Source organism: Streptomyces sp. NPDC050988, from assembly GCF_044456225.1.
In the GTDB taxonomy this organism is placed as follows: Bacteria; Actinomycetota; Actinomycetes; order Streptomycetales; family Streptomycetaceae; genus Streptomyces.
The window spans coordinates 1-57,671 of sequence record NZ_JBITFQ010000046.1; the positions used below are offsets into that span (position 1 = coordinate 1).

Annotated in this window: 48 protein-coding genes, 1 tRNA gene and 1 pseudogene (1 of these 50 running past the window's edge); 22 read left to right on the forward strand and 28 right to left on the reverse strand. The window is 70.7% G+C overall.

The window, feature by feature from the left end; all coding sequences use genetic code 11:
- Positions 1–171: 171 nt before the first annotated feature.
- The 4 genes from ACIBEI_RS46755 to rsmI form a co-directional block, all read right to left on the reverse strand.
- Complete coding sequence (locus ACIBEI_RS46755; protein ID WP_398897340.1) at positions 172–1,536, reverse strand: ubiquitin-like domain-containing protein; 1,365 nt, start codon at positions 1,534–1,536, stop codon at positions 172–174.
- Between the two features lie 141 nt (positions 1,537–1,677).
- Entirely contained in the window at positions 1,678–2,547 is an 870-nt protein-coding gene (locus ACIBEI_RS46760) for a TatD family hydrolase (RefSeq protein ID WP_398897342.1), read from the reverse strand.
- A gap of 215 nt (positions 2,548–2,762) precedes the next feature.
- Positions 2,763–3,218: a hypothetical protein gene (locus ACIBEI_RS46765; RefSeq protein ID WP_398897344.1), complete on the reverse strand. Its 456-nt coding sequence runs from the start codon at positions 3,216–3,218 to the stop codon at positions 2,763–2,765.
- 260 nt (positions 3,219–3,478) lie between these two features.
- A complete protein-coding gene (gene rsmI, locus ACIBEI_RS46770; protein WP_398897345.1) occupies positions 3,479–4,333 on the reverse strand; it encodes a 16S rRNA (cytidine(1402)-2'-O)-methyltransferase in 855 nt (284 codons plus the stop codon).
- A gap of 62 nt (positions 4,334–4,395) precedes the next feature.
- Between rsmI and ACIBEI_RS46775 the strand changes: the two genes are divergently transcribed.
- The 5 genes from ACIBEI_RS46775 (at position 4,396) to ACIBEI_RS46795 (ending at position 9,996) form a co-directional block, all read left to right on the forward strand.
- Complete coding sequence (locus tag ACIBEI_RS46775) at positions 4,396–6,138, forward strand: dolichyl-phosphate-mannose--protein mannosyltransferase (protein ID WP_398897347.1); 1,743 nt, start codon at positions 4,396–4,398, stop codon at positions 6,136–6,138.
- Positions 6,139–7,024: 886 nt separating this feature from the next.
- Positions 7,025–7,666, forward strand: coding sequence for an HAD family hydrolase (locus tag ACIBEI_RS46780; protein WP_398897348.1), 642 nt, complete (start codon positions 7,025–7,027; stop codon positions 7,664–7,666).
- 112 nt (positions 7,667–7,778) lie between these two features.
- Positions 7,779–8,969: a helix-turn-helix domain-containing protein gene (locus ACIBEI_RS46785; protein WP_398897350.1), complete on the forward strand. Its 1,191-nt coding sequence runs from the start codon at positions 7,779–7,781 to the stop codon at positions 8,967–8,969.
- Positions 8,970–9,286: 317 nt separating this feature from the next.
- Complete coding sequence (locus ACIBEI_RS46790; protein WP_398897351.1) at positions 9,287–9,613, forward strand: hypothetical protein; 327 nt, start codon at positions 9,287–9,289, stop codon at positions 9,611–9,613.
- A 2-nt stretch (positions 9,614–9,615) separates the two neighbouring features.
- On the forward strand, positions 9,616–9,996 hold the full coding sequence (locus ACIBEI_RS46795; protein WP_398897352.1) for a DUF6415 family natural product biosynthesis protein: 381 nt from the start codon (positions 9,616–9,618) through the stop codon (positions 9,994–9,996).
- Positions 9,997–10,400: 404 nt separating this feature from the next.
- Here ACIBEI_RS46795 and ACIBEI_RS46800 read toward each other — a convergent pair whose 3' ends face one another.
- A complete protein-coding gene (locus ACIBEI_RS46800) occupies positions 10,401–10,715 on the reverse strand; it encodes a hypothetical protein (RefSeq protein WP_398897353.1) in 315 nt (104 codons plus the stop codon).
- Positions 10,712–11,185, reverse strand: a complete 474-nt coding sequence (locus ACIBEI_RS46805) for a DUF6232 family protein (RefSeq protein ID WP_398897354.1) — start codon at positions 11,183–11,185, stop codon at positions 10,712–10,714. The genes ACIBEI_RS46800 and ACIBEI_RS46805 overlap by 4 nt, the downstream gene beginning before the upstream one ends.
- A gap of 372 nt (positions 11,186–11,557) precedes the next feature.
- On the opposite strand from ACIBEI_RS46805, the gene ACIBEI_RS46810 reads away from it, so the two are divergent.
- Complete coding sequence (locus ACIBEI_RS46810; protein WP_398897411.1) at positions 11,558–13,201, forward strand: penicillin-binding transpeptidase domain-containing protein; 1,644 nt, start codon at positions 11,558–11,560, stop codon at positions 13,199–13,201.
- Between the two features lie 125 nt (positions 13,202–13,326).
- Positions 13,327–15,033 (forward strand): penicillin-binding transpeptidase domain-containing protein, encoded by a 1,707-nt coding sequence (locus ACIBEI_RS46815; RefSeq protein ID WP_398897355.1) that lies wholly within the window; start codon positions 13,327–13,329, stop codon positions 15,031–15,033.
- Between the two features lie 100 nt (positions 15,034–15,133).
- On the opposite strand, the gene ACIBEI_RS46820 is transcribed toward ACIBEI_RS46815, so the two are convergent.
- Complete coding sequence (locus tag ACIBEI_RS46820) at positions 15,134–15,475, reverse strand: SsgA family sporulation/cell division regulator (RefSeq protein WP_055616939.1); 342 nt, start codon at positions 15,473–15,475, stop codon at positions 15,134–15,136.
- Between the two features lie 178 nt (positions 15,476–15,653).
- On the opposite strand from ACIBEI_RS46820, the gene ACIBEI_RS46825 reads away from it, so the two are divergent.
- The 6 genes from ACIBEI_RS46825 (at position 15,654) to ACIBEI_RS46850 (ending at position 20,623) form a co-directional block, all read left to right on the forward strand.
- On the forward strand, positions 15,654–16,703 hold the full coding sequence (locus ACIBEI_RS46825; RefSeq protein WP_398897356.1) for an energy-coupling factor ABC transporter permease: 1,050 nt from the start codon (positions 15,654–15,656) through the stop codon (positions 16,701–16,703).
- A gap of 1 nt (position 16,704) precedes the next feature.
- On the forward strand, positions 16,705–17,466 hold the full coding sequence (cbiQ, locus tag ACIBEI_RS46830) for a cobalt ECF transporter T component CbiQ (protein WP_398897357.1): 762 nt from the start codon (positions 16,705–16,707) through the stop codon (positions 17,464–17,466).
- Positions 17,454–18,239 carry an energy-coupling factor ABC transporter ATP-binding protein gene (locus ACIBEI_RS46835; protein ID WP_398897359.1) on the forward strand — a complete coding sequence of 262 codons (786 nt, stop codon included), beginning with the start codon at positions 17,454–17,456 and terminating at the stop codon, positions 18,237–18,239. Before cbiQ ends, ACIBEI_RS46835 begins: the two co-directional genes overlap by 13 nt.
- 61 nt (positions 18,240–18,300) lie before the next feature.
- Positions 18,301–18,771: a MarR family winged helix-turn-helix transcriptional regulator gene (locus ACIBEI_RS46840; protein ID WP_398897413.1), complete on the forward strand. Its 471-nt coding sequence runs from the start codon at positions 18,301–18,303 to the stop codon at positions 18,769–18,771.
- Positions 18,772–18,925: 154 nt separating this feature from the next.
- Positions 18,926–19,375: an organic hydroperoxide resistance protein gene (locus ACIBEI_RS46845; RefSeq protein WP_269650483.1), complete on the forward strand. Its 450-nt coding sequence runs from the start codon at positions 18,926–18,928 to the stop codon at positions 19,373–19,375.
- 81 nt (positions 19,376–19,456) lie between these two features.
- Complete coding sequence (locus ACIBEI_RS46850; RefSeq protein WP_398897414.1) at positions 19,457–20,623, forward strand: serine hydrolase domain-containing protein; 1,167 nt, start codon at positions 19,457–19,459, stop codon at positions 20,621–20,623.
- A gap of 487 nt (positions 20,624–21,110) precedes the next feature.
- On the opposite strand, the gene ACIBEI_RS46855 is transcribed toward ACIBEI_RS46850, so the two are convergent.
- Positions 21,111–21,956: an EamA family transporter gene (locus ACIBEI_RS46855; protein ID WP_398897360.1), complete on the reverse strand. Its 846-nt coding sequence runs from the start codon at positions 21,954–21,956 to the stop codon at positions 21,111–21,113.
- Positions 21,953–22,459, reverse strand: coding sequence for a YbaK/EbsC family protein (locus ACIBEI_RS46860; protein ID WP_398897361.1), 507 nt, complete (start codon positions 22,457–22,459; stop codon positions 21,953–21,955). The genes ACIBEI_RS46855 and ACIBEI_RS46860 overlap by 4 nt, the downstream gene beginning before the upstream one ends.
- A 200-nt stretch (positions 22,460–22,659) precedes the next feature.
- Between ACIBEI_RS46860 and ACIBEI_RS46865 the strand changes: the two genes are divergently transcribed.
- Positions 22,660–23,448 (forward strand): class I SAM-dependent methyltransferase, encoded by a 789-nt coding sequence (locus ACIBEI_RS46865; RefSeq protein ID WP_398897363.1) that lies wholly within the window; start codon positions 22,660–22,662, stop codon positions 23,446–23,448.
- A 21-nt stretch (positions 23,449–23,469) separates the two neighbouring features.
- On the opposite strand, the gene ACIBEI_RS46870 is transcribed toward ACIBEI_RS46865, so the two are convergent.
- From ACIBEI_RS46870 to ACIBEI_RS46880, 3 genes are all read right to left on the reverse strand, one after another.
- On the reverse strand, positions 23,470–24,024 hold the full coding sequence (locus ACIBEI_RS46870; RefSeq protein WP_398897364.1) for a cysteine hydrolase family protein: 555 nt from the start codon (positions 24,022–24,024) through the stop codon (positions 23,470–23,472).
- 224 nt (positions 24,025–24,248) lie between these two features.
- Positions 24,249–26,531 (reverse strand): MMPL family transporter, encoded by a 2,283-nt coding sequence (locus ACIBEI_RS46875; RefSeq protein ID WP_398897366.1) that lies wholly within the window; start codon positions 26,529–26,531, stop codon positions 24,249–24,251.
- Between the two features lie 144 nt (positions 26,532–26,675).
- Positions 26,676–27,266, reverse strand: coding sequence for a TetR/AcrR family transcriptional regulator (locus tag ACIBEI_RS46880; protein ID WP_398897368.1), 591 nt, complete (start codon positions 27,264–27,266; stop codon positions 26,676–26,678).
- Positions 27,267–27,606: 340 nt separating this feature from the next.
- On the opposite strand from ACIBEI_RS46880, the gene ACIBEI_RS46885 reads away from it, so the two are divergent.
- A complete protein-coding gene (locus tag ACIBEI_RS46885; protein WP_398897415.1) occupies positions 27,607–30,897 on the forward strand; it encodes a S41 family peptidase in 3,291 nt (1,096 codons plus the stop codon).
- 191 nt (positions 30,898–31,088) lie between these two features.
- Here the strand turns inward: ACIBEI_RS46885 and ACIBEI_RS46890 are convergent, their stop codons facing one another.
- From ACIBEI_RS46890 to ACIBEI_RS46905, 4 genes and pseudogenes are all read right to left on the reverse strand, one after another.
- Positions 31,089–31,340, reverse strand: a complete 252-nt coding sequence (locus tag ACIBEI_RS46890) for a hypothetical protein (RefSeq protein ID WP_398897370.1) — start codon at positions 31,338–31,340, stop codon at positions 31,089–31,091.
- An 85-nt stretch (positions 31,341–31,425) separates the two neighbouring features.
- On the reverse strand, positions 31,426–32,355 hold the full coding sequence (locus ACIBEI_RS46895) for an SDR family oxidoreductase (protein WP_398897372.1): 930 nt from the start codon (positions 32,353–32,355) through the stop codon (positions 31,426–31,428).
- A 484-nt stretch (positions 32,356–32,839) separates the two neighbouring features.
- Positions 32,840–33,196, reverse strand: a pseudogene (locus tag ACIBEI_RS46900) (alpha/beta fold hydrolase); the annotation flags it as partial.
- Positions 33,193–34,722 (reverse strand): flavin-containing monooxygenase, encoded by a 1,530-nt coding sequence (locus ACIBEI_RS46905; RefSeq protein ID WP_398897374.1) that lies wholly within the window; start codon positions 34,720–34,722, stop codon positions 33,193–33,195. The pseudogene ACIBEI_RS46900 and the gene ACIBEI_RS46905, both read right to left, overlap by 4 nt.
- 188 nt (positions 34,723–34,910) lie before the next feature.
- Between ACIBEI_RS46905 and ACIBEI_RS46910 the strand changes: the two genes are divergently transcribed.
- Positions 34,911–35,609, forward strand: coding sequence for a MerR family transcriptional regulator (locus ACIBEI_RS46910; RefSeq protein WP_398897416.1), 699 nt, complete (start codon positions 34,911–34,913; stop codon positions 35,607–35,609).
- Positions 35,610–35,761: 152 nt separating this feature from the next.
- Positions 35,762–35,977, forward strand: a complete 216-nt coding sequence (locus tag ACIBEI_RS46915; RefSeq protein WP_398897376.1) for a hypothetical protein — start codon at positions 35,762–35,764, stop codon at positions 35,975–35,977.
- A 133-nt stretch (positions 35,978–36,110) separates the two neighbouring features.
- On the opposite strand, the gene ACIBEI_RS46920 is transcribed toward ACIBEI_RS46915, so the two are convergent.
- Positions 36,111–39,479: an AfsR/SARP family transcriptional regulator gene (locus ACIBEI_RS46920; protein WP_398897377.1), complete on the reverse strand. Its 3,369-nt coding sequence runs from the start codon at positions 39,477–39,479 to the stop codon at positions 36,111–36,113.
- 287 nt (positions 39,480–39,766) lie between these two features.
- Here ACIBEI_RS46920 and ACIBEI_RS46925 point away from each other — a divergent pair, with 287 nt between their 5' ends.
- Entirely contained in the window at positions 39,767–41,032 is a 1,266-nt protein-coding gene (locus ACIBEI_RS46925) for a hypothetical protein (RefSeq protein ID WP_398897378.1), read from the forward strand.
- 579 nt (positions 41,033–41,611) lie between these two features.
- Here ACIBEI_RS46925 and ACIBEI_RS46930 read toward each other — a convergent pair.
- Entirely contained in the window at positions 41,612–43,858 is a 2,247-nt protein-coding gene (locus tag ACIBEI_RS46930) for an ATP-binding protein (RefSeq protein WP_398897379.1), read from the reverse strand.
- 186 nt (positions 43,859–44,044) lie between these two features.
- On the reverse strand, positions 44,045–44,866 hold the full coding sequence (locus ACIBEI_RS46935) for an exodeoxyribonuclease III (protein ID WP_398897380.1): 822 nt from the start codon (positions 44,864–44,866) through the stop codon (positions 44,045–44,047).
- A gap of 106 nt (positions 44,867–44,972) precedes the next feature.
- Here ACIBEI_RS46935 and ACIBEI_RS46940 point away from each other — a divergent pair, with 106 nt between their 5' ends.
- Both ACIBEI_RS46940 and ACIBEI_RS46945 read left to right on the forward strand, forming a co-directional pair.
- Positions 44,973–45,449 carry a GNAT family N-acetyltransferase gene (locus tag ACIBEI_RS46940; RefSeq protein WP_398897382.1) on the forward strand — a complete coding sequence of 159 codons (477 nt, stop codon included), beginning with the start codon at positions 44,973–44,975 and terminating at the stop codon, positions 45,447–45,449.
- A gap of 131 nt (positions 45,450–45,580) precedes the next feature.
- Positions 45,581–46,648: a hypothetical protein gene (locus ACIBEI_RS46945; RefSeq protein ID WP_398897383.1), complete on the forward strand. Its 1,068-nt coding sequence runs from the start codon at positions 45,581–45,583 to the stop codon at positions 46,646–46,648.
- 91 nt (positions 46,649–46,739) lie between these two features.
- On the opposite strand, the gene ACIBEI_RS46950 is transcribed toward ACIBEI_RS46945, so the two are convergent.
- A complete protein-coding gene (locus ACIBEI_RS46950) occupies positions 46,740–47,810 on the reverse strand; it encodes an acyl-CoA dehydrogenase family protein (RefSeq protein WP_398897385.1) in 1,071 nt (356 codons plus the stop codon).
- Positions 47,811–48,008: 198 nt separating this feature from the next.
- On the opposite strand from ACIBEI_RS46950, the gene ACIBEI_RS46955 reads away from it, so the two are divergent.
- On the forward strand, positions 48,009–48,914 hold the full coding sequence (locus ACIBEI_RS46955; protein ID WP_398897386.1) for a TIGR03620 family F420-dependent LLM class oxidoreductase: 906 nt from the start codon (positions 48,009–48,011) through the stop codon (positions 48,912–48,914).
- Between the two features lie 103 nt (positions 48,915–49,017).
- Here the strand turns inward: ACIBEI_RS46955 and ACIBEI_RS46960 are convergent.
- From ACIBEI_RS46960 to galU, 7 genes are all read right to left on the reverse strand, one after another.
- Positions 49,018–49,091, reverse strand: a tRNA-Ala gene (locus ACIBEI_RS46960).
- Between the two features lie 108 nt (positions 49,092–49,199).
- Positions 49,200–50,564 (reverse strand): gephyrin-like molybdotransferase receptor GlpR, encoded by a 1,365-nt coding sequence (gene glpR / locus ACIBEI_RS46965; protein WP_398897388.1) that lies wholly within the window; start codon positions 50,562–50,564, stop codon positions 49,200–49,202.
- Between the two features lie 177 nt (positions 50,565–50,741).
- The gene (locus ACIBEI_RS46970) at positions 50,742–51,371 is read right to left on the reverse strand and encodes a GNAT family N-acetyltransferase (RefSeq protein ID WP_398897389.1); all 630 of its coding nucleotides are present in this window, start codon (positions 51,369–51,371) and stop codon (positions 50,742–50,744) included.
- A gap of 26 nt (positions 51,372–51,397) precedes the next feature.
- Positions 51,398–51,976, reverse strand: coding sequence for a molybdenum cofactor biosynthesis protein B (locus tag ACIBEI_RS46975; RefSeq protein WP_398897390.1), 579 nt, complete (start codon positions 51,974–51,976; stop codon positions 51,398–51,400).
- On the reverse strand, positions 51,973–52,452 hold the full coding sequence (gene moaC / locus ACIBEI_RS46980) for a cyclic pyranopterin monophosphate synthase MoaC (protein ID WP_055615846.1): 480 nt from the start codon (positions 52,450–52,452) through the stop codon (positions 51,973–51,975). The genes ACIBEI_RS46975 and moaC overlap by 4 nt, the downstream gene beginning before the upstream one ends.
- Positions 52,453–52,515: 63 nt before the next feature.
- Positions 52,516–53,838: a gephyrin-like molybdotransferase Glp gene (glp, locus tag ACIBEI_RS46985; protein ID WP_398897392.1), complete on the reverse strand. Its 1,323-nt coding sequence runs from the start codon at positions 53,836–53,838 to the stop codon at positions 52,516–52,518.
- Positions 53,839–53,842: 4 nt separating this feature from the next.
- Complete coding sequence (gene galU, locus ACIBEI_RS46990) at positions 53,843–54,745, reverse strand: UTP--glucose-1-phosphate uridylyltransferase GalU (protein ID WP_398897393.1); 903 nt, start codon at positions 54,743–54,745, stop codon at positions 53,843–53,845.
- Positions 54,746–54,839: 94 nt separating this feature from the next.
- On the opposite strand from galU, the gene ACIBEI_RS46995 reads away from it, so the two are divergent.
- A complete protein-coding gene (locus tag ACIBEI_RS46995; RefSeq protein WP_398897395.1) occupies positions 54,840–55,466 on the forward strand; it encodes a 5-formyltetrahydrofolate cyclo-ligase in 627 nt (208 codons plus the stop codon).
- A 77-nt stretch (positions 55,467–55,543) separates the two neighbouring features.
- Here ACIBEI_RS46995 and ACIBEI_RS47000 read toward each other — a convergent pair whose 3' ends face one another.
- Positions 55,544–57,671 carry the 3' portion of a penicillin acylase family protein gene (locus tag ACIBEI_RS47000; protein WP_398897396.1) on the reverse strand. It continues 635 nt past the right edge of the window, so the window shows 2,128 of its 2,763 coding nt (coding positions 636–2,763); its start codon lies beyond the right edge, outside the window; it ends in the stop codon at positions 55,544–55,546.

Below are 57,671 nucleotides of genomic sequence, written 5' to 3' on the forward strand. Positions count from 1 at the left end.
GAACCCCCAAAAGACTGCGCAGTTCCCCGCGCCCCTAAGGTCTTTAGGGGCGCGGGGAACTGCGCGACAAGCCCCCACCGGCCCGCACCCAACAAACAAACCCCACGGGGCCTGGGGCGGAGCCCCAGAAGGACGGGAATGGGTAGGGGCGGCGGGGGCGAGAAAAGGCCCTCACCCCTGCAACCGCCCCCCACAATGCGGCCAGGGACTGGCCCCCCGCCGCACATACAACTTCTTCGCACGGAACGTCTGCTCCGCGGCAGGCGCGTCCTGAGGACGCCCGGCCCCGCCAAGACTCCGCCAGGTCTGGGTGTCGAACTGGTAGAGCCCCCCATACGTGCCGGAGGAGTCGACCGCCCCCGGCCGCCCACCCGACTCGCACTGGGCCAACCCCCGCCAGTTCAGCCCGTCCGCCCCCCGCACGGACGTGGGAAGCGGCCTCGTCCCCACCTTCACCACCTGCGCCTGAGGCAGGTCCACCACCTCGGCCCCAAGCCGCCGAGGCCGCTCCTTCACCCCATTGACCGTACGAAGGGCGTACGTGACACGCCGCAGCCCCGCCCGCCCCGCCCGCTCGACGACCTCAGTCCCCCGGAACAGCCCGGGATCCTCCGTGCGCCGCACCTCGAAGGGGATCGGCTCCTCACGGACCTCCTGCGTGCCGATGATCCGCATGACGGTCACCGTCTGCCCGTCCCGCGGAAAGCTCCCGGGCGGCACGGACGTGGTGTCCTCGCCGTGCAGGGTGATCCCGGCGTCCGCCACGACCTCGCGGACGGTCGCGGCGTTCGTCCGGACCGTACGCGCCCGCCCGTCCGCCATGACGGTCACGGTCCGCTCGGTACGGACGTCGAGCGCGAGCCCCTCCCGCCCGATCCGCCGGGAGCGCGGAACGGACACGTACGCGCCCTCCGAACGCACCCCGAACTCCCGCAACGCGCCCTCCACGGTGTGGGCCGTGGTCCACACCCTGCTGCGCTGCCCGTCGAGGGTGAGGCGCACGGGCCGCCCGTACCTGACGGCCACCTCGTCCCCGCTGGTCAGCGCGGCTCCGGGGCCGGGCGCCACGATGTCGTGCGCGCCGATCTCGACGCCCTCGTCGGCGAGGAGTTCGGTGACGTCGTCGGCGAAGGTGTGCAGCGTGCGCGGCTTCCCGTCGACGTTCAGCTCGATCGCCTTGTCGTCGGCGACGAACGCGGTGGTGCCGCCCGCTAGGAACGCCACGACGAGCGCCTGCGGCAGCAGCCGGCGCATGTCGGGCCGCTCGGCGCTCCTCCGCCGCCGCGCGGCCCGCCGGGCCTCGGCACGGCCACCGGGCAGCGGCATCTCCAGCGTGGGCGGCATCTGCCGGGGAAGCGTCGGAGCCTCCGGCCCGCGCCACCCGTCGGGGGCGTACTCGCCGCCGCCCCCGCTCGCTCCCCCGCTCACGTCCTCGTACGCGGGGCGGTACGTGTCCGGGTATCCGTGACCGTACGGCTCAGGGGTCTCGTGCGTCGGGTACGTCGGGCCATACGTCTCGTACTGCGAATTGCTCACTACGACACGCTCCAGGGATCCGATCCGGATCGGGCCAGAGGAACCTAGCGGAGCGTTCGTCACTCTCCAAAGCATCACGACTACGCTGTGTCGCGAGACGTCCCCCGGCCGGACCCCTTGAGCGGGCCCTGTCGTTACGGCTCAGAAATCGAACGCGCGGGCAGTGTTCGCCGAGATCGCCGTCGCCAGCGCGTCCTCGTCCAGACCCCGTACGGCGGCCATGGCGCGGACCGTGACCGGAATGAGATACGGGGCGTTGGGCCGTCCGCGGTACGGCGCGGGGGTCAGGAAGGGCGCGTCGGTCTCGACGAGGACCAGTTCGAGGGGGGCCACGGCGAGGGCGTCGCGCAGCGGCTGGGCGTTCTTGAAGGTCATGTTCCCGGCGAACGACATGTAGTAGCCGGCGCGGGCGCAGATCTCCGCCATGGCGGCGTCACCGGAGTAGCAGTGGAAGACGGTCCGCTCGGGGGCGCCCTCCTCCTTCAGGACCCGCAGCACGTCGGCGTGGGCGTCGCGGTCGTGGATGACCAGTGCCTTGCCGTGCCGCTTGGCGATCTCGATGTGGGCACGGAAGGACCTCTCCTGGGCGGCCTTGCCCTCGGGTCCGGTGCGGAAGTAGTCGAGGCCGGTCTCGCCGACGCCCTTGACCTGCGGAAGGGCCGCGAGCCGGTCGATCTCGGCGAGCGCCTCGTCCAGCGCGCCGTCTCCACCGGCCTGCCGCGCGCCCTGCCGGGACCAGCCGTCGGGGTCGCCGTGCACGATGCGGGGGGCCTCGTTCGGGTGCAGCGCGACGGTCGCGTGGACGGCGTCGTGGTCGAGGGCGGTCTGCGCGGCCCAGCGCGAGCCCTTCAGGTCGCAGCCCACCTGGACGACCGTCGTCACACCGACCGACGCGGCCTTGGCGAGGCCCTCCTCGACCGTGCCTGACTGCATGTCGAGGTGGGTGTGCGAGTCGGCGACCGGCACCCGGAGAGGGGTCGGCGGCGGCGGGGCTTCGGCGTTGGAAGGCATGCCCCGATCCTACGAAGCCCGACCCTGCGACGGGGGACTCGGGAGGTCCTGGGGGGGCCGGGGGGGGGCGGGGGGTTCGGGAGGTCCCGGGGAGGCTCAGGAGGTTCCTGTCGGCCCCAGGAGGTCTCGGGGAAGGCGATGCCGGGTCCCACGGTCCCGGAGGCGGGGGGAGGCCGCTGGACGTGGGGCCCGGCATCGGGCGGCGGACCGGAGGATCAGCTCGCCTTGCGGTGGTGGAACGGGTGCAGCAGATCGGAGAGGTGCCAGTGGTGGCGCTCCTCGCCCGCTGACGGCTCCGCGTTCTCCGCCGTCTCCGCCGACTCCGGGGTCTCGTTGTCAGGGGCCTTCCGGGGCCGTACGGGCGTCGGGTGGCGCAGCGGGTTCTGCGCCGAGGAGACCTGCCCCGCGCGCATGATGCGGACGACATGGCCGTCGCAGTTCAGACAGCTGGGTCGGCTCAGCGGCGACGGCACGACCCGGCCGTCGGCCACGTACATGACGAATTCGGTGCCCTCGGCGTCGAGGTGGTGCTCGATCTCGTACGACTGTTCCCAGCCGTGCCCGCAGCGCATGCAGGCGAAGGAGTACGACTCGTGGACTATGTCGGTCGCCGTGGTGCGGTGGCCAGGATCTCCAGTGATCTGCCCGGTCTGACCTGCGATCTCACTCATGCCAGCTCCTCTTGTCCGCTGGACGAGGACGGGTGCGTCCTTTGACCAGTGGACGCTTCCGCAGGCCGAAGCGCACCAGACCTGTCGAGTGTTGGAGCCGTCTTGGCCTTTCCTTGTCGGAGCACCCTCAGAACACGGTCTGAGCTTTGCTTTCCGCGATCGTCCTTTGCCGACTCATGGGGTCGGGCGCGGGGTCCCGCTCAAGGGTTCGAGCACGGCGGCCCGCTCGGGAATTCGGACGCGGCCGCCCGCTCCCGGGCTCAGGGATTCGGGTGCGCCGCGTTCTTCGCCGCGACGACCGCGTCGAAGACCTCGCGCTTGGGCAGCCCCGCGTCGGCGGCGACGGCGGCGATGGCCTCCTTGCGCCGCTCCCCCGCCTCCTCGCGCACCCGCACCCTGCGCACCAGTTCCTCGGCGTCGAGCGACTCGACGATCTCCGGGGCGCCCTCCACGACGACGGTGATCTCGCCGCGCACCCCTTCGGCGGCCCAGGCGGCGAGTTCGCCCAGCGGCCCGCGCTTGACCTCCTCGTACGTCTTGGTCAGTTCGCGGCAGACGGCGGCCCGTCGCTCCTCACCGAACACCTCGGCCATCGCGGCGAGGGTGTCGTCGAGTCGGTGCGGCGCCTCGAAGTAGACGAGCGTGCGCCGCTCGTGCTCGTTCTCCCGCAGCCGCGACAGCCGCTCGCCGGCCTTCCTCGGCAGGAAGCCCTCGAAGCAGAAGCGGTCGACGGGCAGCCCGGACAGCGCGAGCGCGGTGAGCACCGCCGAGGGCCCGGGAACGGCCGTGACCTTGATGTCCTTCTCCACGGCGGCGGCGACCAGCCGGTACCCGGGGTCGGACACCGACGGCATCCCGGCGTCCGTCACGAGCAGCACGCGCGCCCCGCCCACCAGCGCCTCGACCAGCTCGGGCGTACGCGCGGTCTCGTTCCCCTCGAAGTACGAGACGACCCGCCCGGACGGCTGTACGTCCAGCGCCTGCGTCAGCCGCCGCAGCCGCCGCGTGTCCTCGGCGGCGATGACGTCGGCCCCCGCCAACTCGGCCGTCAGCCGGGGCGGCGCGTCCGCGATGTCCCCGATGGGCGTGCCTGCGAGTACAAGGGTTCCTGTCACGGTTCCATCCTCGCAGGGGCGGCCCACGGGACTCACACAGACCTGTTCCCTACGATGGCGCGGTGACCAGTACCGCGTCCTCCACGGACACCCGGCAGGGACAGGGCGTCGAAGACCAGCGACCGTCGTGGCAACAGCGGCTGCGCCGGTTCGGCTACACGGCCCCGCCCAGAAGCGATGTCCGCGAACGCCTGGTGCCCGCGTACACCGAGCCCAGCCCGCGCCTGTGGGCGGCGATCGGGCTCCGCAGGGAGGCCGCCGAACGCCTCGTCCGCTGGTCGGCGTGGGGCGGCCCGCTGCTCGTCACGCTGATCGCGGGCGTGATGCGCTTCTGGAACCTCGGCAGCCCCAAGGCGGTGATATTCGACGAGACGTACTACGCCAAGGACGCCTGGGCGCTCATCCACCGCGGGTACGAGGTCAACTGGGCGAAGAACGCCAACGAGCTGATCCTGCAGAACGGCGGGAACGTCAAGATCCCGACGGACGCCGCCTACGTCGTCCACCCGCCCGTCGGCAAGTACGTCATCGGGCTCGGCGAGTGGATGTTCGGGTTCACACCGTTCGGCTGGCGGTTCATGACGGCCGTGCTCGGCACGCTGTCGGTGCTGATGCTGTGCCGGATCGGCCGCAGGATCTTCCGTTCGACGTTCCTGGGCTGTCTGGCCGGCGCGCTGATGGCCGTCGACGGCCTGCACTTCGTGATGAGCCGCACCGCGCTGCTCGACCAGGTGCTGATGTTCTTCGTCCTGGCGGCGTTCGGCTGTCTTGTCATCGACCGCGACAAGGCCCGCGAACGCCTCGCCGCCGCGCTCCCACCGGACGCCGACGGCCTGGTACGCCCGGACGCGCGCATCGCGGAGGAAACGCTCCTGGGCCGCCGCCCCTGGCGCCTGGCGGCGGGTCTGCTCATCGGCCTCGCCATCGGCACGAAGTGGAACGGCCTGTACTTCCTGGTCGCGTTCGGTCTGCTGACGGTCCTGTGGGACGTCGGCTCCCGCCGGGTCGCGGGCGCCCGCCGCCCCCACCTCGCGGTCCTCAAGCACGACGTGGGCTGGGCGTTCCTCTCCACGGTCCCGGTGGCGATCGGCACGTACATCGTGTCGTGGACGGGTTGGTTCCTGTCGGCCACCAACGGCAGGGGCGGCTACTACCGCGACTGGGCCACCGCCGACGGCCGCACCAGCGACTGGTCCTGGCTGTTCCCCGACTGGTGGCGCAGCCTGTGGCACTACGAGACCCAGGTGTACGACTTCCACGTCGGCCTGCACTCCCCGCACACCTACCAGTCGAACCCGTGGAGCTGGATCGTCACCGGCCGCCCGGTCTCGTACTTCTACGAGTCCCCGCTGCCCGGCAAGGACGGCTGCCCGACGGACGCGGGCGAGAAGTGCGCCCGCGAGGTCCTCGCCCTCGGCACGCCCATGCTCTGGTGGGCCGCCGCCTTCGCCGTCCTCTACGTCCTGTGGCGCTGGCTCTTCCGCCGCGACTGGCGCGCGGGCGCGATCGCCTGCGGCGTAGTGGCCGGCTACCTCCCCTGGTTCCTCTACCAGGAACGCACGATCTTCTTCTTCTACGCCGTCGTCTTCCTCCCCTTCCTCTGCCTGGCGGTGGCCATGATGATCGGCGCCATCCTCGGCCCTCCCGGTTCGACGGAACGCCGCCGCGTCATCGGCGCGGTCACGGCGGGGGTTCTGGTCCTGCTGATCGCCTGGAACTTCATCTATTTCTGGCCGATCTATACGGGGGAGGCGATTCCGATCGACAGTTGGCGGTCTCGGATGTGGCTGGATACGTGGGTTTAGCTGGGCGGACATCGTTGGTGGTCGTCATTGCCTCTTAGCAGAAAGCTCGCGCTATTTCACTGAGTTGAGCGTAGAAGGGCGCTCATTCGCCAGGTTTCGCTACCCCCCCAAGCTCGCTACCTGCGATTTCTTGTTCCTGCGCCATGCAAACGCCAGGGTTAGCAAGATGATCCACGGTGGACAAAAGCATACAAATTAGCCAACCGCCTGTCCGCAAGGGCTTGATGGACGCGGCCGGCTTGCGGTTGTCTCACCTGGAAGCGCCCCGGGGAGGCAGGCCCACGGCGCTCCGACCTCCTCGTGTACGCACAAAAGCCTGGCTTCGGGATGCAGCCCAAGGCCAGGCTCGTGCGCGAGGCGGGGTGGGTCCGGCCGAGTAAGCGTCGGCCGGGCTCACTCATCTGCCCGGCCAGCCGTCCGGCTCACCCCTCATGCGTCACAGAAAGTGTTCGACGCACCCCGCGATGGCAGTGATCGCTGTGAGAAACAGTGCCGCCAACTGCCCCCAGTCCGGTTGGCGGCAACGCCTGCGGCACCTTCCTCGCCTCGTCGATCGCTCCATCTCGCCCGGCCCCCTGTCTCTCTATGTCCCCAACTGTGTTGGGACCTGCCCGAATTGGGCAGGCGTTCCAGGAGCGACGGCACCGGGCGTCTCGCAACTTACCGGCGCGCCAGGTATCCACTCGGCCGAGCCCACTATTCGCCAGCATCCGCCAGGCTCAACTACGGGGAAAGCCAGGCGTCTTGTCGACGCGCCACTGTGAGATTCAGTGCTCCGCGCACGGCAACTGGTCGCCGGGGCGGAATTCCGCGTGTGTTTGCCCGCTCGCCACTGGGGGCGGGAACCGTAAGCGGACTTCTCGCCGGGAAGCCGTAGGGTTCGCAGGTGATTGCGACCATCGTCCTCGACGTCGGCGAGACCATCGTCCGCGACGACCGCTACTGGAATTCCTGGGCCGACTGGCTGGACATTCCTCGCCACACTCTCTCCGCCCTCGTCGGTGCCGTCGTCGCCCAGGGCCGGGACAATGCCGATGCCGTGCGCCTTGCCAGACCTGGGATCGATCTCCCCGCCGAGTACCGGGCACGCGAGGCCGCGGGCCGTGGCGAGGTGCTCGACGAAACGGATCTCTACGACGACGTCCGTCCCGCGCTGTCCGGGCTCCGCGAGCTCGGTATCCGTGTCGTCGTCGCCGGCAACCAGACCTCGCGCGCGGGCGAACTGCTGCGCGCCCTCGATCTGCCCGCGGACCTGGTTGTGACGTCGGATGAGTGGGGCGTGGCCAAGCCGCAGCCGGAGTTCTTCGAGCGCGTGCTGGAGGTTGCTGGGGCGACGCCGGAACAGACGGTGTACGTCGGCGATCACCCGGCCAACGACATCTTCCCCGCGAAGGCGGCCGGGCTCCGGGCGGCGCACATCCGCCGTGGGCCCTGGGGGAACCTGTGGGCTGACGACCCTGAGGTGAAGGCGGCGGCGGACTGGCGCATCAACAGCCTCACCCAGCTCACGTCGATCATCGCGGGCTGACCGCCACGCAAAGGGTCCTCGAATGCGCGCAGGCCTTGCTGGGCGAATTCGCGTACGCGCTGCGTCCCGGTACGGGTACCGTCCGTAGCAGACGTACCGAAGTGGAGCCCGTATGTCCGCACCGTCCGCTCACGGCGGGGTAGGCAGGCGTATCGCCTATTACCGCAGCGTCGTCCGCCCGAAGATGACGCAGCAGCAGCTCGCCGACACGGCCCGCGTCGCCCTCGGTACCATCCGCAAGATCGAGCGCGGTGAACGCGGCGTCACCGACGCAACCCTCGAAGCCATCGCGGCCGCCCTCGGCGTAGACCCGATCAGGCTCGACACCGACCGAGGGCCCGCGCATACCGCGGTCCATGACGCGCTGCCCGCGCTCTCCGCCGCACTGGCCGCCTACGACATCCCGGAAGACGGCCCGGGCCGCCCCGTCTGCGAACTGCGCGCAGCGGTCGGCGAAGCTGTCCAATGGCGCCTCGCCGCCCAGTACACACGCATTGCCCGTGAGCTCCCCGACCTGCTCACCGAACTTGCGCACGCCTATCACGCGGCTTCTGCCCACGAGCGGCGGGGATTTGCTGAACTCCTGGTCAGCGCCTACCGCTCGGCGGACGCCGTCGCCTACAAGTTCGGCGCCCGCGACCTGTCCGCACGCCTGGTCGAACTCATGCGGTGGGCCGTCCCCGAGGCCGAAGACCCACTGCTCACCGCCGCCGTGGCCTACGTACGGACGGAGACATTCTTCGCGGCTCGCGCACACACCACCGGGCTTCGAGCCCTGGAACAGGCCATCGACGCCGCACCCGCACCCAACACGCCTCCTGAGACAGCGGCGAGGGGTGCCCTCCACATGCGGGCCGCGGTCATCGCAGGCCGGGCACATGACGCCACCGCCGCTCAGACCCACCTCGCCGAGGCTCGCGCCCTCGCGGACCAGATCGTCGAAGACGTCTACTGCGGCACCGCCTTCGGGCCCGACTCCGTCCGTATCCACGAGGCGTCCGTCGCAGTCAGCCTCGGAGGCGATCACGTCGGCCGCGCTCTCACGCTCGCCCGCGAGTGGAAGCCTTCGGCCGATCTGCCTGCCGAGCGTCGCTCGGGCTTCTACATCGAACTGGCCCGCGCCCAGCTGTGGTCAGGGCTCGTGGACCCCGCCTTCGAGTCTCTGAAGGCTGCACGCCGGATCGCTCCCCAGCACACACGCGAGCACCCATGGGTCCGCGAGGACGCCGCCACGCTACGCCGGTTGAAGCGCGCCGAATCGGAGAGCCTCACAAACTTCGCGGAGTGGTGCGCGGCCACCTGACGAAGGTCGACCACCCCTCGCTGGGGTACTTGTGGCTCTTGCCCGCCCCCACCATCTGTCTCAAGAACAGAGACCGACGAATCGGATCGGGGAGGAGTTCGGCAATGGGCCTTGCATCAGAGGTGCGCGAATGGATGAGAGCGTTCCTGTTCGGGTCCGGTATCGCCACCAGGCGTGAGCAGGCCGATGCGGCGCCGGCCCCGTCGAAGGCACATACGCAGGTACACCGTTCGTCATTCGGGGATTCGGCCCATGTGCCCCTGCGGAGGCGACAGATCCCAACTCCGCATGTGTGGCGACCACCGCGACCTGTCCTCGTGGCTGAGGCCGACCTGGACGCCCTCGTACGCGCCTACGTGCCGCCGCCCGAGGAGTGCGCCCGCCAGCTGTGCGCGTGTGAGGGAAAGCGAGTGACAAGGATGCAGCAGTACGCACCAGCTCTCGGCGACACCGTCGAGGACACCCGGCGGCGGGCGATCGGCAGAGTCATGGGCTTCGTCGGCCCGTACGTACAGTTGCGACCGGTCGACGGCGGCCGCGAATGGGACGCCCGCCAGGAGTGGCTCCGGCCCGTCTCCCTCACCGAGGCGCTGAGCGCGGGTGTGGCGGCGGCCAACGCCCGCTCCCGGGGCGAGCGCTCGTGACGGTGAACACCTCTCTTCCGGTCGACACCGCGACGATGCACGCCACCACAGCGCTGATGCTCGATGAGCACGCCGAACTGCCCACCGCCGACGAACTGAACAATCTGATCCTGCTCTACCGAGGGCACCTGATGCTGCTGATCCCTGAAGTGGAGAAGGCCGGCCTCGGGTTGCCAGAGGGCGAGCCAGTCGGGCGTGGTGTCCATGCCGGGGTCGCCGAGGCCCGCACTCGCCTGGACCTCGAAGCGGGCCCCACACTGCCCGCCGAAGTGGCCCACGCTCAGCGCCTCGCCCGCTCGGTCATCTGTCTCCTCGGCCATCTGGAGGAGCCTGGTCGGGCGCCCGACGAGCCCAACCACCCATCCGCAAAGGAGGACCCATAGGAGGACCTGGTGAGCGACCCGACCGCCGAACCGGAACGGGCCGCTGAACCTGTGGGACCAGGTCGAAGACGCACTGCTGACATGGCAGGACGCGGGCTCGCCCGATCAGACATCGTTCGGGATGACCGTCACGGACCTGAACCAGATCGTCTGGCTGGGGTATCCGGAAGGGCCGTGTTGGCGATTGCCGAACTGACAGGGCGCGAGTAGCTCAACCAACCGTCGGCCAGGTCCGACCCGGGCGGCGAAGCCGACACGGCAGTGCTCCCGACCCCCTCGTCACGGGTCAGGAGCACATCGTCGGGCCCCGGGCCGTCACGCCCGGGCTCTTACGCCCAGCCCCGGGCCGTCACGCCCCCGGCTCCTACGCGCCCAGCCCCAGGCCCTCACCCCCGTACTGGACGTCACCGCAAGCCGAACGCCTCCATCACACCGCCGATCGACTCGATCACCGGCGCCCCCGTCGCCCCCAGCAGCGCCGCGATTCCGCCGATGGTGCCGAGGGCCTGGCGGAAGCGTTGGCGGTCCACGGGGCCGTCGGTGTCGAGGATGCCCAGGGAGTCGTCGATGACCGATCGGTCCGACTCGGAGACGTGTGTCCGGATGGCCAGTACCGCGTTGATCATCTGCTCGTGGGCCGCTCGCTGGTCCACCGGGCCCTGGCTCTTGACCATTCCGATGTTGAAGTTGCCGAACTGCATGACGCTGTCGCCGGTCACGCGATCACCTGTCCCGTGTTGTGGTCGCCGAACTGGTAGATGCTGTCGCCGTTGATGTTGTAGGTCGGCATTTCGTACCGGAACTGGATTTCCGGGTTGTCCATCGCTTCCATGAGCTGGTGGAAAATCTTGTCCATCAGCCCCTTGTCGTCACTTGTCAGTGCCGTCTGCGGAGACCCCGACGTCGTGATCTGCAGTACGTACAGCGTCGGAGCGTTCAGGACCTTCTGGAGCCGTTGGTAGCCGCGGGCGATCAGCCCGGCACCTACGATCAGCAGCAGGAAGCCGATGAACGTGGATGCCGACATCAGCCCCAGCCCCGCGAACACCAGGATCAGCTGGAGCACCAGCTTTTTCACGAACTCGGCCTTGGCCTTGCCGTAGTCGGGCACGATTTCCCGCATCGACGTCCTGGCGATGTTGCGCAACGGATAGGTGTCCGAAGCAACCCACAGGGCGCCCTTGCTCACTTGGACTTCTGTAATCCCGCGCGAATACCCCACTCGTCCCCCTCGTTTTCGGTGCGAAGCACGACACTCAAACACACGGAGGGAATCGGTGAACCGCAAAAAGAATGGTGATCCGATATTGAGAACGCGGTGAACGAAGTCGATCTCTTTCTGACTGGTTTCACGTCGGCGTCGACCGTTCCGCGAGGTCACACGAGCAGGCTCCGCGGGTCACGTATGTGAACCGCACAGGAGTCCCCGTCTCTGTTCGGTCAACTTCTGGACACTGCCACCCCAGCCGTCACACCTCCCGCATACAGTGCCACCATGGACACCTTTCTGAACGCGTTCAGAAAGGTTCACGGGGACGGGGAACGGGGAGGGGATCGCGCGATGCGCAACGGGGCCAAGGCCGCCATCGTGGGCGGGGTGTTCGCTGTGATGGTGGGGGGCGCCGGGTACGGCGCGTACAACATAGTCAGCGCGGTCAGCGGCGACAGCGGCTCGGCCGGGACCACGGCGGAGAAGAAGACCGGGCCGCCGTCGGGGGACGAGGTCGAGGAGACCAGCAAGAAGTTCTTCGCGGCCTGGGAAAAGGGTGAGGCGGCCGAGGCCGCCGCGGAGACGAACAACGCGCAGGCCGCCGGGCCCCTGCTCGTCGCCTACGGCGGCCAGGCGCACATCGCCAAGGTGAAGATCACGCCCGGTACGCCGGCGGGCACGACCGTGCCCTTCTCCGTGTCGGCGACGGTGTCGTACGAGGGGAAGAGCAAGCCCCTCGCGTACGAGAGCCAACTGACCGTCGTGCGCGGGAAGACCACGGGCAAGGCGCTGGTCGACTGGCAGCCGTCCGTCGTGCACCCGCAGCTGAAGACCGGCGACACCCTGGTCACGGGCGAGGCCGCGAGCCCGCCCATCGAGGCCGTGGACCGCAACGATGTTGTCCTGACCAAGGAGAAGTACCCGTCCCTCGGCCCCGTCCTGGACACGCTGCGCGACAGGTACGGCGACAAGGCGGGCGGCACACCCGGTGTCGAGCTCGCGATCCGGCACGAGAGCGAGAGCGCGGGGGACACCTCTCTGGTGACCCTCGCCAAGGGCGAGGCGGGCAAGCTGCGCACGACGCTCAGCGCGAACGTGCAGGCGGCGGCGGAGAAGGCGGTCACGCGGTTCGCGGAGTCGTCGGTGGTCGCCGTGCAGCCGAGCACCGGGCAGGTGCTGGCGGTCGCGAACCACCGCGGGGACGCGTTCAACGCGGCGTTCCAGGGCGAGGTCGCGCCCGGCTCCACGATGAAGATCATCACCGCCGCGATGCTCATCGACAACGGCGTGGCCTCGATGAACGGTCCGGCGCCCTGTCCGCCGACCGCCACCTGGCAGAGCCGCCAGTTCGAGAACCTCACGGGAATGGAGCCCAACGAGGGCGCCACGCTCGCCAACAGTTTCATGCGCTCGTGCAACACGGCCTTCGTGAAGCTCATCGACGGCTCCGACGAGCGCCCGCTCACCGATGAGTCGCTCACCACCGAGGCCCAGGAGCGGTTCGGCCTGGGCAAGGACTGGAAGACGGGCATCGTCTCCTTCGACGGCAGCGTCCCCGCGTCCGTCGGCCCGAAGCGCGCGGCCAACGCCATCGGCCAGGGCGACGTGCAGATGAACCCGCTGAACATGGCCTCGGTCACGGCGACCGCGATCACGGGCACGTTCCGCCAGCCCTACCTCGTGTCGCCCAAGCTCGACAACCGTCAACTGGCCACCGCGGACGGCCTGCAGAGCGGCACGGTCGCCCAGCTGAAGCAGATGATGCGGCTCACCGCGACCAGCGCCGGCGGCACCGCCACGCAGGCGATGTCCGGGCTCGGCGGCGACATCGGCGCCAAGACCGGCTCCGCCGAGGTCGACGGGCAGGGGACGTCCAACAGCTGGTTCACCGGCTTCCGGAACGACATCGCGGCCGCGGCCATGACGGAGAAGGGCGGCCACGGCGGCGACGCGGCCGGCCCGATCGTGGCCCAGGTCCTGCGGGCGGGGGGCTGAGCCCAAGAGGACGCCGGTTCACAGGTGTCCGAACTCACCCTCACAGGGCGGGACTCTAGGGTGGTGACTCTCGTTCTTGTAGGGGACCGTGAGGTATCCGGGGAAGCAGCGAAGGAACGGAAGCCGTGGGGAACAGAAGGCGCGCGTCTGAGCGCAACAGGACGAAACCCGCCGTCATCGGCGGGATGATCGCCGTTGTCGTGGGCGGCGCGGGGTTCGGTGTCTACGCCCTGTACGGGGGCGGGGCGGCGGCCGACGACTCGAGTTCGGCCTCCGACTCCAAGCCCGTGAAGAAGGGCCCGCTGTCGGCGACGGAGGTGAAGTCGACGGCGACGGCGTTCCTCACGGCCTGGCAGAGCGGCGACGTCACCACCGCCGCGGCCGCCACGAACGACACGGCGGCGGCCCGCACGCTCCTCACCGGTTACGGCAAGGAGGCGTACATCAAGGATGTGACGCTCACCGCCAAGAAGCGCTCCGGTGACGCCGTCCCGTTCTCGGTCAAGGGCACGGTCGCGTACAAGGGCGGCCTGACCAAGCCCCTCGCGTACGAGTCCGAGCTGACCGTCGTCCGTCGCGCCAAGGACGGCAAGCCGCTGGTCGACTGGCACTCCAAGGTCGTGCACCCGGACCTGAAGGACGGCGACAAGCTGGTCACCGGGGAGGCCGGGACGCCACCGGTCAAGGCGCTCGACCGGGACGGCGGCGAGCTGACCACCGACAAGTACCCCTCCCTGGGCACGGTCCTCGACGGCCTGCGGGAGAAGTTCGGCAAGACGGCGGGCGGCAAGGCGGGCATCGAGCTGCGGGTGATCCGCGCCAAGGCGGAGGCCGAGTCGGAGGACGCCGAGGGTTCCGCCAAGGGGTCCGGTTCCGACGAGACCCCCGACAAGACGCTGGTGGAGCTGAGCAAGGGCACCCCGGGCACGGTCCGTACGACGCTCAGCCCGGGCCTCCAGGCGACCGCCGAGCAGCAGGTGGCCAAGAAGGCCAAGTCCTCGGCCGTCGTCCTCCGCCCGTCCACCGGAGAGATCCTGGCCGTCGCGAACGCCGGGCACGGCTTCAACACCGCCTTCCAGGGCTCCCTGGCCCCCGGCTCGACGATGAAGATCATCACGGCGTCGATGCTCATCGACAAGGGCCTCGCGTCGACGAACAAGGAACACCCCTGCCCCAAGTACTCGACGTACGGCGGCTGGAAGTTCCAGAACGACGACAAGTTCGAGATCAAGGGCGGCACGTTCAAGGCGAGCTTCGCGCGCTCCTGCAACACGGCCTTCATCAGTCAGGCCAAGAAGCTGAGCGACGACGACCTGACCAAGCAGGCCCAGCAGGTGTTCGGGCTCGGCATGGACAACTGGGCCATCGGGGTGCCGACCTTCGACGGCTCGGTACCGGTCCAGTCGCAGGCCCAGATGGCGGCCTCGCTGATCGGCCAGGGCGGGGTCCGGATGAACCCGCTGAACATGGCGTCGGTCGTGGCCACCGCCAAGACGGGCACCTTCCACCAGCCCTATCTGGTGGCTCCGACGGTCGACAAGCGCACCCTCGCGAAGGCGTCCCGCTCGCTGTCCGCCGACACGACGGCCCAGCTCAAGGAGCTCCTCCAGTACACGGCGGCGGCCGGCACGGCGGCCGAGGCCATGGCCGGTCTCGGCCCGGACTTCGGCGCCAAGACCGGCTCCGCGGAGGTCGACGGCCAGAAGAAGCCCAACGGCTGGTTCACCGCCTGGAAGGGCGACCTCGCAGCCGCGGGCGTGGTCCAGCAGGGCGGCCACGGCGGCGAAACGGCCGGCCCGATCGTGGCAGCACTGCTGAAGGCAGGCAGCTGAGAACCAGCGGCCAGAGCCGCGCCCCAAAGGGGCGCGGGGAACTGCGCGCCCAGCCACGACGACCCCGCAGACGAATCCGCACCCCCAACGGCTGCCTCTGTCAGCTGCTGACGGGGGTAGCCGTATACGTACGCCGCAGGAAGCGGATCAGCGTCTTCGATTCGAACTGCACGACGTCCACTCCCTTCGGCGAGTGGAACTCCATGACGGCCTGCACCCGCCCGCACGGCCAGATGCGTACGTCACCGGCGGCGGCCGGAGCCCGTAGCCCCTGTTCGAGCAGGTCGCGGGCGAAAACCCACTCGTGATGGCCGGGCAGCATGATGTGCACCCGTCGGGGGTCGGCCTCCGGGTCGTATCGAAGGGCCACCGGAACGGCGGGCGGATCCTGCGCCGCGTCCGTCACGATGTGGGCGCGCGCGTACTGCTCGACGGCGGACATCGATCGCTCCCTCTGTGAGCTGCTCCGTGTTTGAGCTGCTTCCTCTCCAATGTCGCATATTTTCCGAAATGCGCTTCCGGATTATTCGACGTCACCTCGCTCTTGCAAGCTGTTCGCATTAAGCCACTATCATCGAACGGTTACAGACAGTCGGCCTGCCCCCGGAAGCGGAGCCCACATGCACGTCCCCGACGGTTTCATCAACGCCCCCGTCTCGGTGGCCACCGGAGTGGTCGCCGCGGCGACCGTCGCCGTGAGCCTGCGCGGCGCCCGGCGCGAGCTGGACGAGCGCACCGCCCCGCTCGCGGGTCTCGTCGCCGCCTTCATCTTCGCCGTGCAGATGCTCAACTTCCCGGTCGCGGCCGGGACCAGCGGACATCTGCTCGGAGGCGCGCTGGCCGCGATACTCGTGGGCCCCTTCACCGGGGTCCTCTGTGTCTCGGTCGTGCTCCTCATGCAGGGCATCCTCTTCGCGGACGGCGGGCTCACCGCGCTCGGTGTGAACATCACGGTCATGGCCGTGGTCACGACGGTCGTGGCGTACGCCGTCTTCCGCGGCCTGGTAAAACTCCTGCCCAGGAAGCGTCGGTCCATTACCGTCTCGGCGTTCGTCGCCGCCGTGCTCTCCGTGCCGGCCGCCGCCGCGGCCTTCACTCTCGTCTACGCGATCGGTGGCACCACGGACGTCCCGATCGGCCAGGTCCTCACCGCCATGGTCGGCGTCCACGTCCTGATCGGCATCGGTGAGGCCGCGATCACCGCGCTCACGGTCGGCGCCGTCATCGCCGTACGACCGGACCTCGTGTACGGGGCCCGCGGCCTGACCGCGCCGCTGAAGCTGCGTGTCGGCGGGGAGCTGGTGGACACGCCCGCCGCCGAGCCCGTCCCGGCCGCCGCCCGGTCCCACCGCCCGGTGTGGCTGGCGGGCCTCGCGGCCTCCCTCGTCCTCGCGGGCTTCGTCAGCTTCTACGCCTCCGCGAACCCGGACGGTCTGGAGAAGGTCGCCGCCGACAAGGGCATCGACGCCAAGGTCGAGGACCACGCCGCCGCCGACTCCCCGCTCGCCGACTACGGCGTCGAGGGCCTCACGAACTCCCGGATCTCCGGCGGCCTCGCGGGCGTGATCGGCGTGGGCGTCACGGTCGTCGCGGGCACGGGCGTCTTCTGGGCCGTACGCAAGCGCCGTACGTCCGAGACCTCGCCCTCGCAGGTCGGGGAATCCGTCTGACATGGGTGCGGGACACGCGCACCGGCTCTACCGGCACGGGCACTCGCCCGTGCACGCCCTGCCGCCGCACACCAAGCTCGCCGCCGTCTTCGCCTTCGTGCTGGTCGTCGTGTCGACCCCGCGCGAGGCGATGTGGGCGTTCGGGCTGTACGCGCTGCTGCTGGCGGGCGTGGCGTACGCGGCCCGTGTCCCGGCCGGGTTCCTGATGAAGCGGCTGCTGATCGAGGTGCCGTTCGTGGCCTTCGCGGTGCTGATGCCGTTCGTGGCGCAGGGCGAGCGGGTCGACGTACTCGGCCTGTCGTTGAGCGTGAACGGGCTGTGGGGCGCCTGGAACGTGCTGGCCAAGGGCACGCTCGGCGTCGCCGCGTCCGTGCTGCTCGCCTCGACGACCGAACTGCGCGAACTCCTGCTGGGGCTCCAGCGGTTGAAGCTGCCGCCGCTCCTCGTACAGATCGCGTCCTTCATGATCCGCTACGGGGATGTCATCGCGGACGAGATGCGGCGCATGAAGATCGCGCGGGAGTCGCGCGGCTTCGAGGCCCGCGGTGTCCGGTCCTGGGGCGTCCTCGCGAAGTCCGCGGGCGCGCTCTTCATCCGCTCGTACGAACGTGGGGAGCGGGTGCATCTCGCCATGGTCAGCCGGGGGTACGCCGGTTCGATGCCGGTCATCGACGAGGTGACCGCGTCCCGGGCGCAGTGGTCGTACGCGCTCGCCCTGCCGTCCGCCGCCCTTGTCGTGTGTCTGTTGGGATGGACTCTGTGACCACCTCCTCCGTGACCCCTGTGACCGCACCTTCGCTCGAAGTCTCCGGGCTCGCCTTCGCCTACCCCGACGGCCATCAGGCCCTGTTCGGCGTCGACTTCACCGTCGGCCGGGGTGAGCGCGTGGCGCTGCTCGGGCCGAACGGGGCCGGCAAGACGACCCTCGTGCTGCATCTCAACGGCATCCTGACCGGCGGCGCCGGGACCGTGACGGTGGCCGGGCTGCCCGTCGGCCGGAAGCACATGGCGGAGATCCGGCGGAAGGTCGGCATCGTCTTCCAGGACCCGGACGACCAGCTGTTCATGCCGAGCGTGCGCGAGGACGTGGCCTTCGGGCCCGCCGCCGCCGGGCTCAAGGGGCCCGAGCTGGAGGCGCGGGTGCGCACCGCGCTGGAGCGGGTCGGGATGGAGGCCTTCGCCGACCGTCCGCCGCACCACCTCTCCTTCGGGCAGCGGCGCCGGGTGGCGGTTGCGACCGTCCTCGCGATGGAGCCGGAGATCCTGGTCCTCGACGAGCCGTCGTCCAACCTCGACCCCGCCTCGCGGCGCGAACTCGCCGACATCCTGCGGTCGTTGGACGTGACCGTGCTCATGGTCACGCACGATCTGCCGTACGCCCTCGAACTGTGCCCGCGCGCCCTGATCCTCAGCGACGGCGTGATCGCGGCGGACGGCGGGACCGGCGAGCTGCTGTCGGACGACGAACTGATGCGGGAGCACCGCCTTGAGTTGCCGTTCGGCTTCGACCCGCGCTCCGTGACCATGGGCGCGTGACAATGGGCGCGTGACGAACGAAGAGGGTTCGCTCGGAGAAGGTTCGCCCGAAGAGGTTCCGATGGCGGGTTCGCCCGGCGAGGGCTCGCCGGCCGGTTCGCTGCTGCTCGACGACCAGTTGTGCTTCGCGTTGTACGCGGCCCAGCGTGCCGTGACCGGCGCGTACCGTCCGCTCCTCGAATCGCTCGGGCTCACCTATCCGCAGTATCTGGTCATGCTCGTCCTCTGGGAGCGCGGCGAACTCACCGTCAAGGAGCTGGCCGGGACCCTGCGGCTCGACTACGGGACCATGTCGCCGCTGCTCAAACGCCTGGAGTCGGCCGGTCTCGTCCGCCGGGAGCGCTCCGTGCTGGATGAGCGGTCGGTGCTGGTCGCGGTCACCGGGCGGGGCGAGGAGCTGCGGGAGCGCGCGGAGTGCGTGCCGTCGGCGCTGTTGGCCGGGACGCGGCTGACGGCGGACGAGGTGGCGCGGCTGCGCGCGGACCTCCGGCGGCTGACCTCGATGTTACCGGCGGTTTCTACCCCCAAGTAATAAGTGGCCGGAATCGATGGATACATTGTGTGCGATGTGTTTGTGCACTCTGTTTCCGCACTCTGTTTGTGCACTCTGTTTCCGCACTCTGTTTCCGCACTCTGTTTGTGCACTCTGATTCCGCGTACTCGCGTGCCTGGGGGTGAGGCGATCCATGACCGACGCCGCTGTTGACCTCGACAGCCGTCCCACGAAGATCATGTACGTGGCCGAGGCCACGGCACACGGAGGCCGTGAGGGGTATGTGACCAGCCAGGACGGCCAGTTGGAACTGAAGGTCGCGATGCCGCCGGCGCTGGGCGGCGACGGTGACGGCACCAACCCGGAGCAGCTCTTCGCGGCAGGCTTCAGCTCCTGCTTCCACAACGCGCTGGTGCTGGTCGGCCGCCGCGAGGGCTTCGACCTGTCCGGTTCGACGGTCGCGGCGAAGGTCGGAATCGGCCCCAACAAGCAGCGCGGCTACGGCCTCGCGGTCGCCCTCAGCGTCTCGCTGCCCGTCCTCGACCAGGACGTGGCGTCCAAGCTCGTGGACGCCGCCCACCAGGTCTGCCCGTACTCGAACGCGACACGCGGCAACATCGAGGTCACGATTCTGTTGGGCTGACGCGGCACCGGAATCGCGGACGGTGGGTGGGTGTTGCATCCACTGGCTGTGGAGCGAACGGAACGGAGCACGGACGTGGACGTGGACGTGAACGGCACTGTGGCCGAGGGCTTCGAGCCGGTCAGGGAAGCGTTCGTACGGAACTTCGAGGTGCTCGGGGAGCGGGGTGCGGCCGTCGCCGTGTACCGGGACGGGCACCGGGTCGTGGACCTGTGGGCCGGCACGAAGGACGTCGACGGTACGGCTGACTCGGCGCCCTGGGAGCGTGGCACAGCCCAGATCGTGCGCTCGGCGACCAAGGGCGTCGCCGCGGCCGCGCTGCTTCTCCTCCATCAGCGCGGGCTGCTGGACCTGGATGCTCCGGTGGGCGAGTACTGGCCCGAGTTCAAGGCGGTGGGCAAGGAGCGGGTGCTGGTGCGGCACGTGCTGTCGCACCGGGCCGGACTGCCGGTCCTGGACCAGCCGCTGACGCCCCAGGAGGCGCTGGACCCCCTGCGCGGTGCCGAGGCGGTCGCTCGCCAGGGCCTCGTGTGGGAGCCGGGTGCCGATCACGGCTATCACGCGCTGACGTACGGGTGGCTGGTCGGTGAGCTGGTGCGGCGCGTCACCGGCCGTGGCGTCGGTGACTGGATCGCCGAGGAGATCGCCGGGCCGGTGGGCGCCGACCTGTGGGTCGGGCTGCCCGCCTCGGAGGCCGGCCGGGTGGGTCGGGCCGGCCGGGTCGAGGCGCCGGGGAACGCCGGGGGGCTGCGGTCGCGTCCGAAGCGGTCGGTCGCCGAGGCGTACGACGATCCGGCCTCCCTCACGCGTCGGGCCTTCGCCGCGATCACGCCGTTCCCGGACCAGAACGACCCGGCATACCGGGCTGCTGCGCTCCCCGCGACGAACGGGATCGCCACGGCGGAGGGGCTGGCCCGCTTCTACGCGTCCCTGGTGGGTGAGGTGGACGGCGGGGAGCGGCTGTTCAGTCCCCGGACTCTGGCGGCGGCCCGGGCCGAGGAGTCCGCGGGGCCGGACCGGGTCCTCGTGATCAACACCCGCTTCGGCCTCGGCTACATGCTCCATGGCTCGGCCTCGCCCTTCCTGGACCCCGGTTCCTTCGGCCACCCGGGCCGCGGCGGCTCCCTCGGCTTCGCCGACCCCGAGTCGGGCGTCGCCTTCGGCTACGTCACGAACGGCTTCAGCAAGACGGTGACGGCGGATGCGCGGGCGCAGGCGCTGGTTCGAGGCCTCAGGGCCTCGTTGTAGTTGTAGGGGGTGCCACTGGCGGTTCGGTGTGGTGTGCGGGTCGAATTGGGCTGGTCGCGCAGTTCCCCGCGCCCCTGGGTGGGCAGGGGCGCGTGTTGCGGATTGGCTGCGGGCCGGTGGGGGTTGTTCGCGCAGTTCCCCGCGCCCCTGGGTGGGTGGGGGCTCGTGTTGCGGATTGGCTGCGGGCCGGTGGGGGTTGTTCGCGCAGTTCCTCGCGCCCCTGGGTGAGTGGGGGCTCGTGTTGTGGAATTGCTGCGGGTCGGTGGGGGCCGAGCGCGTAGTTGCTCGCGGCCCTGGAGGTCTGGAGGCGCGGGTGGGCCCCGGGTCTTTTGGGGGCGCGGGGAACTGCGCGCTCAGCCCAGTCCGGCCCGCGGCCGACTCGGAATGCCGGACACCCACCCCCTCAGGGGCGCGGGGAACTGCGCGACCAGCCCCCACCGGGCCGCAGGTTCACGCCAAGCCTGGCCCGCCCCACGGCGCCGCACGCTCACGCGGCGTGCAGCATCAGCCCGATTCCCACCACCAACAGCCCCGCGGCAGCGATACGCGGAGCACCGAACCGTTCCTTGAAGAAGACCGCTCCTATCGCCGCGCCGACGATGATGGACGACTCCCGCAGCGCCGCGATCGGGGCCAGCTCCGCCCTCGTCTGGGCCCAGAGGACCAAGCCGTACGCCGCGACGGAGAGAGCCGCGCCCAGGAGGCCTACGGCCGCGAAGGGGCGTAGGACGGTGAGCAGGTCGCCGCGCCAGCGGTACAGGGCGTAGGACGGGACAGCCACGCCCTCCACCGCCATCAGCCAGGCGATATAGGAGAGGGAGGAGCCGGAGGCGCGTACGCCGAGGCCGTCGACGACCGTGTACGCGGCGATGGAGAGGCCCGTCGCCAACGCGGCGCCGATCGCGGCCCAGTGGGGCCGGCGTCCGCGCAGGCCCCACAGCGCGACGCCGGTCAGACCGGCGCAGGACACGGCGATGCCGGACGCCGCCCAACCGTCAGGGACCTCGTGGGCGAAGACGGCGGCCAGGGCGGTCACGACCAGCGGAGCGGTGCCGCGCGCGATCGGGTACGCCTGCCCGAAGTCGCCGAGCCGGAAGGACTTCATCAGCAGCACGTAGTAGACGACGTGGATGACCGCCGAGGCGATCAGATACGGCCACGCCCCCGCCGCCGGGAACGGCACGAACGGCACCATCGCCAGCCCGATCAGCATCCCGCCGCCCGCGATCAGCGTGAACCCGACGAGCTTGTCGGTGATCTGGTGGGCGATGGCGTTCCAGCTCGCGTGCGTGACCGCGGCGAGCAGGACGGCGGCGGTGACCAGCGGGGTCACGCGGTCTGCTCGCGGACGTCCACCAGGGTGCCGCCCGCGTGGGCGATCAGGGTCTTCGGGTCCATGGGGAACACGGTGTGCGGGGTGCCCGCGGCGGCCCACACCGTGTCGTGGTCCAGCAGCGAGCGGTCCGCCAGGACACGGGTCCTGGTCCGGTGTCCGAAGGGCGGTACGCCACCGATCGCGTACCCGGTGGTCTCCCTGACCAGCTCCGCCCTGGCCCGGGTGACCTTCTCGGCGCCCAGTTCCCGGCGGACGAGTTCGACGTCGACCCGGGACGCGCCGTCCATCAGTACCAGGACCGGCACGCCGTCCGCCGCGAAGATCAGCGACTTGCAGATCTGGCTCAGCTCGCACCCGATCGCCCCGGCGGCCTCGACGGCCGTACGGGCGCCCTCCGGGAAGCGGCGGATCCGCGGGGGCAGATCGTCGAGACCCAACTCGCTCAGGGCTTCGGCGAAACGGGGGTGTGCTCCGGACTCTTCAGCTGCGCTCGTCGTCATGCACGGCACGCTAGCGGTGGGTGTACGGGACACGCGAACGAGTTCCACGACGGCGCACTCCCCCGCCTCGGTGCGCCCCCGCAAGCCCCCGCGCTCACGTCACCCGTCCCGCCCTGCCGCCGTGCCGTCGGGCGCCGCGACGGTGACGATGGAGCCGCCGTGTGCGAGGAAGCGCCGTGCGTGAAGGAGAGGACTCCCCCATGTCCCGCTATGTGTTCGACAACAGCGCCGACCAGGCCCAGGGCCGCTTCTTCGCGCTGGAGTCCTGCTACGACCCGTTCTCCCGGCGCCAGGTGGAGCTGACCGGGCTCACCCGGGGCTGGCGGTGCCTGGAGGTCGGCGGAGGGGGCGGCTCGCTGGGCGACTGGCTCGGCGAACAGGTCGGCCCGGAAGGCGAGGTCACGATCACCGACCTCGACCTGCGGTGGGCCGAGTCCCGCCCCCGGCCGTCGCACGTACGCCTCCTGCGGCACGACGTCGTCCAGGACCCGCTGCCCGCCGACGGTTACGACCTCGTGCACGCCCGGCTGGTGCTGCAGCACCTGCCGGAGCGGCTGGACGTCCTGGCGCGGCTCGCGGGGGCGCTGCGGCCGGGCGGCTGGCTGGTACTGGAGGAGTTCGACACCCACTGGATGCCGGTGCTGGCCGCCCCCGACGAGGAGGCGGCCGCCCTCTTCGAACGCGTCCACACCGCCCTGCGGGTCCAGCTGGAGAAGGCGGGCCTGGACCCGGCGTGGGGCAGCCGGGTGCCCGGCGCGATGCTGGGTGCCGGTCTCGCGGACGTCACGGCGACGACGTACGCCGAGTCGTGGGCGGGTGGCGGTACGGGCATCGGCCTGCACCGGGTCAACGCACAGCAGATGGCCGACCGGCTGCGGGCGGAGGGGCTCACCGACGCCGAACTGGAGCGCTTCGAGGCTCTGACGGCGGACCCGTCCTTCGTGGTCAACTCCCTGCCGCTGGTCAGCACGCGGGGCCGCCGTCCGTAGCTCGGCAGCTGATCGTCACGCTCAGCCGCCGAACGTCACGTCCTTCGTCTCCACCACCCCGGCCTTGCGCTCCGGTGCCGACTGCTCCTGCCAGTACAGGTTCGTGTGCGCGATGACCTGCTCGGGCGGCGGGGCGCCCCACTGGGTCAGGTCCTCCGTCGTGTGGGCGTCACCGACGAGTGTCACGTCGTAGCCCCGGACGAACGCGCCGTGGATCGTGGAGCGGATGCAGGCGTCCGTCTGGGCGCCGGTGACCACCAGGTGTCCGACGCCCGCTCCGGCCAGTACGTCCTCCAGGTCGGTGCCCTCGAAGGAGTCGCCGTACGTCTTGTGCACCAGCGGTTCCGATTCCCGGCGGGGCAGCTCGGGAACGTACTCCCAGTCCTCGCTGCCCTTCTCCAGGCCCTCGTCGGAGTGCTGGACCCAGACGACCGGGGTGCCCTGGGCGCGTGCCGTGTCGACGAGGGCGGCGATGTTCGCGACCACCGTGTCGCGCTGGTGGGCGCCGGCCACGACGCCCTTCTGGACGTCGATCACCATCAGGGCCGTATGGGGTCGTTCGGAGAAAGTCGTCATGCCCCTCACGCTAGACCGCGCCACTGACAACCGCCCCGGCCCGGCGTACCGCGCACACCCGCGGCACGCATGAAGCCGGTGAGGGCCGCCCGTCCCCACGGAGCCCTCACCGGCTGGTCCTTCACGGGAGCCGGCACGTCACCTGCGCATCAGCCACACATGTCAGCCGCACATCGGTCGCGTACCGGGTCCCGGTTCCTCGGGCGCGTACCGCCTCCCGGTCCTCAGGCGCGCACCAGCTCCCGGTCCTCGTCGGAGCCGGAGTCCGAGTCCGAGTCCGAGTCCGAGTCCTTCGGCCGGTCGTCGAGGGCCCGCAGGCCCTCGCCCTCGACGTCGACGTTCGGCAGGGCGCGGTCCAGCCACTTCGGCAGCCACCAGGCCTTCTTGCCGAGCAGGGCGAGGACCGCCGGGACGATCGCCATACGGACGACGAAGGCGTCGAAGAAGACGGCGATCGCGAGACCGAAGCCGATCATCTTGATCATGGACTCGCTGGAGCTGATGAAGCCTCCGAAGACGGCCATCATGATGATCGCGGCGGCGACCACGACCCGGGCGCTGTGCCGGAAGCCGGTCACCACGGCCTGGCTCGGCGTCTCGCCGTGGACGAACGCCTCCCGCATGCGGGTCACGAGGAACACCTCGTAGTCCATCGCGAGACCGAAGACCACGCCGACCATGAAGATCGGCATCATCGACATGATCGGGCCGGTCTCCTCGACACCGATCAGGCCGGAGAACCAGCCCCACTGGAAGACCGCGACCACCGCGCCGAGCGCGGCGAGCACGCTGAGCAGGAAGCCGAGGGCCGCCTTCAGCGGGACCAGGATGGACCGGAAGACCACGATCAGGAGCAGGAAGGCGAGACCGACCACCAGCGCCAGGTACGGGACCAGCGCGTCGTTGAGCTTCTGCGAGAAGTCGATGTTCATCGCGGTGGTGCCGGTGACCAGCACCTCCGCGTCCGTCTCTGCCTTGAAGTCGGAACCCTTGTCACGGATGGCGTGGACCAGGTCCTCGGTCTGTGTCGAGGACGGCTTGGAGTTCGGGATCACCGTGATGGTCGCGGTGTCGCCGGCCTTGTTGGGCGCCGGCGGCGTGACCGTCACGACGTCCTTGAGGTCCTTGATCCCGTCGGCCACGTCACCGAAGGCGGCCGTCGGGTCGTCGCTGTCCTTGGCGTCGACCACGATCATCAGCGGGCCGTTGAAGCCGGGCCCGAAGCCCTCGGACAGCAGGTCGTAGGCGCGGCGCTGGGTCGTGGACGTCGGCTGCGAGCCCTCGTCGGGCAGGCCCAGTTCCAGCTGGGTGACGGGCAGGGCGATCGCGCCCAGACCGACCACGCCGAGCACCAGCACGGCGACTGGGCGGCGGATGACGAAGCTCGCCCAGCGGGTGCCCATGTTGGGCCTGGCCTGCTTCTCGGAGGTGGTCCGCTTCTCGGGCGCGGCGGCGTCGGAGGACTTGCGCTCCTTGGACGACTTGCGCTTCTCGCCCGCCGGGCGGATCTTCCTGCCCGCGTATCCGAGCATCGCCGGGATCATGGTCAGCGCGATGAGGACGGCGATGACGACCGTGCCCGCCGCCGCGAGGCCCATCTTGGTCAGCATCGGGACGTTGACGACCGCGAGGCCCGCGAGGGCGATCACGACCGTGAGACCCGCGAAGACCACCGCCGAGCCGGCGGTGCCGGTGGCGCGGCCCACCGCCTCCTCTCGGTCGCGGCCCTCGGCCAGTTCGTTCCGGTAGCGGGAGACGATGAAGAGCGCGTAGTCGATGCCGACCGCGAGGCCGATCATCAGGGCGAGCGTGGAGGTGGTGTCGCCGAGGTCGAGCGCCTTGGCGAGAGCGGTGATGGTGGAGACGCCGATGCCCACGCCGATGATGGCCGTCAGCAGTGGCAGTCCGGCCGCGACCAGCGAGCCCAGGGTGATGACGAGGACGACCGCCGCGATGGCGATGCCGACGATCTCGCCGACCGCTCCGGGTTCGGCGCCGGCCTCCAGCGCGTCACCTCCGACGTCGACGGTCAGCCCGGCCGACCGGGCGTCGTCACCGGCGGCTTCCAGGGACTCCCTGGTCGAGTCCGCCAGCTCCATGCCGGGGACCTCGTACTTCACCGAGGTGTAGGCGACCGTGCCGTCCTTGCTCACGGCGTTCGTCGTGAACGGGTCGGTGACGGAGACGACCTCGGTGCCGCCGCCCAGTTCCTTGACGGTCTTCGCGACGGTCGCCCTGTTGTCGGCGTCCGTCATCTTCTGGCCGTCGGGCGCCTTGAAGACGATGCGTCCGGTGGCTCCGTCGGCGCTGGCGCCGGGGAACCGCTGTTCCAGCAGGTCGAAGGCCTTCTGCGCCTCGGTGCCGGGGATCGAGAAGGAAGTGGTTCCGGCGGCGGGTGCGCTCGCCGCTCCGACGCCCGCGAGCGTCAGCAGCGCCACCCATATCAGTGCGACGAAATGCCGTCGCCGGAAGGCGAGTCGGCCGAGGTTGTAGAGGAACGTGGCCACGAGGGCGTACTCCCGGTCAGGTCGGTGATGGCAGGGCGTGAGTCATCGGCCCGACGACGTGAGCGGTCGCGTCAGGTGCAACTGGGGTCGTGCATAAGGGGGTTGAGCCTCGGGGCGGGAGGCTCGTGAAATGGACGGATCGGATCAGGCGCTGAGGGCGGGGATCACCACAGCGTCGATGTACGAGGAGACGAAGGCCTGTGTCGGTGGTGCTTCGTCGATCAGCGTCCGCGCCACGAAGGCACCGATGATCATGTGCAGCACGTATTGGATCGCGGGGTTGTCCGCACGGACCTCACCGCGGTCGACGGCACGCTGCACCATCCGACGCATCTCCCCCAGCTCCGGCTCGATCAGCCATTCGCGGAGGGCGGTCAGCAGTTCGGGGTTCGTGTGCGCCGCCGTGCCGAGGACCCGCATCAGCGCGGAGTCCTGTTCCATCTGGCAGTCGTCCTGGCGGTGTGTCATCGCCTGGAAGTCCCCTCGCAGGGACCCGGTGTCGATCGCGGAGGTGTCGACCGGCTTGTGGTGCCGGATCGCCCTCGCGACCAGTTCGGCCTTGCCGCCCCACTGGCGGTAGAGCGTGGCCTTGCTGGACCGGGTGCGGGTGGCGACCGCGTCCATCGTCAGGGAGTCGTAACCGACCTCCCGGAGCAGGTCGAGCACGGCCTCGTACAACTCGGCCTCGCGCTCGGGCGTGATCCGGCTGCGACGCGTCGTTGCTGTCTCAGCCATCCCACTCACCATTCCCGCTCGAACGAAACTGCCTCGTACTCCTATGAAGGTACCCCATCCTCAAGCGAAACGAAACCGTTTCGTACGTGTGCTGCGTCACGGCTTCTCACCGACTCCTCACCGACCTCTCACCGGCGCCCGACCCCGGCCTGGTCACAGCCGGTCCGCCGGACCACGAGTTGCCGGGCCCCGCCCAGCGGAAAAGCATGGGTGGGTGAGCGACGAGTACGAGAACGCGACCGGAGACGGGCCCCTGCCAGGAGGGGCCGCGGACCACGGGGAGACCGGGGCGAACGGGGCGACCGGGCGGACCGGGGAGGGCGACGGCTCGGCCGCCTACCTGCGCTTCCCGCACCTCAGCGGCGACCGCCTGTGCTTCGCGGCCGAGGACGACCTCTGGGTGGCCCCCCTCGACATCCCCGGCCGCGCCTGGCGGCTGACCGTCGACCGTACGAAGGTGAGCCATCCGCGCTTCTCGCCCGACGGGCGGCACATCGCGTACACGACCTGGCGCAACCTCGTGCCGGAGATCCATCTGGCGCCGGTGGACGGCGGTCCGGCCCGGCGGCTCACCTACTGGGGGAACGCCGACACCCAGGTCTGCGGCTGGTCCCCCGACGGCGACATCCTCGCCGTCGCCTCGCACGGCGAGCCCTTCTCGTACTTCACCTGGGCCTACAGCGTGCCGGTCGACGGCTGCCCCGGCGGCAAGCTCCCCTGGGGCCCGGTCTCCCACATCGCGGTCGAGGACTTCGCGGGCGAGCGCCTGACCCTGCTGCTCACCGGCACGCCCCCGCACGAGCCCGCCGCCTGGAAGCGCTACCGCGGCGGTGCCACCGGCCGCCTCTGGCTGCACGGGCGGCGCATCCTCGCCGGTCTCGACGGACACCTGGACTCGCCGATGTTCGTCGGCGGCCGTATCGCCTTCCTCTCCGACCACGAGGGCATCGGCAACCTCTACTCCTGTCTGCACGACGGCTCCGACCTGCGCCGCCACACCGACCACGACACGTTCTACGCCCGGCACGCGTCCAGCGACGGCACCCGGGTCGTCTACCAGTGCGCGGGCGACCTGTGGATCGTCGACGACCTGTCCCCCGAATCGCTCCCCCGCCGCCTCGACGTACGCCTCGGCGGGCCGCGCGCCGGACGCCGTACGTACCAGGTGCCGGCCGCTCAGCACATCGACGGGATCTCCGTGGACGAGACGGGCCGGGCCGGCGCCGTCGTCGTACGCGGCAGCCTGTACTGGCTCACGCACCGCGACGGCCCGGCCCGCACGATCGCGGACACCCCGGGCGTCCGCGTCCGGCTCCCCGAGATGCTCGGCTCGGGCGGGCAGGTCGCGTACGTGACGGACGCGGAGGGCGAGGACGCCGTCGAGATCGCCTATCTGCCGCGCGCCAGCGGCGAACGCGAGCCGCGCCGGCTGGCCTCCGGCGAACTGGGCCGCGTCCTGGAACTCGTCTCGGACCCGAAGGGCGAGCGGCTCGCGATCGCGTCGAACGACGGACGGCTGCTGCTGCTCGACGCGACGGAGGAGTCCGGGCCCGGCGGCGCCTCCCGGACGGGGCCGGGGCCGGAATCCGGGGCAGGCGGAGTCACCGAGCTCATCCGGTCCATCAACGGGCCGGTACGCGACCTGGCCTTCTCCCCGGACGGGGCCTGGCTGACCTGGTCGCACCCGGGCATCGGCCGCACCCTGCGGCAGATCAAGATGGCCAGGATCGAGGGGCCGGGCGCGCGCACGGTCGTCGACGTCACCAACGGCCGCTTCGAGGACGAGAACCCGGTGTTCACCCGGGACGGCCGCTACCTCGCCTTCCTCTCCTGGCGCGGCTTCGACCCGGTGTACGACGTCCACACCGGCGACCTGTCCTTCCCGCTGGGCTGCCGCCCGTACCTCGTACCCCTGTCCTCGGCGACGCCGTCCCCCTTCGCGCTGAACCCGGAGGGCCGCCCGGCGGCGGGCGGCCTGGATCCGGTCGAGAGCGACACCGGCGACGGTGACGGTGACAGCGGCACGGTGACGGTCGAGATCGAGGGCCTGGAGAGCCGCGTCACCCCCTTCCCGGTCACGGCGTCCAAGTACTCCGCGCTGTATCCCGTCGCGGGCGGCGGTCTGGTCTGGCTGCGCTGGCCGATCTCGGGCGCGCTCGGCGAGACGTTCGCGAACCCGGACGACACGAGCGGCCGTCCGACCCTGGAGTACTTCAACATCACCAAGGCGAAGAAGTCCGAACTCGTCGAGCACCTCGACTGGTTCGCGCTCAGCGGCGACGGCAGCCGGCTGGTCGTGGTCGACGAGGGCGACCTGCGCGCGGTCCCCTCCACGGAGTCCGGCGACGGCGACACGACCGTCTGGATCGACCTGCGCCGCATCCTGCACGAGGTCGACCCGGCCGCGGAGTGGCGCCAGGCGTACGCCGAGGCGGGCCGCCTCATCCGCGCCTACTTCTGGGCGCCGGACATGTGCGGCATCGACTGGGACGGGATCCTGGCCCAGTACCGCCCGCTGGTCGAACGGGTCGCGTCCCCCGACGAGTTCGCGGACCTGCTCCGCGAGGTGCTCGGCGAACTGGGCACCTCGCACGCGTACGTCACCCCCGCCCGCCGCAACGAGGGCCCACCCCACTACCAGCGGGCGCAGGGCCTCCTCGGCGCCAACTTCGTGCGGCGCGACGAGGGTTGGCTCGTCAAGCGCATCCTCCCCGGCGACTCCTCCGACTCCAAGGCCCGTTCCCCGCTGGCCGGTACGGGCATCCGCGAAGGCGCGGTCCTCACCCACGTGGACGGACGCCCGGTGAACCCCGTCGCGGGCCCCTTCCCCCTCCTCGCGGGCGCGGGCGGCACGACGGTCGAGCTGACGTTCACCCCGGCGGAGGGCGAGGGCCGCTCACGCCGGGTCGCGGTGGTCCCCCTGGTCGACGAACGCCCCCTGCGCTACCAGGACTGGGTGGCCAAACGCCGTGAGGTCGTACGGGAGTTGAGCGGCGGCCGCTGCGGCTATCTGCACATCCCGGACATGGGCGGCTCGGGCTGGGCCCAGTTCAACCGCGACCTGCGCATGGAGGTGTCACGGCCCGCCCTCATCGTCGACGTACGCGGCAACGCGGGCGGCCACATCAGCGAGCTGGTCGTGGAGAAGCTCACCCGCACGATCCTGGGCTGGGACCTGACCCGGGGCGCCCAGCCGGTGTCGTACGCGTCCAACGCCCCGCGGGGCCCGGTGGTGGCCCTGGCCGACGAGATGACGTCGTCGGACGGCGACATGATCACGGCCGCGTTCAAGTTGCTCAAGCTGGGCCCGGTCGTGGGCCAGCGCACCTGGGGCGGCGTCGTCGGCATGACCGGCCGCCACCGCCTCGGCGACGGCACCGTCATCACGGTCCCCATGAACGCCGCCTGGTTCGACGCGTACGGCTGGTCCATCGAGAACCAGGGCGTCACCCCCGACCTCGAAATCCTCCGCACCCCCCTCGACTGGGCAGAAGGCCGCCACGCCCAACTCGACGACGCGGTCCAACTGGCCCTGGACCTCCTCTCCCTCCACCCCGCAGCAACCCCACCAACCTACGAAAACACCCCGACGAGAACCCGCCCGAAGCTACCGCCGAGGGCGTCTTCGTAGGGGGCTCGGCGCCGGGGGGCGGGGTCTTTTTGGGGCCACCGTCGAGATGCTGGGCAGCCCATCCGCCTTTAGGGGCGCGGGGAACTGCGCGACCAGCCCCAACGCGCCCGCACCCGACGAACGACCGCCCCCACAAACACAAACGTGGGGTGCCCTCCCAAAGAAGGGCACCCCACGCTCACCACACTCGATCAGATGTCGTAGTCCTGATCGAACCGCTCCTGCGCATCGCGCGACGCCCGCTGCGCCTCATCAGGCGTCTGCCGCCCCGGCTCCTGACGCTCCCGCGGAGCCCGCTCACGCGACGCCCGCTCGCGCGGGTCACGCGGCTCCTGCGGCTGCCGCTCGCGCTCGCTCGCCTCGTCGCGGCCCTGGTCGGCACGTCGACGCGCCCGCTCGTCGAGCTCCTCGGCCTTGTCCTGGAACTGGTCCTTCATGCCCATGAGATTCACTCCCGTAGTGGGTGGGGGATGGGGCCTCGACCAGATTCACACGGACCGACAAAACGCGCATTTCGATCAGTGACGGTCAGTTACGCAGCGTGCTCCGTGCCTGCTCATCGGCCTCTCCCCCGGCCCCGACGAGCCCCTTCGGCACCTGCCCCACCCGCGGAGCGAACCGCCGCATCTCCCGCTGCCCCACCGATCCGACGATCCCCGGCAGATACCCGCGTACACCCTGCATCCCCCGCAGCCACCACTGCCCGTACACATGACTGGACCGCCGCTCGATCCCGGCCACGATCCGGTCGACGGCCGGTCCGAGCGGATACGTCTTGCTCGCGGGCCACGGCAACCGCTGCCTCAACTCCCGCATGACGTCGTCCTGATCGGCCCCGCGCACCATGTCGGTGTCGGTCCAGGACAGATACCCGACCCCCACGCGTACGCCCTTGTACCCGACCTCGGCCCGCAGGCTGTGCGCGTACGCCTCGACGCCCGACTTGGACGCGCAGTACGCGGTCATCATCGGCGCGGGCGTGATCGCGGCGAGCGAGGCGATCTGCAGCAGATAGCCGCGGCTCTCCATCAGTACGGGCAGGAACGCCCGTGCGGTCATCGCGGATCCGATGAGGTTCACCTCGATGACCCGCCGCCACGCCTGCGGGTCGGAGTCGACGAACGGCCCCCCGTTGGCGACCCCGGCGTTGGCGACGACGATGTCGACCTTTCCGAACCGCTCCTTCACCTCGGCCGCGACCCGGACCATCGCCTCGTGGTCGGTGACGTCGGCGTACCAGTGCCCGCTCTCGCCGTGCAGCCGCTCGGCGACCTGCTTCAGCGCGTCCGGCTCCAGACCGACGAGCGCGACCGTGGCACCGCGGGCGGAGAGCTTGCGGGCGAGGAGTTCCCCGACGCCCCGAGCGGCCCCCGTGACCACGGCGACCTGCCCTTCCAGGCTGACCGCGGTCGGCCGATATGTCCGGCTGCCTTGGTTGATGTTCCTTAGCACACGCATGACGTGGGCAATCCCCTTCCACTGATGCTTCGCACGTTTGTGTGGCGTGAGTCGCCCAAGGTGTTGCGGGCAGCCAGGGCAGCAGTAGCGTCCCTTATCAGGCGAGGTCCGAGTCCGTTCGGCCTCACAGAGAACAAACCCCGTGCCCAGGAAGCGACGCGGGGTTCCCCGCCCCGCCCGGGTCCACACCGAGCGGAAAGCGTCCGGCGGGGCGGACACCCACGCACCAGCGTTCCCGCCGCACGGCGAGGCACTGGCAGCAGGTCCCGCACACGATGAGCACCCCACGCCGCACCCAGCGGCGCGGGCCCGGCACCGGGCAGGCGTCCACACCCTGCCGACGGAGCCGCATTCCTTCTGGGTCCGGTCGAAGCCGCGCCCCTGGGACACCTCAGCTCATCAGCGACGCTGACCCTGCTCATGCCCCCGCTCACAAGCAACGGATCGCGGCGGTTACCGCACCCGGGCACTCCACCGGCATCTGGCCACCCATGGAGTGCCCGGCCAGAACGGCCTTCTCCCCGGGCGCGAGCGTGGCGGCGAGCACGGCCTCCAGATCGTCGGCGAGCGCGTCCGCGCTGCACACCGGGTTCGCCGGACTGCGCCCGTGGCCCCGCTGGTCGTACGCGATCACGCGATGGTCGGCGGCCAGGTCCCGGATCTGCGCCGCCCAGAAGGCGGTCGAGCACGACCACCCGTGCGACAGCACCACCGCGGGCGCCCCGTCGGGCCCGTGCACCTCGACGTGCAGCCGGGCCCCGTCGGCGGAGACGGCGGTCAGCTCGCGCGCGGGAACGGGCGGCGCGTACGGACCGGACGCCACATGCATCAGCCGGCTCACGCGCCCGCCTCCACCGTCTTCTTCGTACGGCGCTTCGGCGCCGTCTCCGGCTCGGGCGGCGGCCTCAGCAGGTCGTACTCGCCCAGGTCCACACGCCGCGTCGCACCGCGGAACTCCGTGGTCGTGCCGGGCCAGATGGTGGTGTTGACGCCGTTGTCGTCGAGGTACCAACTGGTGCAGCCGCCGGTGTTCCAGACCGTGCGCTTCATACGCTCCTGGACACGGTGGTTCCAGGCGTCGACCGCGCCGGGCCGTGCGTCGAGGGCGGCCGGTCCGCCGAGCACCTCCAACTGGCGTACGTAGTCGGCCATGTAGTTGAGCTGGGACTCGATCATCAGGATCATGCTGGAGTTCCCGAGGCCGGTGTTCGGCCCGATGATCGTCATCCAGTTGGGGAACCCGGCCGCCGTCGCACCGCGCAGCGACTTCATGCCGGTCCGCCACGCCTCGGCGAGCGTCTTGCCCTCCGCGCCCACGACCCGGTCGGCGATCGGCATGTCGGTGACGTGGAAGCCCGTACCGAAGACGATCGCGTCGACCTCGGCCTCGGTCCCGTCGGCGGCCACGACGGTCGACCCGCGGACCTCGCTGAGCCCGCTGGCGACCACGTCCACGTTGGGCTGCGCGAGGGCCGGGTAGTACGTGCTGGAGAGCAGGATGCGCTTGCAGCCGATGCGGTAGGACGGGGTCAACTTGGCCCTGAGCCCGGGGTCCTTGATGGCCCGGGCCATGTTCCGCTTGGCCAACTGCTCAACAAGTCCCAGTTCGTTGGGGCGCTTGGTGAACGCCTGGACCTGCAACTCCCGTAGGCCCCACAGGAGTCCGCGCCGGGCCTGCGAGGTGAAGGGCAGCTGACGGTGGAGCCGGCGCTCGGCCCCGCTGATGGCCCGGTCGACGCGGGGCATCACCCAGGGCGGGGTGCGCTGGAAGAGGGTGAGTTTCGCGACGTCCGGCTGGATGCTCGGCACGATCTGGATGGCCGAGGCGCCCGTACCGATCATCGCGACCCGCTTGCCGCGCAGGTCGTAGTCGTGGTCCCAGCGGGCCGAGTGGAAGACCTTGCCGGGGAAGGTGTCGAGGCCGGGAACGTCCGGGACCTTGGGGTCGGAGAGCGGCCCGGTGGCGGACACGACGACGTCGGCGGTAAGAGTCCCACTGCTGGTCTCGACGACCCAGCGCAGCCGCTCCACGTCCCAAGTCATCATCTTCACCTCCGAGTTGAAGCGAAGATGCGACCGGAGCCGGAAGACGTCGGCGACGTGCTCCAGATAGGCGCGGATGTGCTCCTGCCCGGAGAAGGTGCGCGGCCAGTCGGGATTGGGCGCGAACGAGAACGAGTACAGGTGCGACGGCACATCACAGGCGCAGCCCGGATAGCTGTTGTCCCGCCAGGTCCCGCCCACGCTGTCGGCCCGCTCCAGGACGACGAAGTCGGTGACGCCCTCGCGTCGCAACCGCACAGCGGCTCCGAGCCCACCGAATCCGGAGCCGATCACCGCCACCCGTACATGCTCGTGCTCGGTCATCCCGACGCCTCCATTGCCGCGTACGACGCTGCCGACTCCGCCAGTGAACACTGGCGCAATGGGAGCGTAGAGCAGCCCCATACCGATGGGTAGGGGTCGGGGGAAGGACGTTTGCATCAGCGGCTCCGCCGCGGGTACCGGACGGTACGACATAGGCTTCCGGCGTGGCGGACAAGCGGGAGTACCGAATGGAGGAGCTGGCCAGGGAGGCCGGCATCACCGTGCGCACGCTGCGCTTCTACCGCGAACGCAAGCTGATCCCGCCACCGCGCCGCGAGGGCCGGATCGCCTGGTACGACGAGGACCACCTGGCCCGCCTGCGCACGATCGCCGCGCTGCTTGAGCGGGGCCACACCCTGAGCGGCATCGCCGAACTCGCCGAGGCCTTCGACCACGGCCGCGACGTCGGCGAACTCCTCGGCCTGGGCGCCCCCACCGAGGAAACCCCGGTCCGCCTCTCACCGGAGGAACTGGCCGACGTGTTCGGCGACGAGGCGACGCCGGAGAACCTCTCGGCCGCGCTCGACCTGGGCTACCTCGGCACGGACGGCGGCGAGATCGTCCACGTGAGCCGACGCCTCCTGGACACCTCGGCGGCACTCGTCCGCGAGGGCATCCCGCTCGCGGACGTCCTGGCCGCGGCCCACCGCGTCCGCGACCACGCCGACGCCCTCGCCGAGCTGTTCACCGAGCTTGTCCTGACACAGGGCGGCCGCACGGCGGACGACCTCAAGCGACTGCGCCCGCTGGCGAAGAGCGTGGTGGACGCGGAGGTGTCGATGGCGCTGGACCGGAAGCTGGGGAAGCTGTCGGGCACCGTCGGGCCCGAGGAGCGGACACCGCACCGCGCGGCACAGACACGACGATCCGCACGTGAAGCACCTTGAACCACTTCAACCTCCAACAAACACCGCATAGTTCACCCTTTCGAGTGACTAAAGAGAACACGGGTGCGACCGATGGCCGTGTGCCTCTAGGTTCATGACGCCCAGTCACCCGACGGGCACTCCGCCCAGCACGAGTAGGGAGAACTCTGAACTTGAAGCGCAAATCACCCGTCCTCGCCACCACGGCCGTCCTCCTCGCCCTGGCCACGACGCCGGCGCCAGCCGCCGACGAACCCGCCACGGCGACCGGCCGCCAGAGCACGACGCAGGCCGCGGACACCCAAGTGATGTGGTCCAGCAAGCAGTTGCAGCCCCAGCAGGTGATGTGGTCCGGCCAGTCGGCACAGCCCCAGCAGGTCATGTGGTGAAGCAGGTGACGAACGACTGAGGATCAGCGTGCGGCGACCGAGGCTCCCCACCTCGTGGGTGGGGTGAACGCCGGTCGCCGACCGCCAGGAGGGGGCCGCAGGGGATCCAGGCGCCGTCGGCAACTGCCGTGGTTCAGGAGCCGGTGGCTCCCCAACTGGCAAGGAGACAGCGCAGTTCCTCCGCTTCCACGGCCGCGCCGAGTCTCTGATAGAGCGCCAGCGCACGCTCGGCGTACGGGCGGGCCGAGTCGATTCCCCGCGCGTGAAGGTGCGTTCGGGCCAGTCCGGCCAGCGCGTGTGCCGAGCCGAGCGGGAAGCCGAACTTCTCCGCGATCTGCAGCGCACAGCCATACGTCTCCAGTGCGACGCCCAACTGGCCCACCGTGCGCTGTGTGTCGGCGATACCGACAAGGGCGCGCTGGCGCTCGTACTGATTGTCGATGCGCCGGGAGACCCTCTCCGCCGTGCTGAAGTGACGCAGCGCCTCATCCATCCGCCCGGACTCCGCACAGGCCGCGCCGAGACTGTTCAGGGCATTCACCTCGCCGACGGCGTCCTCACCGGCCCGGTGACTGGCGAGGGCGCGTCGGAAGCAGACCAGGGCCAGTTCAGGCCTGCCGGTGACGCGATGGACAGTACCGAGATTCGTATCGAGTATGGCCAGCTCCTGGCGCCCGCCGAAGCGGCGTGCCAGGGCCAGGGACTGCTCGTAGTGACTGCGGGCCTCTTCGTACAGGCCCTCGGCGAAGTAGATCTCGCCCATGTTGTTCAGGGCCTTCACCTGGCCGTGCGCGTCCCCGAGGTCCCGGTGGATATCCAGCATGGCCCTGAAGCGGTGCATCGCTCTGGCGTACTCGGCTCCGAAGATCAGGGCGGCTCCCTGCACATTGAGGCTCTCGGCCACGCCGTAGCGGTCACCGACCTGTTGGTAGAGCGCGAGTGCGCGGTCCAGTTCGTGCAGGGACATCTCGCCGCGCCCCGCCGCGAGATGGGCTCGGCCGATCTCGAAGAGAGCATCGGCACGACCGTGCACATCATCGAGTTCCTCGAAGAGGGACAGCGCCTCGGCAGCACAGTGGAGTGCCTCGCCGTGGTTCTCCTGGGCCAGGACGTCCGCTCGCTCCACCAGGGTCTGGGCCAGCGCCTGACGGTCGTCCCCGACGCGGAGGGCGGCCAGGGCGGCACCGTGGAATTCGGCCGTGAGATCCCGGGCACCCCACAATTTGAGGGTGTAGGCCAGCACGTGGGGAAAGAGCTCGGCGAAGTCCGGAAAGTCTGCGGCGGCCGTCCGGGCCACGGCCAGCAGGTTCGCACGCTCCAATGTCAGCCACGCCGATGCCGCGTCGACCGCTTCGGCCTCGGCCCTGGGTCCCGCCTCGGATTCGAGTTCGGCACCGGGTTCGGGTTGGGCAGCGGGTCCGGGTTCGGCGCCGGTGAAGTCCGGTGCACGGGGAGAGAAGTGCTCCTGGCCGATGGGCCGTCGTCGGCGACGCGGATACGCGAGCCGGTCGGCGCGGTCGGCTGCCGTGAGGTAGTAGGACATCAGGCGGCGGAGCGCCCCTGCCCGTGCCGTCGGCGGGTCCTCGGCCCGGCATAATCGCCCGCCGAACGCGCGGGCCAGGTCATGCAGTTGATAGCGGTCACGCACCGGCTCGTTGAGCAGATGCCGGTCGAGGAGGTCGTCCGCCGCGCGGCGGACCTCATCGGTGTCGGGGCCCCCGCACAGCTCGGTCGCCGCCTCCAGCGTGATGTCGGGGCCCGGGTGCAGCGCCAAGTGGCGGAAGAGCAGTCGCGCGGAGGCGTCGAGATCCGAGTAGGAGAGCCCAAAGGCGGCGGCGACCCGCTGGTCGAATTCGTCCAGTCGGTCACCGGCGCGCGTCAGCCGGTCGGCCACGTACTCCAGGTCCCAGGTGTCCCGGTGCCGGAACCGGCTCGCCAGCAACTGGACCGTCAGCGGATGGCAGCTGCACAACTCCACGACGCGGCGCAGTGCGGAGGTGTCGGAGACCCTCGCCGCGCCCACGATCCGGGCGAAGAGCGAGGCCGCCTCCGAGACGGACAGCACGTCCAGCGGGATCGACATGGCGCCGTCGAGGCCGGCGAGCCGATTTCGGCTGGCCACGATCGCATGGCACTCCGGCGAGCCAGGCAGCAACGGCCGCACTTGTTCGGCGTCGCGCGCGTTGTCGAGCACCACGAGGACACGGTGGTAGGCGGTCCACTCCCGCCAGCGCGCGGTCCGTTCGTCGAGGGTCTCGGGAAGCGGATCGGGCACGCCGACGGTGTGCAGCAGGAAGGCCAGGGCATCGGCCGGTTCGTACGGCGGCTGGTCGCTGTAGCCGCGCAGGTCGACGTAGAACTGTCCTGCGGGGTAGAGGGATCTCATCCGGTGCGCCGCATGGATGATCAGCGCCGACTTGCCGACCCCGGGCATGCCGTGCACGACCGTGAGGGGCAGGGCGGTCCCGTTTCCGCCGGGGGCCGGAACGGTCGCGGCGAGCATGGCCTCCAGCTCGCTCCCCCGCCCGGTGAAGTCCCTGGTGTCACGGGGCAGGCTGCTCCCCACGGACCCCCTGTCCGCGGCGGCCGCCGACCTTCGCTGGTCACGCACCTCGCCGCCCGCCCCCTGACCTCGTACGGAGGAGTCCTCGCCGGAGCCGGCAGGGACCGACTCGGGCGTCTCGCCGGAGGCGGTGCGGATCGACGAGGCGCCGGGCGCCGGATCCCGCGGCCCCGGCTCCCGCAGGCCGGGGTCCTGTGTGAGGACGCGGTGGTGCAGCTCTCGCAGGTCCGCCCCCGGATCGATGCCCAGTTCGTCGGCCAGCCGGTCGCGCGTGTCCCGGTACAGGCCCAGCGCCTCGCCGTCCCGCCCCGAGCGGTAGAGGGCCAGCATCAGGGCGGCGACGGCCTGTTGGGCGAGGGGGTCGAGGGAGACGAGTTCGTGGAGTTCGCCGATGAGGTCGGCGTGGCGGCCCAACTCCAGTTCCAGGCGGATGCGTTCCTCCCGTACCCGCCGGTGGTCCTCGGTCAGCCGGGCCCGTGCGGAGGCGGCCCAGGCGCCGGTGAACTCCGCGAACGGCTCCCCGCGCCAGAGCGCCTGCGCGGCGTGCAGCAGACCGACGGCGTACTCCGTGTCGCCCCGCCCGGCCGCCGCACGAGCCTGCGCGCGCAGCAGTTCGAGGCGTACGAAGTCCACGTCGTCCTCGCGCTCGACGCGCAGCCGGTAGCGGCGCGGCGCCGCCCGCTCGACCAGCGCGTCGTCGCCGACGGCGCGGTGGAGCCTGGTGCGCAGCCGCGACAGGTAGGTGCGCAGCGCCTCCACGGGAGCCGCGGGTAGATCGTCGTCGTCCCAGACCCGCTCGACGAGCGTGTCCACGGAGACCGGGGCTCCCCGGGAGTGGAGCAGGATCGCGAGGACGTGTCGCTCCTTCAGGGAGCCGAGCGCGTACTGACGTCCCTGGTGCCACAGTTCGAGAGGCCCCAGCGCAAGGAGGTCCACCATCTCCCCCAGATGGTTCAGCCGCTTCCTCCCACTCACTGTCAGGGCACCGCCGGAACGGCCGGAGGGAGCGGAGCGGGGCGCACAGGCGCGTGAGGGGCGCATGCCAAGCCCGCGCACTCCCCTCGGGTGATCCGCAAGCTCTCCCGTACGGAGACTGCAAGGTTTCTGCAAGCCCGGTGTCCAGCCCCCGGGGCAGACCAGGACGGTGGGGCCGCGCCGCCGCAAGCGGATGGCCGCACTTCAACTCATGGAGCCAACAAGGGAGTTGGCGTGACGGGGGAGTTCGTATGAGTATGACGATGCCGGATGCCGAGCGGCGTCTGGCGGTGCCCTTGCGTCTGGACGTCGAGCGCTGGGCCACCTTCCGGATACGCAAGCGGGTGCTCGCCGTGGTGCACACGGTGACCTCCGCGCGACGCCTGCTGGAAGCGGTCCGGCTGCTGGAGGGCGACCCGAGGGTGCAGGTCGTGTTCACGACGGCCGCGGACGTCTTCAACCACGGCGTGGACGCGTTCCTGGAGGACACCCGGGCGCTGGTCGTGCCCTGGAGCCAGGCCGTGCACACCCGGTTCGACCTCGCGCTGGCCGCGAGCTACGGCGGTCTGCACGAGCTGCACGCCCCGGTGATCGTGCTCCCGCACGGCGCCTCGTACAACAAACGGGTCTCCGCGCCCGGCGACCACCGCGGGCGGGCCGTGGCGGAGCGCGAGGTGTACGGACTGGGCCGGCAGTGGCTGGTCAGGGACGGTGTGGTCGTCCCGTCGGCCATCGTGCTGGCACACGAGGACGACCGGGCACGCCTCGGCCGCGAGTGCCCCGAGGCGCTGCCCGTGGCGGAGGTCGTCGGGGACCCCTGCTACGACCGCGTGGCGGCGAGCCTGCCCTCGCGGGCCCTGTACCGGGAGGCCCTGCGCACCGGGCCCCGTCAGGAACTGGTGCTCGTCTGCTCCACCTGGGGACCCGACTCGCTCCTCGGACAGCAGTGGGACCTGCTGGAACGGCTGGCCGCCGAGCTGCCCCGGGAGGAGTTCCGCATCGTGGTCATGCTGCACTCCAACGTCTGGAACGCGCACAGTGAATGGCACATCCGCAGCGCCTTCGCCCGGCTGAACCGATCCGGCGTCGGGCTGGTCGGCCAGCACGCGGAGTGGTGCGGGGCCGTCGTCGCCGCCGACTACATCGTGAGCGACCACGGTTCCGTCTCGCTCTACGGCGCGATGACCGGCGCCCGGATCCTGACGGCCGGCTCCCCGGACACGGAGCTGGACCCCTCCTCGCCGATGGCCGAACTGCGGTCCCTGGCACCCCGGATCCGCACGGACCGTCCGCTGCGCAGGCAACTGCGGCAGAGCTCCGCCGCGTACCGCACGGAGCTGTACACGCGGATCGCGGCCCGGCTCAGCTCGGAGCCGGGCCGGTTCGCCCGCCGGATGCGCGCGCTGCTGTACCGCCGGCTCCGGCTGCGCCCACCGGCCGCGTCGCCCACCGCGGAGCGGGCACGGCTGCCGGTCGTGGTGCGCTGCGACGAGCCCGGGGCACAGGCTCATGAGTGACTTCGCCGACCCCTCCGCCGACCTCTTCGTCGCCTCCTTCGTCACTGCCTGTGCCGCCTCCTTCGTCGCTTCCTGTGTCGCGTCGTTCGACGAGCGACTGCGGGCGCCCTCGGTCCACGACGTCGAGGTCACGCTGGCCCTGCCGGGTCACGACCGTCCGTTCGTGGACCGGCATCTGCGGGTCGCGCTCCCCGCGCCGGGCCCCTGGCCGCCGCTGGCGGACGTCCTGCTCGCACCGGGCGCGGGAGGCGCGACAGCCGACGTGCCGGCCGCCGGCCACCCGGGCGCCGCGGTGGTCGCGGTCCACGAGGGGACTCGTGTGTGCCGGCTGCGACTCGGGCCGTACGACTCAGGCGCCACCCGCGCTCCGCACACACTGACGCTCACCGCACGCCACGCCGCCCTGCACCCGTGGCCCGTCTGGGCCTCGCTGGCGCACGCCTGGCTGGTCGCCCATGCGGGAACACCTTGGTCAGGGGCTGCCGGGGCCGACGCCCGCCAACCGAGGGCTCGCCAACCGGGGACACCACTCTCAGGACTTCCCCGGCTCTCAAGAACTCCACGGCTCTCAGTAACTCCTCAGCCGCGGTCTCCCGAGCCGGAGCCGGAGGCGCCCTCGCCCTCGTCGACGGAGGCGCCCCCGCCCTCGTCCAGCCTCCGCAGCCGCTCCCGCACGCCGTCGGCCGGTCCCGGCCGGTTCACTCCGACGTAGAGACCGAGCGCTTCCCGGTAGTGCCCCTGGGCGAGTTCGCGCTGTCCGCGCAGTTCGGCGAGCTCGCCCAGGGCATCCAGCGCACGGGCCGTCTCGTAGTGGGCCGCGGCCTCGCGCAGCACGGCCAGCGCACCCAAGAGCCAGCGCTCCGCCTCGTCGGGCCGGCCGTCGCCGAGGCAGATCCTGCCCAGCAGGGTGGCCGCACGCGCCGCGTTGTAGGAGTCGTCGACCGCCAGCAGGGTCGTACGTGCCCCGACGGCGCCCTCGGCCGCCCGGGCGAACCGGCCTCGGGTGAACTCGACGTCGGCCGCGTTGAGCCGGGCGAGCCCGCCGGCCCGGAGGTCCCCGCAGCGGGGCAGCTCCACGGCGGCCCACTCGAACAGCTCGGCCGCCGCGTCCAGTTGGCCGGCGCGCTGATGGGCCAGCCCGCGGTAGTTCGACGTACGCGCGTATCCCAGCTCGTCCCCGGCGGCCGCGAAGAGCCGGGCCGCCTCCTCGAACATCTCCAGGGCGCGGACGGTGTCCCCTCGGCCCAACTCGCCCTGTCCGCCGGAGGTGAGCATCCGGCACTCGGCCGGCCCGTCCCCCAACTCCCTTGCCGCGGCGAGCCCTTCGGCGTGCGAGGTGCGCCAGGCGTCGTAGTGCTTGCGCCGCAGGAAGAAGGGGCCCAGGGCATCGGCGAGCTGCCAGCTGATGTCCCGCTCTCCCGCCGTCCTGGCCCGCCGTATCACCGCCATCAGATTGGGCAGCTCCCGCTCCAGCCAGTCAAGCGCCGCCCTGGTGCCGTCGCCGAAGTCCTCGGTGATCACCGGTCCGGGCCCGTAGGAACGTTCCCGTAAGGGGTGTCCGGGGTCGATGGCCCGCTCGGCCCGTGTCGCGGTGGCCAGGTAGTGGTCGGCGATACGACGGAAGACCGTCGCCCGCTCCGCCGCGGACTCTTCCTCCGCGGCCTTCCCCATGGCGTGCAGCCGTACGAGATCGTGGAAGCGGTAGCGGTCCTCGCCGATGTCGATGAGCAGGTTGGCGTCGTGGAGGAGGTCGAGCAGTTCGCCGGGGTCGACCCACGCGCCATCGGGATCGGCCCTCGCGCCGCCGGAACCGGAGTCTCCGCCGCCGCCGGAACCGACAGACCCCAGCACGGCCGCCGCGACTCCTCCCCCGAACTCCGTCCCCGGGTGCACACCGAGCAGCCGGTAGAGCCGGGCGGCTTCCGCGGGCAGTCCCTGGTAGGAGAGGTCGAGAGCGGCGCGTACGCCGTGGTCGCCGTCGATGGCCAGCGCGTCCAGCCGCCCCCGTTCCGCCGTCAGGGCCCGGACCATCGTGGTGATCCGGCGCAGCGGCCGCGCCGCGAGTCGCGCCCCGGCGACCCGCACGGCCAGCGGCAGCCCGGCGCAGAGCCCGACGAGTGCGCGGGCGTCGTCCGGCTGGGTGGCCACGCGGTCGTCGGCGAGGGTGGCCGCGAGCAGTTCGACCGCCGCTTCGGGGGCGAGCGGTTCCAGATGCACCTGGTAGCCGCCTTCGAGGGCCAGCCCGGACATCCGCCGACGGCTGGTCACCAGCGTGACGTTGGGTCCGCCGGGCAGCAGCGGCCTTACCTGCGCCGCCGTCGCCGCGTCGTCGAGCAGCACCACGATCCGGCGGTCGGCGGTGAGCGAGCGGTACAGCGCGGCCCGGTCGGCGACACCCTCCGGCACCTGCTGCGGCGGCACACCCAGCCCGCGCAGGAAACTGCCCAGCACCTGGGCCGGTTCCACCGGGCCGGTCGGTGCCTGCGCGCAGAGGTCCGCGTACAGCTGGCCTCCCGGGAAGTCCGGGCGCAACCGGTGCAGCCAGGCCAGGGCCAGCGCGGTCTTGCCGACCCCGCCGAGGCCGCTCACGGTGGCGAGGGCGGGGTGGTCCCGCTGTGCGGCGAGGGCCCGGTGGCGTTCGAGGCGCTCCACCTCCGCGGTGCGGTCGGTGAGGCGAACGGCCGGCGGAAGCTGCCACGGCAACTGCTGCTCCGCCGTCTCACCGGTGCGGATGTGGACGTCGCCGTGCACGACGGCGGCCTGGACGCTGGGACCGTGAACGACTCCGCTCAGTTCGTTGTGGCCGCCCCACTCCTGCCCCCGCACGGGCCCCCCTACGACCGACCGGTAAGTACCGTCCTATGGGGAGGAGCCTTTCCACGCACACCTGTCCGCACACACGCTCGAAAACCGGCGCCCGGCGCACCACTGCATCCGGAGCCTGCGCTTCCGCCCTCAGAAGCCGCCGCGCGGAGTGACACAGGGGCGGGGGCTATCACAAAGGGGCGGGGACTACTCGTACACAACGGTCACCGGCGCATGGTCGGACCACCGCTCGCCATGCGTGGCCGCCCGCTCCACGAGCCCCTTGACGGCCCTGGCCGCGAGACCGGGCGTGGCGACCTGGTAGTCGATCCGCCAGCCGGTGTCGTTGTCGAAGGCCCGCCCCCGGTACGACCACCACGAGTACGGCCCCTCCACGTCCGGGTGGAGGGCGCGGACGACGTCCACGTACCCTCCGTCCGTCTCGTCGAAGACGCGGCCGAGCCACTCGCGCTCCTCGGGCAGGAACCCGGAGTTCTTCTGGTTGCCGCGCCAGTTCTTGAGGTCGGCCCGCTGGTGGGCGATGTTCCAGTCACCGCAGACGACGACCTCGCGCCCGTCGGCGGCGGCGCGCTCGCGCAGGTTCTTGAGGTGGGCGAGGAACTCGTCCATAAACCGGATCTTCTCGTCCTGCCGCTCGGTGCCGACCTCGCCGGAGGGCAGGTACAGGCTGGCGACGGTGACGCCGGGCAGGTCGGCCTCGACGTACCGGCCGCCGCCGTCGAACTCGGCGGACCCGAAGCCGACCTGGACGCGGTCGGGCTCGCGGCGCGTATAGAGGGAGACCCCGGCCCGCCCCTTCGCGGCGGCGGGCGCGTGCACGACATGCCACCCCTCGGGCTGCCGTACACCCTCCGGGAGTTGCTGGGGCTCGGCCCGCACCTCCTGAAGGCACAGCACATCGGCGGACGTCTCCGCCAGCCACTCCACGAAGCCCTTCTTGGCGGCGGCCCGGAGCCCGTTCACATTCACAGAGGTCACAGTCAGCACCCGGGCACGATACCGGCACACTGGTACGTGCACAGCGCCCGGCCGAGCCCTTCACGGGGACGGGCGGACGCACCGAACGCACCGAACGCCACCAACCCACCCACCGCATAGAAGTACGATACTTAGCATGAATATACGCCGGGTCGCCTTCGATCACACCGACGCCGTCAAGCTCAACGACGAGGTGCAGGCCGAGTACGCCATGCGCTACGGGGACGAGGGTGACGTCACCCCGCTCGACCCGTCGATGTTCGAGCCGCCGATCGGCCTGTACCTGATGGCGTACGACGCCCAGGGGCGCCCGGTGGCCACGGGCGGCTGGCGCACCCAGGACGAGAACGACGAGGGCTACTCGGACGGCGACGCCGAGCTGAAGCGCATGTTCGTGATCGAGGAGGCACGGGGCAACGGGCTGGCCCGCCGCATCCTGGCGGCCCTGGAGGACGACGCCCGGGCGGCCGGCCGCATCCGCATGGTCCTGGAGACCGGCAACAAGCAGCCCGAGGCCATCGCCCTCTACGCCTCCAGCGGCTACGAGCCGTGCGTCAAGTTCGGCCACTACCGCTTCCACGAGGACAGCCGCTGCTTCGCGAAGCTTCTGTGAGGAGTCCGGTCCGGCGCGGGCGGGGCCACTAGCCTGTCGTGATCATCAGCCCGGTTCACCACGGGCACCGGACCGCCGGACCCGCACCACCGGCATCACGGCACCTCACGACACCTCACGACAGGGGACCCATGACTTCGCGCCGCCGCACGCCCGGACTTCTGCGCGCCGCCGTGCCCGTCACCGCCCTCGCACTCGCGCTCACCGCGTGCTCCGACGGCGGAACCGAGGCGTCCGGCGCGGACGACAAGGGCGGCTCCTCCGCCGAGGCGGGCGTCATCTCCCTCAAGTCGGCGCAGGCCGTCCTGCTCAACTACGCGAAGGTCAACAACGCGGCCAACGCGGCGCAGGCCCCGGACAGGACGGCCGAGGTCGAGGGCGGAGCGCTGCTCCAGCAGAGCCAGGCGACGTTCACTCAGTTCAAGGCCCTCCCGAAGAAGGAGCAGGCGAGTTTCAAAACGCCGTTCCACTACCCGGTCGAGGGCGCCCGCTTCTACATCCCCCGCAAGGGTTCGCCGCAGGTCTTCATGGTCGACACCCGCGTCACCGGCGAGGACATCGAGAAGGACCGCCGCCGCCTGCTGGTCTTCGAGCACGTGAAGGACTACGAGAAGAGCAAGAACAAGGGCGCCGAGTGGAAGGCGGTGTCCGTCGGCGAGGCCGACGGCGGGCTGCCGACCGTGAAGCGCGACGACGACGGCTTCGTCACGGTCCTCAAGGCCTCGGACTCCGTCGGCAGGATCAAGCTGGACGACCTGCGCGACCTGTCCAAGGACTTCTACGTCACGGGCGGCAAGAAGGCGGGCGCGAGCTTCGTGAACACCGCGTCCGTGAAGGCCTGGAAGAAGTCGTACACGAACCGCGCCACCTTCGACGACGGCTGCGTCGACGGCGAGTACGAGCCCGGCTTCACGGCGGCCGAGACGGCGTACGGCCTGAAGACCACCGACGGCGGCGCGCTGGCCCTCTACGACTTCGGCGTCGACTACCAGAACTGGCCGAAGGCCGAGGGCCCCCGCTGCTCCACCCAGCTGGACATCAAGAACCTGCCGACGGTCACGGACATCTACCTGGACGGCAGGACCAGCACGAGCGGCCTCACCCGTACGAACTCCCTGATCACCATGGCCGTGGTCCCGGCATCCGGCACGGACATCCGGGTCACGGGCCACCACCTGCAGATGGTCAACGCGAAGTAGCGGACACGGTCGGGCAGCGGACACGGCCGAGTAGCGGGCACGCCAGATCCCAAGTCGGAGGCAGTGCGGTCGGGGGCAGTGCGGTCGGGGGTCACAGGTCCATGGCGCGGCTGATGATCTCCTTCATGATTTCGGAGGTGCCGCCGTAGATCCGCTGGACGCGGGCGTCGGCGTATCTGCGGCAGATCACGGACTCCCGCAGGTAGCCGTATCCGCCGAACATCTGCAGGCAGTCGTCGACGACCTGGCCCTGCAGTTCGGTGGCGACGAGCTTCGCCTCGGCGGCCTGGTCGGCGGTGCGGGTGCCCCGGTTGTGTGCGAGGACGCAGGCGTCGACGAAGGCCTGGGCGGAGGTGATCCGTGCCCGCATCGCGGCCAGCCGGAAGCGGGTGTCCTGGAACCTCGCCAACGGCCGCCCGAACGCGGTGCGTTGCTTGGTGTGGGCGACCGTTTCCCGCAGCGCCGCCCCCGCGTCGGCGACCGCGCCCATGGCGACGACGAGCCGTTCCAGGGCGAACTGCCTCATCAGCAGGGCGAATCCCTGATCCGGCTCGCCGAGCACGTCGGCAGCCGGGACGTGGACGTCGTCGAAGAACAGCTCGGCGGTGTCCCAGGTCCGCAGCCCGAGCTTGTCGAGCTTGCGGCCCCGGGTGAAGCCGGGGGCATCGGCGGCCACGAGGAACAGGCCGATCGCGTGGTCCTCGCCGGTGCGGGCGGCGACGATGACGAGGTCGGCGTTGACGCCGCTGGAGATGAAGGTCTTGGCCCCGTTGATCAGCCAGCCGTCCCCGCCCGGGGCCGGCACCGCGCGCGTACGGATGGCGGCCACGTCCGAGCCGGTGCCGGGCTCGGTGATCGCGATGGCGACCAGCGACTCGCCGGAGACCGCGCGGGTGAGGTGACGGGCCTTCTGGTCCTCGGTACCGAACGCGGCCAGGTACGGGGCGACGACACCGGAGTGCAGCGGGACCGCGAAACCGGACTCGGCGGCGTTCGCGAGTTCCTCGATCATGATCTGCTCGAACCGCAGGTCGGCCAGGCCCAGTCCGCCGTAGGCGGGATCGGCCCACGGACAGAGCAGGTTCTGCGTGCCCGCGAGCCGCCAGACGTCCTTGCCGACGATCCCCTCGCGCTCCCGGGCGGCCTGCCTCGGCACGGTCACGGCCCGCGCCCGGCCCCCACCCGTACCGTCCCGTCGAGCCGGCCTTCACGGCGGTGCCGGCGGCCGGTTCGGGTATCCGTCCGGCAGGGTCCAACCGACGCCACGTACCAACGTCACGGCATCAACGTCACCTATCGACTCGACGTCATGTATCGACGTCACGTATTGAGCAACAAGGAGAGGAAGGAGAGGTACGGCATGACAGTGGCCGAAGAAGCGGGGCTCGGGCGCGTGGGGATCTGGACCGCGAGCCTGGACGCGCTCGCTCCGGCGGCGACCGGGCAGATCGCGGCCGAACTCGACGCCCAGGGCTGGGGCACGCTGTGGTTCGGCGAAGCCTACGGCCGGGAGGCCTTCACCCAGGCGGGGCTGCTGCTCGCCGCCACCGGGCGCATGCGCGTGGCCACCGGCATCGCCAACATCTGGGCCCGCGACGCGGTCGCGGCCAACGCGGCGTCGCGCACTCTGGCCGCGGCGCACGGCGGGCGGTTCGTCCTCGGGCTCGGGGTCAGCCACCGGCCGCTGGTGGAGCGGGTGCGCGGGGGCAGTTACGCCAAGCCGGTCGCCGCCATGCGCGAGTACCTCACGGCGATGGCGGGAGCGGCCTTCTACGCCGCGGAGGCCGACGAACCACGCCCGCCCGTCCTGGTCGCCGCCCTGGGTCCCCGGATGCTGGAGGTGGCCCGTGAACTCGCGGACGGCAGCCACCCGTACCTGGTGACACCGGAACAGACCGCCGACGTACGGGCGGCTCTGGGTCCGGACAAACTCGTGGCCGTCGAGATGGGCGCCGTGCTCACCTCGGACCGCGAGACCGCGCTGCGCCGGGCCCACGCCCACCTGGACATCTACACCGGTCTGCCGAACTACCGCAACAACTGGCTGAGGGGCGGCTTCGACGAGACCGACCTCGTCCGCGGCGGCTCCGACAGGCTGGCCGAAGCACTCATCGCGTGGGGCGACGAAGCGGCGATCCTCAGGCGCGTGCACGAGCACCTGGCCGCCGGGGCCGACCACGTCTGCGTCCAGGTCCTGATGGAATCCCCCTTCGACGTACCGACGGAACCCTGGCGAGAACTCGCACCCGCACTCGTCGGCGCTTGACCGACGCGACTGGCGGCCCCATGGAGCGGCTACCGCACCGTGCTGCCACCGGGCACGCCAAAGCCCCTGCCGGATCTCCCCGGCAGGGGCTTTGATCTGTGCGTGGACCTGTGGGGATTTGAACCCCAGACCCCCTCGATGCGAACGAGGTGCGCTACCAGACTGCGCCACAGGCCCTTGCAACGAGTGAAACTCTAGCATCCCGGTCAGGGTGCTTGGAAATCCGTTCCCGGGCCCTCACCCGCTGGTCAGGAGCGGGCCCGCGGCGGGACTTCTGAGACATCGTCACTCGTTGGCCGCGCGCGGCCGGTCGCCGTCCTCGTACTGGTCGAAGAGGGGCGTGCGGCCGCGTTCGCGGGCGCGCCTGGCCGAGGCCGCGCGCCGGGCGTCCGCGGCGCCGTCCGACGCGTCGTCCGCGTCGGGCTCGCCGAGTTCCTCCTCCGCCTCGGCCGTCGGACGGTCGGCGTTCGGTTCGACCGTGCTGGACCGGGCCGAGCTCCAGGCGTCGGGTCCGCCCAGGTCGACGTCGGACGTGGCGCGGGGGGCGACCGGGGCGGTCACGTACGTCGGCAGCGGCACCGGGACGGGGTCCCAGCTGTCGCCGCCGGAGGGGCCGCTCCGGCGCTCGCGCTGCTGGTCGACCCACTCGGCGTGGTCGGTCTGCTCGACGAGGGCACGTCGGTCGGCGGCCAGCGCGGACAGACCGGGATCGGTGTCGGCCTCGGGTCCGTCCTCCGGCTCGTCCGCGGCACCCGGGTCGGTGGGCGGCCGCCGCCTGGGCTGGCGCTCCCGCAGCCGCTGCGCCGCGACCTCGGCCCGCCTGCGGTCCATCACGTAGGTGAAGCGCCGCCGCTCCTGGGAGCGCAGATAGGCGATGTAGACGCTCAGCATCACCGCGGGCACCCCGGGCGCCCACAGGAACGCGAGTCCGCCGACGGCCGCGACGATCGCGCCGAGCGTGAAGGCCATGAAGAGCATGACCGTCGTACGCCGTCGGCGCGCGAGCACCTTCGAGCGCCGGGCGCGCGCTGCCGCCTCCGCGGCCGCGGCCCGCCTCGCGGGGGACGACGCGGCGGAGACGGCGGACGCGGACGTTCCGTTCGACGACGGCCTGGCGCCCTGCCGGGGCACCGGCCGGCCGTCCGCCGCACGGCCGGACTTCGGGGCGGGGTGGGCGGTACCGGCCGGGGAGCCGGACGTCGGCACCGTCGCGGACACCTGCCTCGACGCCTGCCGCGCCGCCTGTTCCGATGCGTGTTTCGACGCCTGCTTCGACGCCTGCTTCGGCGTCTGCTTCGAAGCGGGCTGCGCCTGTGCCTGCCCCTCGGACCGCGCTTCGTCCCGTACGTCGTCGACGTCGGCCCGTGCCTCGCGACGCGTCGGAGGCATGGCGAAGGCCCGGACGTCCACCGAGTCGGTGACGCCGTCCGGGTCGGCGTGGTGCTCCCCCTCTTCGGCGGAGCGCGCCCGCAGGTCCTTGGCGTACCGGCGCTCCATGCCCGCCCGGCCGGACAGAAGCCGGATGGCGGTGCTGAAGCGTTCCGTCGGACGGGCCTCATTCAGCTCGTCCTGCCTACGGAGCCACATAGGCACCAAGTAGGCGGCCCAGGCCCCGACAATGACTGCGTAGATGAGGCCGCTGCTGCTCACGCCTCACACGGTAGAGGGGTTTGCGTGAGGCCATCTGCCAATTGAGCCGGTGTGTCGCACGATCTGGCTGATATTTCGAGCTTTTTTTGTGACCGATGCGATCAGCAGGCCGCCGGGAGCGCGAAATTAATGCCCGAGGATGGTCGATCGCCGATCACTTTCGAACACCCATTTCATTTACGCGGTGTTCCGGGGCGTGTCCCGCGGTGAGTTTTCGGACGTGTTCCGCGAGCGTGTCCGGCGCCAGCGGGCCAGCAGTCCTTCGGGCACCTCTTCGGCCGTGAGCGCGAAGACGAGGTGGTCACGCCAGGCGCCGTCGATGTGGAGATAGCGTGGACGAAGGCCTTCGTCGCGGAATCCGAGTTTCTCCACGACCCGCCGGCTCGGTCCGTTCTCGGGCCGAATGCAGACCTCGATGCGGTGCAGACCAACGGTTCGGAAGCAGTGGTCGGAGACAAGCGCCACGGCCGTCGGCATCACTCCGCGACCGGCGACCGCCTCGTCCACCCAGTAGCCGATATGGCCCGAGCACATCGAGCCCCAGGTGATTCCGGCGACCGTCAACTGCCCGACGAGCCGCCCCTGGTACTCGATGACGAACGGCAGCATCCGCCCCGAGTTCGCCTCGGCGCGCAGATGCCGGACCATCTGGCGAAAGGTCGGCCGGTGGGCGATCGGCCCGCTGGGCGTGGGCGGCGGGATGGTCGCCTCCCAGGGGCGCAGCCAGTCCCGGTTGCGGCGGTTCACGTCGCGCCAGGCCCGCTGGTCGCGCAGCTTTATGGGCCGGAGGACCACATCGCCGTCCACCAGCTCGACCGGCCACGATGGGCTGTTCAGCTCGCACCCCCGCTGGGTCTGGGGTGATCGCCGCCGCGGATCTGGTCGACGGCGTGGGTCAGGAGGGGTTCGAGAACGGCGAGGCCGTCCCGCACCCCGCCGGTGGAACCGGGAAGGTTCACGATCAGCGTCCTCTCCGCGACCCCGGCGAGCCCCCGGGAGAGCGCCGCCGTGGGCACCTTCTCTCTCCCGAACGCCCTGATGGCCTCGGGAATGCCCGGCACCTCGTACGTGATCACCTGCCGCGTGGCCTCAGGCGTGCGGTCGGTGGGTGAGATGCCCGTGCCGCCGGTGGTCACGATGACGTCGTACCCGGCCCGGGCGCCCACCCGCAGGGCCTTCTCGACGGGGTCCCCGTCAGGGACCACCCACGGCCCGTCGACCGCGAAGCCGAACTTCTGGAGCCCCTCGGCGATCAGAGGCCCGCCCCTGTCCTCGTAGACACCCGCCGCCGCGCGGTTCGAGGCCGTCACGACGAGGGCGCTGTACGGAGCGGCCAGCGCGTCTCCGATCGGCGGCTCGGCCGGTGCCGCAGGTCCAATGCGTCCCTCGGGTCCCTCGGGTCCCGCCGTCATGCCCGGCTCCAGTCGCCCGACTTGCCGCCCGTCTTCTCCTCCACGCGCACGTCCGTGATGACCGCCCCCTTGTCTACCGCCTTGACCATGTCGATCACGGTGAGAGCCGCGACGCTGACCGCGGTGAGGGCCTCCATCTCGACGCCCGTGCGGTCGGTGGTCTTCACGGTGGCCAGGATCTCGACGGCGTCGTCCGCGACCGACAGATCAAGCTTGACACCCGAGACCGACAACGGATGACAGAGCGGGATCAGATCCGGTGTGCGCTTGGCGCCCATGATGCCCGCGATGCGCGCGGTGGCGAGGGCGTCGCCCTTGGGCACTCCCTCGCCGCGCAGCAGCTCGATCACGCGGGGCGAGACGAGGACGCGACCGCTCGCGCGGGCCGTGCGGGCGGTCACGTCCTTCTCGGACACATCCACCATGCGGGCGGCGCCCGCCTCGTCGATGTGGGTCAGTCGGTCCTGCGTACTCATGATGGCTGGGGCGCTCCCGGTCGGGCCTGTTGTGCGCGACACGGTACCCCCAAGTCGGGGCGTTCAGCCGAGGAGGACCACGTCGACCTCGGTGCCGGGCTCCACGGACTCGTCGGACTCGGGGACGACGATCAGCGCGTTCGCGTGCGCGAGGGCCGCGATCAGGTGGGATCCGGCGCCGCCGACGGGGGTGACCTCCCCGTCCGCGTACCGTCCGCGCAGGAATTGACGGCGGCCGGCGGGCGAGGTGAGCGCCTTGTCCGTACGCAGGGTCGCCCTGGTCATGGTCCGGTGGATGTCGTCGACGCCCATCAGGGTGCGGATCGCGGGGCGCACGAACAGTTCGAAGGACACGTACGACGACACGGGGTTGCCCGGCAGTGCGAGCAGTGGGGTGTGGTCGGGGCCGATGGAGCCGAAGCCCTGGGGCTTGCCGGGCTGCATGGCGAGCTTGCGGAACTCGATGCCGCTGCCCGCCTCGTCCTCGTCGCCGACGGAGGACAGGGCCTCCTTGACGACGTCGTACGCGCCGACGCTGACGCCGCCCGTGGTGACCACGAGGTCGGCGCGGATGAGCTGGTCCTCGATGGTGGCGCGGAGTGTCTCGGCGTCGTCGGCGACCGCGCCCACCCGGTAGGCGATCGCGCCGGCGTCACGGGCGGCGGCGCACAGCGCGAAGCTGTTGGAGTCGTAGATCTGGCCGGTGCCCAACTGCTCGTCGGGCTGGACCAGTTCGCTGCCGGTGGACATGACGACCACGCGCGGGCGCGGGCGCACCCGGACGGTGCCCCGGCCGATCGCGGCGAGCAGGCCGATCTGCGGCGGGCCGAGGACGGTGCCGGCGGCGAGGGCACGCTCGCCGGCTTTCACGTCGCTGCCCTCGGCGCGCACGTGCGCGCGTGCCGGTGCCGAGCGGTGGACGTGGACCTGGCCGGAGGCGCCCTCGGGGGACGCGCTGCGGGCGCGCATCCCGGAGACGGGGCCCTCGCCGAGGCCCCCGTCGGTCCACTCCACGGGGACGACGGCCTCGGCGCCGGGCGGCAGCGGGGCGCCCGTCATGATGCGGGCGGCCTGGCCGGGTCCCACGTGGAGCAGCTCGGACTCGCCCGCCGCGACGTCACCGATAACCGTGAGCACGGCCGGGTACTCCTCGCTCGCGCCCGCGACATCGGCGACCCGGACCGCGTACCCGTCCATCGAGCTGTTGTCGAACGGCGGCAGGGAGACCGGCACCGTGACGTCCTCGACCAGGACGCAGCCCTGGGCGTCGAGGAGCTGCAGCTCGATGGCTTCGAGGGGGCGGACGGTCGCGAGGATGTCCTCCAGGTGCTCGGACACCGACCAGAGGTGGTCCTGGCCGGTGACGCGGGTCGCGGCGCTGCTCAAATTGCTACATCTCCTCGGTGACGTAACTGCGAAGCCAGGTCCGGAAGTCCGGGCCCAGGTCTTCACGTTCGCACGCGAGTCTGACAATGGCACGCAGGTAGTCGCTGCGGTCACCGGTGTCATAGCGGCGGCCCTTGAAGATCACGCCGTGCACCGGGCCGCCGACCTTCTCGTCGGCGGCGAGCTGCTGGAGGGCGTCGGTGAGCTGGATCTCGCCGCCGCGGCCCGGCTCGGTCTTTCGCAGTATGTCGAAGACGGCCGGGTCGAGGACGTACCGGCCGATGATCGCGTAGTTGCTCGGGGCGTCGGCGGCGGCCGGCTTCTCGACCAGGTCGTGGACCTTGACGACGTCACTGTCGTCGGTGGCGTCGACGGCCGCGCAGCCGTAGAGGTGGATCTGCTCGGGGGCGACCTCCATGAGGGCGATCACGCTGCCGCCGTACTGCTCCTGGACGTCGACCATGCGCTTGAGTAGCGGGTCGCGCGGGTCGATCAGGTCGTCGCCGAGGAGTACGGCGAAGGGCTCGTGGCCCACGTGCGGGGCGGCGCAGAGCACGGCGTGGCCGAGGCCCTTGGGGTCGCCCTGGCGGACGTAGTGCATGGTCGCGAGGTCGCTGGACTCCTGCACCTTGGCGAGCCGGTCGGCGTCGCCCTTCTTCTGAAGGGCCGATTCCAGCTCGTAGTTGCGGTCGAAGTGGTCCTCGAGGGGGCGCTTGTTGCGGCCCGTGATCATGAGGACGTCATCGAGGCCCGCGGACGCGGCCTCCTCGACCACGTACTGGATCGCCGGCTTGTCGACGACCGGCAGCATCTCCTTGGGAGTGGCTTTGGTGGCCGGCAGGAACCGGGTTCCGAGGCCTGCTGCGGGGATGACAGCCTTGCTGATCCTGGGGTGTGCCTGAGTCATGCCCGACACCATATCCGGTGCCTTTGTATGGAATCTGTGGCTCCGGTTAATTCGCTCTCATATGAGCGCATTATGAAGGGTACGGAACAAGCCTATGAGCCACCTGGGACCCGAACCCGAGTCTGGCAAGCGAGTGTTGCGGCGAGGGTTCCTCACGGTGAGAAGCCGGTATACGGCCGATGACGTGCGGGAAACCGGGGCCGCACTCGCCGCCCGCGCCCTGGAGCTGCCCGAACTGGCGCACGCGCGCACGGTGGCAGCTTACGTGTCCGTGGGGAGCGAACCGGGCACCCGCGCGCTCCTCGACGCACTCCACGCGCGCGGCGTGCGCGTCCTGCTGCCGGCGCTGCTCGCGGACAACGACCTGGACTGGGGCGCGTACGCCGGAGAGGGTTCGCTCGTCTCCGTACAACACCGGGGAAAGATGGCCCTCCTGGAGCCCGCGGGCGAGCGTCTGGGCCCGGACGCCGTGCTCGCGGCCGACGCGGTGCTGCTGCCGGGCCTGGCCGTGGACGCGCGCGGGATGCGGCTCGGCCGCGGCGGCGGATCGTACGACCGGGTGCTGGCGCGGCTCGACCGCGCGGGCGTGGATCCGGCCCTCGTGGTGCTGCTGTACGACTCCGAAGTGGTCGACCACGTCCCCGAGGAACCGCACGACCGGCCGGTGCACGCGGTGGTGACCCCTTCGGGAGTACGCCGCTTCCGCCGGCCCTCTCCGTAGAGACCGAACCGCCCCCAGGGGCCCGATGCGCGAAACGGCCCTCCACGCGCGCGTGGAGGGCCGTTCTCACGTGGTGCTCAGGGCTTCAGGACCAGCGTGTCCGACGTCTTGGCGTCGACCGCCCGCTCCGTGGAGACCCAGGGCAGCAGCTCGCCGTCGATCCACTTGCCCGTCTGGTCGACGTAGTGGGCGCTGTAGGCGTGCCCGGAGGCACCGGTGAGGTTGATCCACTTCGACTTGTCGAAGTCCTCCAGGTTCACCACCATGCGCATCGACGGCACCCAGACCACGGTGTAGCCGCCCGCGGCGTTCCAGCCGGTGGCGTTCACCGCCGCCTCGCCGCCGCTCATGTTGTACGGGCCGCGGTTGAGCATGTACTTCAGGAATCCGGGACCCTCGATGCCCAGGGTCTGGTTCTTCAGGTAGAGCCGGTGCAGACGGCCCCAGCTCCAGGTGTCGATGCCCTTGCCCAGCTTGGCGGTCAGCTCCCAGCGGGCGTCCGTGAGGGCCCGCTTGAACAGCTCGTCACGGGTGTCGACTGCCGGGTCGGTGCGCGTCGCGGGCGCCGACCACCAGTCGTTGTCCTCGTCGTCGAGGATCTTGCGGACCACCTCGAACCAGCGGTCGCCGCCGTCCGGCTGCGCGCTGTCGGCCTCGCGCTGACCGCACTCGCGGACGCGCCGGTCCTCGTCGGCGGGACCGGTGGAGTCCACCGGCTCGACGTTCAGGCACTGGTCCTCGACCCGCAGCTCCTTGGGCAGCTTGTTGCCGAAGGCGAGCTTGAGGATGTTGCGCCAGGTCGCGTTGAAGTACGCGGCGGCGGCCGAATCGGCGTCCTGGGTGTAGTTCCAGCCCTCCAGGAGCTTCTGCGCCTCACGGACGTTCTTGTCGGCCACGTCGATCTTGAGCAGCTTGGGCACCAGGAGCTTGGCGATCTCGCTGCTGTTGTCGAGCTGCATCTGGCGCATGTCGTCGGTCGAGATCTTGCCGCCGCCCTTGATCTTCGACTCGATGAGGTCGGCGATCCGCTGGCTGCGCGTTCCGTAGCCCCAGTCCGTGGTGAGGGTGTACGGGTACTTGTCCTTGTCGATGACGGCCTGGTTGGCGGTCACGATGTAACCGCGCTTCGGGTTGTACTCGTAGGGCAGTTCGGCCTGCTTGATGTAGCCGGTCCAGCGGTACTTGGAGTCCCAGCCGGGCGCGGGGAGCGAGCCGTCGCCCTCCCCGCGGATCGGGATCCTGCCCGGCAGCTGGTAGCCGATGTTGTCGTCCGTGTCCGCGTAGGTCAGGTTCTGCGAGGGGACGTCGAAGAGGGCGGCCGCCTTGCGGAAGTCCGTCCAGTCGGTGGCCTTGTTCATCGCGAACACGGCGTCCATCGAATTGCCCGGGTCCAGGGCCGTCCAGCGCAGGGAGATGCCGTAGCCGTCGCCGCGGTCGGGTGCCGCGCTGTCGACGGTGGCCTTCTTGCCGACCTTCACGAGCTCGTCGTCGCGGTCGGACAGCAGCGGTCCGTTGTTGGTCTCCCGGACGACGATGGTCTTGGCGTCGCCGCCCGCGACGTTGATCTTCTCCTCGCGGGAGGTGAAGGGCTTCACCTTGTCGTCGTACTCGTAGCCGTTCCCGGTGAGCTTCTCCAGGTACAGGTCGGTGACGTCGGCCCCGGAGTTGGTCATGCCCCAGGCGATGTCCTTGTTGTGGCCGATGACGACACCCGGCATGCCCGCGAAGGTGTACCCGGAGACGTCGTACTGGCACTTCTCGGAGATGCCCGTGCAGTGCAGGCCCATCTGGTACCAGACGGACGGCAGCGAGGGCGACAGGTGCGGGTCGTTGGCGAGCAGCGGCTTGCCGGTGATGGTGTGGGTGCCCTTGACCACCCAGGAGTTCGAGCCGATGCCGTTGCCGTTCACACCGACGGCCTCCGGGACGTCGTCGAGCACCTTGTAGAGGCCCGACAACTGGCTCTGCAGCCCGGAGGGGGCCTCGGCGTTGTTCGCGAGCCCGGTGTCCGCCACGGACTGCGTACCGCCGGTACCGCTGCCGGTGGAGTCGCCCTGCTGGTACTGCCCGGTGGTGCTGTTGTACTGGCCCTCCTGCACGATCGGCTTGTTCCGGTCGTACGGGTACTGCGGGTACAGGTCGGCGATCTGCTGCGGGCCCAGACGGCTGGTCATCAGCGAGCGGTCGATCTCGTCCTGCATGTTG

Bases quoted from the DNA above. Each gene is read 5' to 3' on its own strand.
- ACIBEI_RS46760 (WP_398897342.1), bottom strand. From the start codon at position 2,547: ATGCCTTCCAACGCCGAAGCCCCGCCGCCGCCGACCCCTCTCCGGGTG.
- ACIBEI_RS46765 (WP_398897344.1), bottom strand. From the start codon at position 3,218: ATGAGTGAGATCGCAGGTCAGACCGGGCAGATCACTGGAGATCCTGGC.
- ACIBEI_RS46785 (WP_398897350.1), top strand. From the start codon at position 7,779: ATGTCCGCACCGTCCGCTCACGGCGGGGTAGGCAGGCGTATCGCCTAT.
- ACIBEI_RS46810 (WP_398897411.1), top strand. From the start codon at position 11,558: ATGCGCAACGGGGCCAAGGCCGCCATCGTGGGCGGGGTGTTCGCTGTG.
- ACIBEI_RS46820 (WP_055616939.1), bottom strand. From the start codon at position 15,475: ATGTCCGCCGTCGAGCAGTACGCGCGCGCCCACATCGTGACGGACGCG.
- ACIBEI_RS46825 (WP_398897356.1), top strand. From the start codon at position 15,654: ATGCACGTCCCCGACGGTTTCATCAACGCCCCCGTCTCGGTGGCCACC.
- cbiQ (WP_398897357.1), top strand. From the start codon at position 16,705: ATGGGTGCGGGACACGCGCACCGGCTCTACCGGCACGGGCACTCGCCC.
- ACIBEI_RS46835 (WP_398897359.1), top strand. From the start codon at position 17,454: ATGGACTCTGTGACCACCTCCTCCGTGACCCCTGTGACCGCACCTTCG.
- ACIBEI_RS46840 (WP_398897413.1), top strand. From the start codon at position 18,301: ATGGCGGGTTCGCCCGGCGAGGGCTCGCCGGCCGGTTCGCTGCTGCTC.
- ACIBEI_RS46845 (WP_269650483.1), top strand. From the start codon at position 18,926: ATGACCGACGCCGCTGTTGACCTCGACAGCCGTCCCACGAAGATCATG.
- ACIBEI_RS46860 (WP_398897361.1), bottom strand. From the start codon at position 22,459: ATGACGACGAGCGCAGCTGAAGAGTCCGGAGCACACCCCCGTTTCGCC.
- ACIBEI_RS46865 (WP_398897363.1), top strand. From the start codon at position 22,660: ATGTCCCGCTATGTGTTCGACAACAGCGCCGACCAGGCCCAGGGCCGC.
- ACIBEI_RS46870 (WP_398897364.1), bottom strand. From the start codon at position 24,024: ATGACGACTTTCTCCGAACGACCCCATACGGCCCTGATGGTGATCGAC.
- ACIBEI_RS46880 (WP_398897368.1), bottom strand. From the start codon at position 27,266: ATGGCTGAGACAGCAACGACGCGTCGCAGCCGGATCACGCCCGAGCGC.
- ACIBEI_RS46890 (WP_398897370.1), bottom strand. From the start codon at position 31,340: ATGGGCATGAAGGACCAGTTCCAGGACAAGGCCGAGGAGCTCGACGAG.
- ACIBEI_RS46895 (WP_398897372.1), bottom strand. From the start codon at position 32,355: ATGCGTGTGCTAAGGAACATCAACCAAGGCAGCCGGACATATCGGCCG.
- ACIBEI_RS46905 (WP_398897374.1), bottom strand. From the start codon at position 34,722: ATGACCGAGCACGAGCATGTACGGGTGGCGGTGATCGGCTCCGGATTC.
- ACIBEI_RS46910 (WP_398897416.1), top strand. From the start codon at position 34,911: ATGGAGGAGCTGGCCAGGGAGGCCGGCATCACCGTGCGCACGCTGCGC.
- ACIBEI_RS46920 (WP_398897377.1), bottom strand. From the start codon at position 39,479: ATGGTGGACCTCCTTGCGCTGGGGCCTCTCGAACTGTGGCACCAGGGA.
- ACIBEI_RS46925 (WP_398897378.1), top strand. From the start codon at position 39,767: ATGAGTATGACGATGCCGGATGCCGAGCGGCGTCTGGCGGTGCCCTTG.
- ACIBEI_RS46940 (WP_398897382.1), top strand. From the start codon at position 44,973: ATGAATATACGCCGGGTCGCCTTCGATCACACCGACGCCGTCAAGCTC.
- ACIBEI_RS46945 (WP_398897383.1), top strand. From the start codon at position 45,581: ATGACTTCGCGCCGCCGCACGCCCGGACTTCTGCGCGCCGCCGTGCCC.
- ACIBEI_RS46955 (WP_398897386.1), top strand. From the start codon at position 48,009: ATGACAGTGGCCGAAGAAGCGGGGCTCGGGCGCGTGGGGATCTGGACC.
- ACIBEI_RS46975 (WP_398897390.1), bottom strand. From the start codon at position 51,976: ATGACGGCGGGACCCGAGGGACCCGAGGGACGCATTGGACCTGCGGCA.
- moaC (WP_055615846.1), bottom strand. From the start codon at position 52,452: ATGAGTACGCAGGACCGACTGACCCACATCGACGAGGCGGGCGCCGCC.
- galU (WP_398897393.1), bottom strand. From the start codon at position 54,745: ATGACTCAGGCACACCCCAGGATCAGCAAGGCTGTCATCCCCGCAGCA.
- ACIBEI_RS46995 (WP_398897395.1), top strand. From the start codon at position 54,840: ATGAGCCACCTGGGACCCGAACCCGAGTCTGGCAAGCGAGTGTTGCGG.